This window comes from Streptomyces sp. NPDC104581, assembly GCF_055583685.1.
In genome coordinates this window covers 1-54,317 of sequence record NZ_JBVJNN010000024.1, presented here as the reverse complement: position 1 = coordinate 54,317, position 54,317 = coordinate 1, and the positions used below count along the sequence as shown (strand labels likewise).

Annotated in this window: 42 protein-coding genes, 1 tRNA gene, 1 rRNA gene and 1 pseudogene; 16 read left to right on the top strand and 29 right to left on the bottom strand. The window is 71.4% G+C overall.

All coding sequences use genetic code 11. From position 1 onward, the window contains the following. Positions 1 to 414 precede the first annotated feature (414 nt). Positions 415 to 1,587: a trypsin-like serine peptidase gene (locus tag ACZ61E_RS20695; RefSeq protein WP_469701295.1), complete on the top strand. Its 1,173-nt coding sequence runs from the start codon at positions 415 to 417 to the stop codon at positions 1,585 to 1,587. 87 nt (positions 1,588 to 1,674) lie between these two features. On the opposite strand, the gene hflX is transcribed toward ACZ61E_RS20695, so the two are convergent. The 6 genes from hflX to miaA all read right to left on the bottom strand — a co-directional run bounded on the left by hflX (position 1,675) and on the right by miaA (position 9,840). Beyond that, positions 1,675 to 3,171 carry a GTPase HflX gene (hflX, locus tag ACZ61E_RS20690; protein ID WP_469701294.1) on the bottom strand — a complete coding sequence of 499 codons (1,497 nt, stop codon included), beginning with the start codon at positions 3,169 to 3,171 and terminating at the stop codon, positions 1,675 to 1,677. A 255-nt stretch (positions 3,172 to 3,426) separates the two neighbouring features. Then, positions 3,427 to 4,872 carry a M1 family metallopeptidase gene (locus ACZ61E_RS20685; protein ID WP_469701293.1) on the bottom strand — a complete coding sequence of 482 codons (1,446 nt, stop codon included), beginning with the start codon at positions 4,870 to 4,872 and terminating at the stop codon, positions 3,427 to 3,429. A gap of 127 nt (positions 4,873 to 4,999) precedes the next feature. After that, positions 5,000 to 7,147 carry a RelA/SpoT family protein gene (locus tag ACZ61E_RS20680; RefSeq protein WP_469701292.1) on the bottom strand — a complete coding sequence of 716 codons (2,148 nt, stop codon included), beginning with the start codon at positions 7,145 to 7,147 and terminating at the stop codon, positions 5,000 to 5,002. Between the two features lie 160 nt (positions 7,148 to 7,307). Next, complete coding sequence (gene dapF / locus ACZ61E_RS20675; RefSeq protein ID WP_469701291.1) at positions 7,308 to 8,234, bottom strand: diaminopimelate epimerase; 927 nt, start codon at positions 8,232 to 8,234, stop codon at positions 7,308 to 7,310. A gap of 119 nt (positions 8,235 to 8,353) precedes the next feature. Further along, positions 8,354 to 8,794 (bottom strand): hypothetical protein, encoded by a 441-nt coding sequence (locus tag ACZ61E_RS20670; protein ID WP_469701290.1) that lies wholly within the window; start codon positions 8,792 to 8,794, stop codon positions 8,354 to 8,356. 107 nt (positions 8,795 to 8,901) lie between these two features. After that, positions 8,902 to 9,840 carry a tRNA (adenosine(37)-N6)-dimethylallyltransferase MiaA gene (gene miaA, locus ACZ61E_RS20665; protein WP_469701289.1) on the bottom strand — a complete coding sequence of 313 codons (939 nt, stop codon included), beginning with the start codon at positions 9,838 to 9,840 and terminating at the stop codon, positions 8,902 to 8,904. 388 nt (positions 9,841 to 10,228) lie between these two features. Here miaA and ACZ61E_RS20660 point away from each other — a divergent pair, with 388 nt between their 5' ends. After that, on the top strand, positions 10,229 to 10,501 hold the full coding sequence (locus tag ACZ61E_RS20660; protein WP_469701288.1) for an antitoxin: 273 nt from the start codon (positions 10,229 to 10,231) through the stop codon (positions 10,499 to 10,501). A gap of 319 nt (positions 10,502 to 10,820) precedes the next feature. Here ACZ61E_RS20660 and ACZ61E_RS20655 read toward each other — a convergent pair whose 3' ends face one another. Together ACZ61E_RS20655 and miaB are read right to left on the bottom strand one after the other, a co-directional pair. Further along, positions 10,821 to 11,555, bottom strand: coding sequence for a class III extradiol dioxygenase subunit B-like domain-containing protein (locus ACZ61E_RS20655; protein WP_469701287.1), 735 nt, complete (start codon positions 11,553 to 11,555; stop codon positions 10,821 to 10,823). A gap of 82 nt (positions 11,556 to 11,637) precedes the next feature. Then, positions 11,638 to 13,164, bottom strand: a complete 1,527-nt coding sequence (miaB, locus tag ACZ61E_RS20650) for a tRNA (N6-isopentenyl adenosine(37)-C2)-methylthiotransferase MiaB (RefSeq protein WP_469701286.1) — start codon at positions 13,162 to 13,164, stop codon at positions 11,638 to 11,640. Positions 13,165 to 13,630: 466 nt separating this feature from the next. Here miaB and ACZ61E_RS20645 point away from each other — a divergent pair, with 466 nt between their 5' ends. Next, positions 13,631 to 14,632, top strand: coding sequence for a TAXI family TRAP transporter solute-binding subunit (locus tag ACZ61E_RS20645; protein WP_469701285.1), 1,002 nt, complete (start codon positions 13,631 to 13,633; stop codon positions 14,630 to 14,632). Between the two features lie 94 nt (positions 14,633 to 14,726). Here the strand turns inward: ACZ61E_RS20645 and ACZ61E_RS20640 are convergent, their stop codons facing one another. Together ACZ61E_RS20640 and ACZ61E_RS20635 are read right to left on the bottom strand one after the other, a co-directional pair. Further along, a complete protein-coding gene (locus ACZ61E_RS20640) occupies positions 14,727 to 16,154 on the bottom strand; it encodes a sensor histidine kinase (protein ID WP_469701284.1) in 1,428 nt (475 codons plus the stop codon). A 6-nt stretch (positions 16,155 to 16,160) separates the two neighbouring features. Next, the gene (locus ACZ61E_RS20635; protein ID WP_469701283.1) at positions 16,161 to 16,874 is read right to left on the bottom strand and encodes a response regulator transcription factor; all 714 of its coding nucleotides are present in this window, start codon (positions 16,872 to 16,874) and stop codon (positions 16,161 to 16,163) included. A 251-nt stretch (positions 16,875 to 17,125) separates the two neighbouring features. Between ACZ61E_RS20635 and ACZ61E_RS20630 the strand changes: the two genes are divergently transcribed. The 8 genes from ACZ61E_RS20630 (at position 17,126) to ACZ61E_RS20595 (ending at position 23,625) form a co-directional block, all read left to right on the top strand. Continuing rightward, a complete protein-coding gene (locus ACZ61E_RS20630; protein WP_078074730.1) occupies positions 17,126 to 17,911 on the top strand; it encodes an amino acid ABC transporter ATP-binding protein in 786 nt (261 codons plus the stop codon). 38 nt (positions 17,912 to 17,949) lie between these two features. After that, positions 17,950 to 18,792, top strand: coding sequence for a glutamate ABC transporter substrate-binding protein (locus tag ACZ61E_RS20625; RefSeq protein WP_469701282.1), 843 nt, complete (start codon positions 17,950 to 17,952; stop codon positions 18,790 to 18,792). Positions 18,793 to 18,897: 105 nt separating this feature from the next. Beyond that, a complete protein-coding gene (locus ACZ61E_RS20620) occupies positions 18,898 to 19,566 on the top strand; it encodes an amino acid ABC transporter permease (protein WP_469701281.1) in 669 nt (222 codons plus the stop codon). Then, on the top strand, positions 19,563 to 20,501 hold the full coding sequence (locus ACZ61E_RS20615) for an amino acid ABC transporter permease (protein ID WP_469701280.1): 939 nt from the start codon (positions 19,563 to 19,565) through the stop codon (positions 20,499 to 20,501). The genes ACZ61E_RS20620 and ACZ61E_RS20615 overlap by 4 nt, the downstream gene beginning before the upstream one ends. A gap of 174 nt (positions 20,502 to 20,675) precedes the next feature. Further along, on the top strand, positions 20,676 to 22,358 hold the full coding sequence (locus ACZ61E_RS20610; RefSeq protein WP_469701279.1) for an FAD-dependent monooxygenase: 1,683 nt from the start codon (positions 20,676 to 20,678) through the stop codon (positions 22,356 to 22,358). Positions 22,359 to 22,391: 33 nt separating this feature from the next. After that, positions 22,392 to 22,478: a putative leader peptide gene (locus ACZ61E_RS20605; RefSeq protein ID WP_311605579.1), complete on the top strand. Its 87-nt coding sequence runs from the start codon at positions 22,392 to 22,394 to the stop codon at positions 22,476 to 22,478. 77 nt (positions 22,479 to 22,555) lie between these two features. Beyond that, on the top strand, positions 22,556 to 23,176 hold the full coding sequence (locus ACZ61E_RS20600) for a cupin domain-containing protein (RefSeq protein ID WP_469701278.1): 621 nt from the start codon (positions 22,556 to 22,558) through the stop codon (positions 23,174 to 23,176). Next, a complete protein-coding gene (locus tag ACZ61E_RS20595; RefSeq protein WP_469701277.1) occupies positions 23,173 to 23,625 on the top strand; it encodes a rhodanese-like domain-containing protein in 453 nt (150 codons plus the stop codon). Before ACZ61E_RS20600 ends, ACZ61E_RS20595 begins: the two co-directional genes overlap by 4 nt. 124 nt (positions 23,626 to 23,749) lie before the next feature. On the opposite strand, the gene recX is transcribed toward ACZ61E_RS20595, so the two are convergent. Together recX and recA are read right to left on the bottom strand one after the other, a co-directional pair. After that, on the bottom strand, positions 23,750 to 24,331 hold the full coding sequence (gene recX / locus ACZ61E_RS20590) for a recombination regulator RecX (RefSeq protein ID WP_469701276.1): 582 nt from the start codon (positions 24,329 to 24,331) through the stop codon (positions 23,750 to 23,752). Between the two features lie 9 nt (positions 24,332 to 24,340). Beyond that, the gene (gene recA, locus ACZ61E_RS20585) at positions 24,341 to 25,471 is read right to left on the bottom strand and encodes a recombinase RecA (RefSeq protein ID WP_469701275.1); all 1,131 of its coding nucleotides are present in this window, start codon (positions 25,469 to 25,471) and stop codon (positions 24,341 to 24,343) included. A 210-nt stretch (positions 25,472 to 25,681) separates the two neighbouring features. Here recA and ACZ61E_RS20580 point away from each other — a divergent pair, with 210 nt between their 5' ends. Further along, positions 25,682 to 26,017, top strand: a complete 336-nt coding sequence (locus ACZ61E_RS20580) for a hypothetical protein (protein WP_469701274.1) — start codon at positions 25,682 to 25,684, stop codon at positions 26,015 to 26,017. Continuing rightward, positions 25,963 to 26,206 (top strand): annotated as a pseudogene (locus ACZ61E_RS20575) (helix-turn-helix domain-containing protein); the annotation flags it as partial. The gene ACZ61E_RS20580 and the pseudogene ACZ61E_RS20575, both read left to right, overlap by 55 nt. A 75-nt stretch (positions 26,207 to 26,281) precedes the next feature. Here the strand turns inward: ACZ61E_RS20575 and ACZ61E_RS20570 are convergent. From ACZ61E_RS20570 to ACZ61E_RS20550, 5 genes are all read right to left on the bottom strand, one after another. Continuing rightward, positions 26,282 to 27,445 carry an AI-2E family transporter gene (locus ACZ61E_RS20570; RefSeq protein WP_469701329.1) on the bottom strand — a complete coding sequence of 388 codons (1,164 nt, stop codon included), beginning with the start codon at positions 27,443 to 27,445 and terminating at the stop codon, positions 26,282 to 26,284. Positions 27,446 to 27,560: 115 nt separating this feature from the next. After that, on the bottom strand, positions 27,561 to 27,755 hold the full coding sequence (locus tag ACZ61E_RS20565) for a DUF3046 domain-containing protein (protein ID WP_147878199.1): 195 nt from the start codon (positions 27,753 to 27,755) through the stop codon (positions 27,561 to 27,563). A 161-nt stretch (positions 27,756 to 27,916) separates the two neighbouring features. Beyond that, the gene (locus ACZ61E_RS20560; protein ID WP_469701273.1) at positions 27,917 to 28,228 is read right to left on the bottom strand and encodes an AzlD domain-containing protein; all 312 of its coding nucleotides are present in this window, start codon (positions 28,226 to 28,228) and stop codon (positions 27,917 to 27,919) included. Beyond that, the gene (locus ACZ61E_RS20555; RefSeq protein ID WP_469701328.1) at positions 28,225 to 28,932 is read right to left on the bottom strand and encodes an AzlC family ABC transporter permease; all 708 of its coding nucleotides are present in this window, start codon (positions 28,930 to 28,932) and stop codon (positions 28,225 to 28,227) included. Before ACZ61E_RS20555 ends, ACZ61E_RS20560 begins: the two co-directional genes overlap by 4 nt. 387 nt (positions 28,933 to 29,319) lie before the next feature. Then, positions 29,320 to 30,174 (bottom strand): AraC family transcriptional regulator, encoded by an 855-nt coding sequence (locus tag ACZ61E_RS20550; RefSeq protein ID WP_469701272.1) that lies wholly within the window; start codon positions 30,172 to 30,174, stop codon positions 29,320 to 29,322. Positions 30,175 to 30,277: 103 nt separating this feature from the next. On the opposite strand from ACZ61E_RS20550, the gene ACZ61E_RS20545 reads away from it, so the two are divergent. Both ACZ61E_RS20545 and ACZ61E_RS20540 read left to right on the top strand, forming a co-directional pair. Next, a complete protein-coding gene (locus ACZ61E_RS20545) occupies positions 30,278 to 34,969 on the top strand; it encodes an ATP-dependent helicase (RefSeq protein WP_469701271.1) in 4,692 nt (1,563 codons plus the stop codon). A 103-nt stretch (positions 34,970 to 35,072) separates the two neighbouring features. Beyond that, complete coding sequence (locus tag ACZ61E_RS20540; RefSeq protein ID WP_469701270.1) at positions 35,073 to 35,825, top strand: DNA-formamidopyrimidine glycosylase family protein; 753 nt, start codon at positions 35,073 to 35,075, stop codon at positions 35,823 to 35,825. Here the strand turns inward: ACZ61E_RS20540 and ACZ61E_RS20535 are convergent. From ACZ61E_RS20535 to ACZ61E_RS20490, 10 genes are all read right to left on the bottom strand, one after another. Continuing rightward, positions 35,786 to 36,100, bottom strand: coding sequence for a hypothetical protein (locus ACZ61E_RS20535; RefSeq protein ID WP_469701269.1), 315 nt, complete (start codon positions 36,098 to 36,100; stop codon positions 35,786 to 35,788). The genes ACZ61E_RS20540 and ACZ61E_RS20535 overlap by 40 nt on opposite strands. Before the next feature lie 163 nt (positions 36,101 to 36,263). Next, positions 36,264 to 36,734 (bottom strand): Dps family protein, encoded by a 471-nt coding sequence (locus tag ACZ61E_RS20530; RefSeq protein ID WP_469701268.1) that lies wholly within the window; start codon positions 36,732 to 36,734, stop codon positions 36,264 to 36,266. 193 nt (positions 36,735 to 36,927) lie between these two features. Beyond that, on the bottom strand, positions 36,928 to 37,308 hold the full coding sequence (locus ACZ61E_RS20525) for a helix-turn-helix domain-containing protein (protein WP_389829175.1): 381 nt from the start codon (positions 37,306 to 37,308) through the stop codon (positions 36,928 to 36,930). A gap of 109 nt (positions 37,309 to 37,417) precedes the next feature. After that, positions 37,418 to 37,930, bottom strand: coding sequence for a CinA family protein (locus ACZ61E_RS20520; protein WP_469701327.1), 513 nt, complete (start codon positions 37,928 to 37,930; stop codon positions 37,418 to 37,420). A 56-nt stretch (positions 37,931 to 37,986) separates the two neighbouring features. Continuing rightward, the gene (gene pgsA, locus ACZ61E_RS20515; RefSeq protein ID WP_469701267.1) at positions 37,987 to 38,652 is read right to left on the bottom strand and encodes a CDP-diacylglycerol--glycerol-3-phosphate 3-phosphatidyltransferase; all 666 of its coding nucleotides are present in this window, start codon (positions 38,650 to 38,652) and stop codon (positions 37,987 to 37,989) included. After that, complete coding sequence (gene rimO / locus ACZ61E_RS20510) at positions 38,649 to 40,181, bottom strand: 30S ribosomal protein S12 methylthiotransferase RimO (protein WP_469701266.1); 1,533 nt, start codon at positions 40,179 to 40,181, stop codon at positions 38,649 to 38,651. The genes pgsA and rimO overlap by 4 nt, the downstream gene beginning before the upstream one ends. 175 nt (positions 40,182 to 40,356) lie before the next feature. Next, the gene (locus ACZ61E_RS20505; RefSeq protein ID WP_469701326.1) at positions 40,357 to 41,211 is read right to left on the bottom strand and encodes a helix-turn-helix domain-containing protein; all 855 of its coding nucleotides are present in this window, start codon (positions 41,209 to 41,211) and stop codon (positions 40,357 to 40,359) included. Positions 41,212 to 41,421: 210 nt separating this feature from the next. Next, positions 41,422 to 44,325, bottom strand: coding sequence for a DNA translocase FtsK (locus ACZ61E_RS20500; protein ID WP_469701265.1), 2,904 nt, complete (start codon positions 44,323 to 44,325; stop codon positions 41,422 to 41,424). 207 nt (positions 44,326 to 44,532) lie between these two features. Then, complete coding sequence (locus tag ACZ61E_RS20495) at positions 44,533 to 45,198, bottom strand: response regulator (protein WP_078074754.1); 666 nt, start codon at positions 45,196 to 45,198, stop codon at positions 44,533 to 44,535. A 279-nt stretch (positions 45,199 to 45,477) separates the two neighbouring features. Beyond that, positions 45,478 to 51,048: a HAMP domain-containing protein gene (locus tag ACZ61E_RS20490; RefSeq protein WP_469701264.1), complete on the bottom strand. Its 5,571-nt coding sequence runs from the start codon at positions 51,046 to 51,048 to the stop codon at positions 45,478 to 45,480. Between the two features lie 280 nt (positions 51,049 to 51,328). Here ACZ61E_RS20490 and ACZ61E_RS20485 point away from each other — a divergent pair, with 280 nt between their 5' ends. Beyond that, the gene (locus ACZ61E_RS20485) at positions 51,329 to 53,980 is read left to right on the top strand and encodes a SpoIIE family protein phosphatase (RefSeq protein WP_469701263.1); all 2,652 of its coding nucleotides are present in this window, start codon (positions 51,329 to 51,331) and stop codon (positions 53,978 to 53,980) included. A gap of 53 nt (positions 53,981 to 54,033) precedes the next feature. On the opposite strand, the gene ACZ61E_RS20480 is transcribed toward ACZ61E_RS20485, so the two are convergent. Both ACZ61E_RS20480 and rrf read right to left on the bottom strand, forming a co-directional pair. Beyond that, positions 54,034 to 54,109: transfer RNA gene (locus tag ACZ61E_RS20480), tRNA-Thr, on the bottom strand. A gap of 126 nt (positions 54,110 to 54,235) precedes the next feature. Continuing rightward, a 5S ribosomal RNA gene (gene rrf, locus ACZ61E_RS20475) occupies positions 54,236 to 54,317 on the bottom strand; the annotation flags it as partial.

Here is a 54,317-nt window from a genome sequence, read left to right as displayed (position 1 = left end):
GAAAAAGAACCCCCCCACCACCCCAAAACCCCCCCCCACCCCCCCCAACCCCCCCCCCCCCCCGCCCCCCCCCCCCTCCCCCCCGCCCCCCCCCCCCCCCCCCCCGGACCTGGGTCCTGTCGTCGAACTGGCGTCGTCCGCCCGCGGGGCGGGGCTCACGGCGTCCGGTGGCGTGCCAACACAAGGCGGCGGACCGCCCTCGTACCGGACGTACCCGGGCGACTTCCGACAACGCGGCGAGGGCGGGTGCCGGGCGCCGTGAGCCAGACGCCATTCGAAGGCAGGGCCTGGGGGCCGGGCGCGGACACGGGCGGCATAGGGTGAGGCCACCGCGAGGTGGTCCGCCTGAGGACCACCTTTCTGCGTGACACGCTCATGGCAAGAACTCAAGTGCATTCAGGGGGAACGTTTTCCATGCGATCGATACGTCCACTGCTGACCGCCACCGGCCTTGCCGCGGCCCTCGCGCTGACGGCGACGGCCTGCGGCGGTGGGGGCGAGGAAACGGCGGCGGACAAGCCCGCCGCCTCGACTCCCGCCGGCGACGAGGGAGGCAGGGAGATACCCGCGGATCTGGCCGACCGGCTCAAGGAGCACGGAGTCGACCCGGAGAAGTGGAAGGACGGTGAGTGGAAGAACTGGGAGAAGGACACCTGGCTGCGCAGCGCCAAGGACTTCGTCAACCCGGTCATCGAGGACCTGTGGAAGCCCGAGCGGATGAAGACGGCCAAGTCGCCGACGAAGACGCTCGCCGCCGGTGACATCTCCGGCGACCAGGACGTCACCGACCCCGAGCCGCGGCCGGTCCGGGCCGAGCCGGAGAAGACGCCGTACACCGACCACGCGGCGCCGGTCGGCAAGGTCTTCTTCGACTCCCCCGAGGGCTCGATGGTCTGCTCGGCCACCGTGATCAAGGACCCGAAGAACCCCGGCAAGTCCAACCTCGTGTGGACCGCGGGCCACTGCGTGCACGCGGGCGCCGGCGGCGGCTGGTACCGGAACATCATGTTCGCCCCCGCCTACAACAACACGGGCAAGTCCTCAGCCGATCTTCAGAACGCGCAGCCGCACGAGATCGCCCCGTACGGGCAGTACTGGGCCGACTGGGTCGCCACCTCCAACGAGTGGATCAGCGACGGCGGCCCGACCGGCGGCGACGGAGCCGCGTACGACTACGCGGTCATGCACGTCACCCCGGAGAACGGCGGCAAGTCGCTGGAGGAGACGGTCGGCGCGGCCCTCGACGTCGACTTCGACGCGCCCGAGGCGAGCGGTATCGGCAGCCTCGGCGCCTGGGGTTACCCCGCGGCCCCGCCGTACGACGGGCTGATCATGCACAAGTGCGTCGACACCGCCGGCCGGCTGTCGATCGCCACCGGTACGCCCACGATGTGGCGCATCGGCTGCTCCATGACCGGTGGCTCCTCCGGCGGCGGCTGGTTCGCGGCGGGACCCGACGGCAAGTCGGTGCTGGTCTCCAACACCTCGATCGGCCCGGTCACTTCGGGCTGGCTGGCCGGTCCCCGGCTCGGCGAGGGTGCCGAACAGCTCTACACGATGATGAGCGACAAGTTCGCGGGGCAGTAGACGCCCCGGAACCGGTACAGCGGGAAGGCCCGCCCCCTCGCGTGGAGGGGGCGGGCCTTCCGCCGTGAACGGATCGCCGCGCGGTGCTCAGCCGGCCGCGGGCACGGGCATGTACGCGGAGAGCGCCGACGCCAGCTCCTCGTGGACCTGTGCCTTCAGCAGGGTGCCTTCCGGGGTGTGCTCCTCGGAAAGCACCTCGCCTTCGGCGTGCACCCGCGAGACCAGGCCGCCGTCCGTGTACGGCACCAGCGCCTCGACCGTGATCGCGGGCCTGGGCAGCTCGGTGTCGATGAGTGCGAGCAGCTCCGCCATCCCGGCACCGGTCCGGGCGGAGACGGCGATCGCGTGCCGCTCCATCCGCAGCAGCCGCTGGAGGACCTCCGGGTCCGCCGCGTCGGCCTTGTTGATCACCACGATCTCGCGGACGTCCACCGCGCCCACGTCGCGGATCACCTCGCGCACGGCGGCGAGCTGCTCCTCGGGCGCGGGATGCGAACCGTCGACCACGTGCAGGATCAGATCGGAGTCCCCGACCTCCTCCATCGTCGACCGGAACGCCTCCACGAGGTGGTGCGGCAGATGCCGTACGAACCCGACGGTGTCGGCCAGCGTGTAGATCCTGCCGCTCGGTGTCTCGGCCCGGCGCACGGTCGGGTCCAGGGTGGCGAACAGCGCGTTCTCCACCAGGACGCCCGCGCCGGTGAGGCGGTTGAGCAGCGAGGACTTGCCCGCGTTCGTGTATCCGGCGATCGCGACCGACGGCACCCGGTGGCGACGGCGCTCCTGCCGCTTGATCTCGCGGCCGGTCTTCATCTCCGCGATCTCCCGGCGCATCTTCGCCATCTTCTCGCGGATCCGGCGCCGGTCCGTCTCGATCTTCGTCTCACCGGGACCACGGGTGGCCATGCCGCCACCGCCGCCGCCACCCATCTGCCGGGACAGCGACTGGCCCCAGCCGCGCAGCCTCGGCAGCATGTACTGCATCTGGGCCAGCGCGACCTGCGCCTTGCCCTCCCGCGACTTGGCGTGCTGGGCGAAGATGTCCAGGATCAGGGCCGTACGGTCCACGACCTTGACCTTGACGACGTCCTCGAGATGAATGAGCTGGCCGGGGCTGAGCTCACCGTCGCAGACGACGGTGTCCGCCCCGGTCTCCAGCACCAGGTCGTACAGCTCACGCGCCTTGCCCGAGCCGATGTAGGTGGCCGGGTCGGGCTTGTCACGGCGCTGGATGACTCCGTCGAGCACGAGCGCGCCGGCCGTCTCGGCCAGCGCCGCCAGCTCCGCGAGCGAGTTCTCGGCCTCCCGCACCGTCCCGGAGACCCAGACGCCGACCAGCACCACGCGCTCCAGGCGCAGCTGCCGGTACTCGACCTCGGTGACGTCCTCGAGCTCGGTGGAAAGGCCCGCCACGCGCCGCAGCGCCGCGCGGTCGGAACGGTCGAACTGGTCGCCGTCCCGGTTTCCGTCGATCTCCTGGCTCCAGGCGACGTCCTCTTCCATCAGGGCATCGGCCCGAAGGCTTTCCGTACGGGGGTCCGCGGAGATCTGCTCGTCCTGGGAAGGGGAAGAAGAGGAGGTCATTGGATCCTTACGTCGAAGAGAAGTTCGGGTGTGGACAGACTGCCCACCCACATCGGTCACAACGCGTGACGACCCGGATTGATTCCCGGCGTCCCGGCCGGGCGCTCCCGTCCCGGAGTACCGGTCCCGGCGGCGCCGCCGACCCCTTGATGGTGGCACGTCACGGCCGGGAGCGTCATATGGGTTTCGTGCCCCGTTTCCCGGCCGTCCCGGCGGCCGTGGCGTCGGCCCTCCCCGCGCGCCGTCCACCGGCCCCTACTTCACCGCCGCGCTCTTCCAGTCCGGGTGCCCCGGCATGGGCGGTGTCTTCCGCCCGTACAGCCACGCCTCGAAGAACGCCGACAGGTCACGCCCCGCGATGTCCGACGCCAGCCGGGTGAAGTCCGCCGTGCTCGCGGTCCCGTCCCGGTGTTCGCGCACCCAGTCCCGCTCCAGCCGCCGGAACTCCCCGGCGCCGATCTCCTGGCGCAGCGCGTAGAGCACCAGCGCGCTGCCGTCGTACACCACCGGCCGGAACAGGCTGATCTGCTCGCCGGGCGACGGCGGCTCCGGTGCCGCGGGTGGTCCGCCCGCCGCGCGCCAGCCGTCGGACAGCCGGTAGGCCTCGCGCATCCGCTCCTCCAGCGGCTTGTCCGCGTACTCCTGCGCGTACAGCGCCTCGTACCAGCTCGCGTGGCCCTCGTTGAGCCACAGGTCGGACCAGGTGCGCGGCGAGACGCTGTCGCCGAACCACTGGTGCGCCAGCTCGTGGACCATGACCGACTCGACGTACCACTCGGGGTACTCGGGACGGGTGAACAGCGAGCGCTCGAAGAGCGACAGCGTCTGCGTCTCCAGCTCGAACCCGGTCTCCGCGCCGGCGACGAGGACCCCGTACGTCTCGAAGGGGTACCGCCCGACCTGCCGCTCCATCCACTCGATCTGCGCCGGTGTCTTCGCCAGCCACGGTTCCAGCCTCTCGCGGTCGGCGGCCGGGACCACGTCGCGCAGGGGCAGCCCGTGCGGGCCCTGCCGGTGGACCACGGCCGACTCGCCGATCGACACCTGGGCCAGCTCGGTGGCCATGGGGTGACGGGTGCGGTACGTCCAGGTGGTGGTCGCGCCGTTACGGTTCCTCGCCACCGGCAGGCCGTTGGCCACGGCGGTCAGCCCGGCGGGCGCGGTCACCCGGAAGGTGAACGCCGCCTTGTCGGCGGGGTGGTCGTTGCCCGGGAAGACACGGTGCGCGGCGTCGGCCTGATTGGCCATCGCGAGGCCGTCCTTCGTCCGCACCCAGCCGCCTTTGCCGCCGGTGGGGTCGCTGGTGTGGCTGACGGTGACGCGTACGGGTGCGCCGGCCTCCACGGCCTCACGCGGCGTGACCACGAGGTCCTCACCGGCGGTCGCGAAGTCGGCGCGCGCGCCGTCGACCTCGACGGACCTGACCTTGCCGTGGGTGAAGTCGAGGTTGACGCGTTCCAGGCGCTGGGTCGCGCGGGCGTCGATCCTGGTGACCGCGTCGAGCGGCTCGGAGTTGTCACCCCGGTAGGTGAGGGCGATGTCGTAGGCGAGCACGTCGTATCCGGGGTTGCCCAGATGCGGGAAGAGCGGGTCGCCGATACCGAGCGCCACCGGGGCGGGAGCGGGGAGCGTCGCGGCGACGAGGGTGGCCGACGCGGTGGCCAGCAGGGCGGCGCGCAGCCGGGGGGAGGTGAGCAGCATGGACCACCGCTACCAGCGCGCGGCGTACGTACGGCGGTGGCGCGCTCAGGCCCACCCGAAAGAGGTGTGGGGCGCGACGGGGCGGGAGCGCGGCGTACCGGGCGGTGGGGCGGGCGGTGGGCACCGCTCAGGGAGCGGGCTCGTGCTGCGCGCGCCGTACGTCGAACACTCCGGGCACGTCGCGCATGGCGCGCATCAGGCCGGGAAGCCCCGCCGCGTCGGGCAGTTGGAGCGTGTACGTGTGCCGTACCCGCTGCTCGCTCGGCGGCTCCACGTTGGCCGACACGATCGCCGCGCCCGCCGTGGCGATGACTTCGGTGAGGTCGGCGAGCAGCCGCGGGCGGCCGAACGACTCCGCGTACAGCGTGACCCGGCACTCCGGCTCGTCACCCCAGCTCACGGCGACCGGCGGGCGGTCGAGCGCGGTCATCCTGCCGACGGCGGGACACTCCGTGCGGTGCACGGTGACGGCGCCGCCCCGGACCGTGAATCCGGTGACGTCGTCGGGCGGTACGGGGGTGCAGCAGCCGGCCAGCCGTACCGTCGCCTCGGGTACGTCCACGACCACATTGGCCACACCGCGCCGCCCCGCCGTGACGGCGCCGGGCGTACGGGGCGGCGCCGCGGGCACCTTCAGGCTCTCCGGATTCGCGGCGAGCCAGCCGGCGATCGCGATCCGCGCGGCGGGCGTACGGGCGTGGTCCAGCCACTCGGGCGACGGGCCGGGGGCGCCGTCCTGGGGCCGGTCGTGCGCCTGGGCACCCGGTCCGTGGGCGTCCCGGCCGTTCCGGGGCTCCTGGGCGGGGCTGTGAGCCAGCAGCAGCTGCACCGTGTCGCCGTCCACCAGGACCGTACTGAGCGTCGCCAGACGGCCGTTGACGCGCGCGCCGATGCAGCCGTGCGCGCCGTCGCCGTGCTGCGCGTACGCCGCGTCCACACAGGTCGCGCCGGCGGGCAGGCCCAGCATGCCCCCGTCGGCGAGGAAGACGCTGATCTCGCGGTCCTGGGCGAGGTCGGCGCGCAGCGTCGTCCAGAACGTGTCCGGGTCGGTGGCCGACTCCTGCCACTCCAGGAGGCGGGAGAGCCAGCCGGGCCTGGTCGGGTCGGCGCGTTCGCCTTCGGCCGGCTCCGCCCCGTCCACGGGCGCGTACGGATTGCCCAGCGCGACCACTCCGGCCTCGGCGACCTTGTGCATCTGGTGGGTACGGATGAGGACTTCGACGACGGCCCCGCCGGGGCCCGCGACCGCCGTGTGCAGCGACTGGTACAGGTTGTACTTGGGGGCGGCGATAAAGTCCTTGAACTCGGAGACCACCGGCGTGAAGCAGGTGTGCAGTTCCCCCAGCACGGCGTAGCAGTCGGCGTCCTCCCCGACGAGGACCAGGAGGCGGCCGAAGTCCGTGCCGCGCATCTCGCCGCGTTTCAGCCGGGCGCGGTGGACGGAGAGGAAGTGCCGCGGCCTGATGACGACTTCGCCCGTGATGCCGGCCTCACGGAGCGTGCGCCGCACGTCCTCGGCGACCAGGTCCAGGCTCGGGGGGGGGGGGGGGGGGGGCGCGATGACGGTGCGGGTGCGCTCGTACTCCGCCGGCTGGAGGATCGCGAAGACCAGGTCCTCCAGCTCGGTCTTGAGCGCCTGCACGCCGAGCCGTTCGGCCAGCGGGATGAGCACGTCGTGGGTGACCTTGGCGATGCGTTCCTGCTTCTCCTGGCGCATCACACCGAGGGTGCGCATGTTGTGCAGCCGGTCGGCCAGCTTGATCGACATCACCCGGACGTCGTTGCCGGTGGCGACGAGCATCTTGCGGAAGGTCTCGGGCTCGGCGGCGGCTCCGTAGTCGACCTTCTCCAGCTTCGTGACCCCGTCGACCAGGTAGCAGACCTCGTCGCCGAACTCCGCGCGCACCTGATCGAGCGTCACATCCGTGTCCTCGACGGTGTCGTGGAGGAGCGAGGCGGTCAACGTCGTGGTCTCGGCGCCGAGTTCGGCGAGGATCAGCGTCACCGCGAGCGGATGCGTGATGTACGGCTCGCCGCTCTTGCGGAACTGTCCGCGGTGCGACATCTCGGCGAGTACGTACGCCTTGCCCAGTACGAGCAGATCGGCGTCGGGGTGGTGCGCGCGATGGGCGTCGGCCACATGGCCGATGGCGTCCGGCAGCCGGTCCCTGGCAGCCGGCCCCAGCAAGGCGGCTCTGCCGAGCCGTCGGAGGTCGAAACTGGTACGGCCGCGCCTGCGGCTCCGGGCACCAGGGCTGGTCGCCTCTGCGCTCATGGGGCACCTCCGGCAGCATCGACCGGCGGTGGGAAGGACAGGAACGCGCTCCCGGCCGGTGCTTGATGCTACCGACCCCACCACGTGCCTCGGTCCACCTCTCCCCCGGCGTGAACCGGATCACCCATTCGAGCGAATCTGCCGCCGGGTGCCGAGGACTTCAGAGCGTGTCGAGCGACGCCGCCCACGCGCCGTCGAGCCGACCCTCCGCCACGATCACGGCCGGGCCGGTCATCTCGATCTCGCCGTCGGGGCGTTCGGTGATGACGAGCCGTCCGCCGGGCAGGTCGACCGTGTACGTGACGGGCTCACCGGTCACCGCGGGGTCGACGCCGTCCCTGCGGGCCGCTGCGACCGCGACGGCGCACGCGCCCGTACCGCAGGACCGCGTCTCGCCCGAGCCGCGTTCGTGGACGCGCATGGCCACATGGCGGGGGCCGCGTCCGACGACGAATTCGACGTTCACGCCGTCCGGATAGGCCGAGGCGGGGCTGACGGGCGGCGCGGTGAACAGATTCCCCGCGTGGTCGAGGTCGTCGACGAAGGCGACGGCGTGCGGATTGCCCATGTTGACGTGACGGGCGGGCCAACCGCGCTCCCCCACAACGACGCTGACGTCCCCGTCGGGGAGGACGGCGCGTCCCATGCGGACCGTGACGTTCCCCGGATCGGCCGTCCCGCCGTCCGTCTCCGGGGACTTGGCGATGTGGACCTCCTTCACGCCGCCACGGGTGGCGACGGCGAGGTCCCCCGCGTCCACGAGGCCGGCGCGCCGCAGATACCACGCGAAGACCCGCACGCCGTTGCCGCACATCTCGGCGACCGAACCGTCCGCGTTGCGGTAGTCCATGAACCACTCGGCCCGGTCGGCCACGGCGCGCGCCTCGGGGTGCGCGGCGGACCGTACGACGTGCAGCAGCCCGTCGCCACCGATACCGGCGCGGCGGTCGCAGAGCTTCGCGACGGCGGCGGCGGACAGGGCGACCGCGTTGTCCGGGTCAGGAATGATCACGAAGTCGTTCTCGGTCCCGTGGCCCTTGAGGAAGGGGACCGGTGACGGCTGCGCGGCGGGGCGGTGGGTACTCACGCGTCAATCGTACGAGGTGGGACCGACAGCGCGAACGCGGAAGGCGGCGTACCCGCCGTTGGAAGCGGTCGGCTCGGCGGAGGGGGACCGGGATACGGGCGGCGGCGGGCCCCGTCGTCTCACCGGAGGCGGGCGACCCGCCAGACGGCGAGGGCGACCAGGGCGAGACCCGCGGTCACGTACAGGGCGAGAACACGCCAGTCCGGGCGCTCGCCCGAGCCGCGGGGCGGCAGACCGGGCCAGGTGTGGCCGACGCGTCGGGCGGCCATCATGCCCCAGCCCGCGGCGGAGCAGCTGAGCAGCAGGCCGAGCATGGCCACGACGGCGCCGCCGTCGCCCGTCCCGAAAGCCAGGGGGAAGGCGAACATCAGCGAGCCGATGGCGGCGAGCATGACGATGGGAGCGAGCTGCCAGATGCGCAGGCGTCGCTGCGGGCGGAGCTCGACCTCCACCTCGGGAGTCACCGCGTCCGCGTCGTCGGGTCCGTCGGGACTCAGCCGCGGGACTTCTTCCCGCGAATCCCGAGTCCCCTGATCTGTGTTGCGAGGGCCGGCCTCCATCGCCACGCGCCCTCCCAACTCGGACTCAACGGGTCGATCGATGCTCGATGATGGCACGGCCCCGGGCACCGGATTGACGGCCTGAGCGTCCCGATGCCATCACGTGATCAGGCTGTGACCGCTCGTTCGACCAACGTCAGCGCGAGGTGCGGGAGTTCCTCCCGGTCGTCGGCCGCGCCGCTCAGCCAGTGGACACGGGGGTCGCGGCGGAACCACGAGTCCTGACGGCGCGCGAAGCGCTTGGTGGCGCGTACGGTCTCGGCGCGCGCCTGGTCCTCGGTGCAGTCGCCGGCGAGGGCCGCGAGCACCTGCTGGTAGCCGAGGGCGCGCGAGGCCGTACGGCCCTCGCGCAGGCCGCGGGCCTCCAACTCGCGCACCTCGTCGACGAGCCCGGCCTCCCACATACGGTCGACGCGCAGCGCGATGCGCTCGTCGAGTTCGGGGCGTTCGACGTCGACGCCGATCTGCACCGTCTCGTACACGGCGTCGTGGCCGGGCAGACTGGCGGTGAACGGCTTACCGGTGATCTCGAAGACCTCAAGGGCCCGGACGATGCGCCGCCCGTTGCTGGGAAGGATCGCGCGGCCCGCCGGCGGATCGGCGGCGGCCAGCCGGGCGTGCAGGGCACCGGAGCCGCGCAGCTTCAGCTCCTCCTCCAGCCGGGCGCGCACCTCGGGGTCGGTGCCGGGGAAGTCGAGTGCGTCGATGGCGCCCCGTACGTAGAGGCCGGAACCGCCGACGAGGACGGGGGTACGGCCATCGGCGAGCAGCCGGTCGATCTCGATCCTGGCCAGCCGCTGGTACTCGGCGACGTTGGCCGCCTCGGTGACGTCCCAGATGTCGAGGAGGTGGTGCGGGACGCCTCGGCGCTCCTCGGTCGTCAGCTTGGCGGTACCGATGTCCATCCCGCGGTAGAGCTGCATGGAGTCGGCGTTGACGACCTCGCCGTCGAGTTTCCGGGCGAGATGGACGCCCAGGTCGGACTTGCCGGCCGCGGTGGGGCCGACGACGGCGATGACCCGCGGTGCGGGCGCTGCGGTACTCACCGCCCCAGTCTCGCAAACGTGGCGGCCGGTTCCCGAACGAGTGGGGTGACGGCCCCTGTCCGGGGCTCTCCGGGGTGGTCGGCCACTGTGGGCTCCCGAGATCCGGTTCACGGGGCCGGTGTCCTCGGGGGCGTGACGGGACGCTCCGGGCGACGCGGGATTTCGCCCGCACGAGTAGCATATGGAGGTGATACGGGCGTTTTCGCACGGCTTCGCCGGAAGTCCGGACGGGGGTCCGAGCGGACGACTGCGGATACGTGGACGGACGGCGGAAGCGAGGCGCCGCCGACGGCGAAGCGGCCGGCGGCGGCATCGGCGGAGGCGCCCGCGCACAGTCAGTCGGCACAGAGCCGATCGCCCCTCACCGGGGCCCGAGGGAAGGTGACCCATGAGCTTCCTTGACTCACTGAAGTCCAAGCTGTCCCCCGCCAAGGACAAAGTCTCCGACCTCGCGCAGCAGCACGGGGGAAAGATCGGCGAGGGGCTGGACAAGGCCGCGAAGACGGTCGACCAGAAGACCAAGGGCAAGTACAGCGACAAGATCGAGTCCGGGACCGGCAAGGCCAAGGACGCCTTGGAGCGGATTTCCCACAAGGAGGGCAAGGACGGGGGCGGCACCGGCGGCACCACAACCCCGCCCTCCTCGCCGCCGGCTTCCTGAGGCCAGGAGAACGGCCGGTGACCGGCACGTCCTGGGGGCTGGTGGGGGGGGGGGGGGGGGGGGGGGGGGGGGGGGGGGGGGGGGATGGGAGGGGGGGGAGGGGGGGGGGGGGGGGGGGGGGGGGGGGGGGGGGGGGGGGGGGGGGGGTCGGGGGGGGCCCCCCCCCCCGCCCCCCCCCCCCCCCCCGCCACCCCCTCCCCCCCCCCCCCTCTCCCTCCCCCCCCCCCCCCCCCCCCTCCCTCCGCCCCCCCCCCCCCCCCCCCCCCCCCCCCCCCCCCGCCATCAGGCATCAGGCATCAGGAGGCTCTCCTCCGGCCCCTTACGACCAGGCCGCCACCAGATAGCCCACGCCGTACGGCGCGTCGTCGTACAGCAGCGCGCCGCCGAGGGACGCCCCCTCAGCCGCGCCCGCGAGGACCTGCCAGCAGGCGCGGCCCGCCGCCCGCAGATCGGCCGCCAGGGACTCGTCCAGCGCGGCGAGCGCCGCCACGTCGGCCGAGCCGAGCGCGCGGGCGACCTCGGCGTCGAAGGCCGCGGCGCGCTCGTCGAGATATCCCGGCGCCTTGAGCGTGCGGCACGCGCTCGCGTCGCCCAGCACCAGCAGTGCCACCCGCTCCTCGCCCGCCGTGATGTCGTAGCCGCTCTTGACGCACCGGTCCGCGTCGAGTGGTTCCGGGACGGCGAGTCCCTGGATCGGCGCGGCGGTCCAGGCGACGTGGGCGAGCAGCCAGGCGCCGACGGCCAGCGAGGCCGGCAGTTCGGGGCCGGATCGCCCCGCGTGGTCCTCGGCCCCCGGCGACCGGCCGTCGAGTGTGACGTCGACGGCCACCCCGTAGCCCCGGAAGGAGCCGCGCGCACCCTGCGGGTATGTCGTCGGGTCCGTCGCGCCCGCGGCCGGTCCGACGACCACGAGCCGGTCGGGCCGGGAGGCGGCGAGGACGCCGATCGCGTCGGCGCAGGCGTCCCGCGCGGTGTCGAGTTCCGGAGCGGCGCCGGCGGCGACGGCGGGGACGAGCAGGGGCGGACACGGGCACACGGCCGCGGATACGAGCATGCTGCGCAGACTAGGTCACGCCCCGGGCCCGCCGGCGCCCACCGGGGCGCGGGCCGGCCGTGTCAGTGCGCCGCGGCGGGCCTCACACCGCCGAGCAGCCGCCGGTCGCCGCGGGCAGCGGCGGCGGGACGCCGATCGACGGCAGACCGAGCAGGACACCCGTCGGCGCGGACGGGGCGGCGTTGCGCCGCTGCCAGGCGTCTCCGGCACGGGTGCGGCGGATCCGGGTCGTCGGGCCCTCGGCGAGCAGATGGTGCGGGGCCGCGTACGTGATGTCGACGGTCACCACATCGCCCGGACGCACCTCCTGGTCGGGCGCGGTGAAGTGCACCAGCCGATTGTCGGGCGCGCGTCCGGAGAGCCGGCGGGTGGCTCCGTCCTTGCGGCCCTCTCCCTCGGCGACCATGACGTCGAGCGTGCGCCCGACCTGCGCCTTGTTCTCCTCCCAGGAGATCTCCTCCTGGAGGGCGACCAGGCGCAGGTAGCGCTCCTGCACGACCTCCTTGGGAATCTGCCCGTCCATGTCGGCGGCGGGCGTTCCGGGGCGCTTGGAGTACTGGAAGGTGAAGGCGTTCGCGAAGCGGGCCCGGCGCACCGTGTGCATCGTCTGCTGGAAGTCCTCCTCGGTCTCGCCGGGGAAGCCCACGATGATGTCGGTGGAGATGGCGGCGTGCGGGATGGCCGCGCGGACCTTGTCGATGATGCCGAGGAAGCGCTCCTGCCGGTAGGAGCGGCGCATCGCCCTGAGGACGGTGTCCGAGCCGGACTGGAGCGGCATGTGCAACTGGGGCATGACGTTGGGCGTCTCGGCCATGGCGGCGATGACGTCGTCGGTGAAGTCGCGCGGGTGCGGCGAGGTGAAGCGGACGCGCTCCAGGCCCTCGATCCTGCCGCAGGCCCGCAGGAGCTTGGAGAACGCCTCGCGGTCGCCCATGTCGGAGCCGTACGCGTTGACGTTCTGGCCCAGGAGCGTGATCTCCGAGACGCCTTCGGCGACGAGTGCCTCGACCTCGGCGAGTACGTCACCGGGGCGGCGGTCCTTCTCCTTGCCACGCAGGGCAGGGACGATGCAGAAGGTGCAGGTGTTGTTGCAGCCGACGGAGATGGAGACCCACGCGGCGTAGGCGGACTCGCGGCGGGTCGGCAGCGTGGAGGGGAACGCCTCCAGCGACTCGGCGATCTCGATCTGCGCCTCGTCCTGTACGCGGGCGCGTTCCAGCAGTACGGGGAGCTTGCCGATGTTGTGCGTACCGAAGACGACGTCGACCCACGGCGCCCTCTTGACGATGGTGTCGCGGTCCTTCTGGGCGAGGCAGCCGCCGACGGCGATCTGCATGCCGGGGCGGCGGGTCTTCATCGGGGCGAGCCGGCCGAGGTTGCCGTACAGCTTGTTGTCGGCGTTCTCGCGTACGGCGCAGGTGTTGAAGACGACGACGTCGGCGTCGCCGTCGGCGCCCTCGGGGGCGCGGACGTAGCCGGCGTTCTCCAGCAGGCCGGACAATCGCTCGGAGTCGTGGACGTTCATCTGGCACCCGTAGGTGCGCACCTCGTAGGTCCGCTCAACGCCCACTTCGTCCACCGCCGCGGCCCCGTCACTGCTGTCTGTCACCCGTCCAGGGTAAGGGGGAGCCCGAGGTGGGCCCGCCAGTGGAACGGTGAGGCCCGCGATTCCCGTGCGCTCCCCGTGCCCCCTCCCGTTGTCTCTCCCGCGTCGCGGAACGTCAACGATTCCTCGGAGACCTACGACAACGGGCACCGGTCCGGATCAAGCCGGTCGGGCCCGGGAGGGTTTGACGCCCGAAGCCGGGGGTACGGGGTCTTGGCTGCGCCCAGCGCCGGGCCTGGGGAGGTCTGAGGCGCTGGTCAACCCGGTCCCCCGGCTCTGCGAAGGACGTGGGACCGGGGCGCAGTCCTTTCGCCGGGGACCGTCCGACGGCCGGGCTGACGGCCCGGAGCGGTGGTTCCGCGCCAACTCCTTCATTCGGTGCCCGCCCGGCGGGCCGTCGGCCCGGCGGACCCAAGCCGGTGAGGGCAGGGCCTGGTCTTCACGGCGCGTGAACTGGCAGGATCACCGCATGTTCCCCCTTCCGCCCCGTATGAGCCGTCGCACCGCCTTCGTGGGAGGCGTGGCCGCCCTGGTGGTGGCCGGGCTGCTGACGTGGTGGCTGGTGCCCTTCGGGGAGAAGACACCGAGCGGGTCCCTGAAGTTCAGCACGGGCGTGATGAGCGGCGTCTACCAGCGCTACGGGGACCTCCTGAAGGAGGATCTCGCCAAGGACCTGCCCCATGTGTCGATAGGACTGCTGACCAGTGAGGGGTCGCAGGAGAACATCTCACGCGTGGCCACCGGGAAGGCCGATTTCACCATCGCCACGGCCGACGCTGTCGCCAAGTACCAGCGGGACAACGGGCCGGGGGCCGACCGGCTGCGGGGCTGCGCGCGGCTGTACGACGATTACGTCCAGCTGATCGTGGCGAAGGACTCGGCCATCGAGTCCGCGCGGGACCTGCGCGGCAAGCGTGTGGGGGTGGGCCAGGAGGGTTCGGGTGTGCGGCTGATCGCCGACCGTCTGCTGGCCGCCGCCGGGCTGCATCCCAAGAAGGACGTGACGGCCGTCTCGGCGGGCATCGACACCATGCCGGGGCGTCTGGAGTCGGGCGGCCTGGACGCGTTCTTCTGGTCGGGCGGGCTGCCCACCGGCTCCGTGCAGCAGTTGTCGGAGCGCTTCGACATCCGGCTGGTGCCGCTCGACGACGCCCTCGTGGACAAGCTGCACCACACGGCCCCGGTGGCGACCCGCTACTACCGCTCCGCGGTGATGCCCGCCGACGCGTACAAGAAGGCGCAGGACGGTACGGCGGTGCCCACCGTGGCCGTGGCGAACCTGCTGGTGACCACGGACCGGATCGACCCGGAGCTGACCGAGGGCTTCACCCGCACCGTGATCAAGAGCCGGGACCGGATAGGCAAGAAGGTCCACCCGGCGCAGCTCGTGGATCTGCGGACGGCGATCTACACCGATCCGCTGCGGCTGCACGAGGGCGCGCTGCGCTACTACCAGTCGGTCAAGCCGTAGCGCTGCCTTGCACCGACAAGGTGCCGTACGCCGATACGGTGCGCCCGCGTGGTGGCCCTCTCCTGAAGAGGTGGTGCCCGGGGACCCGTCCTTCTCAGGAGGAGGCGGGCGACGACCTCGGGACGGTGAGAGTCACCCGCAGCCCGCGCGGGTCGGCGTGTTCGTACGCGATCGTCCCGCCGCCCGCGGTGAGCAGCGCCCGTGAGATGGACAGGCCGAGCCCCGATCCCTTGACGTTCTGGTGGCGGTTGCTGCGCCAGAACCGGTCACCTATCCGGTCCATCTCGTCGTCGGTGAGTCCGGGGCCGCCGTCGGTGACGGTGATGGTGGTGCGGTCGCTGCCGCCCCGTGCGACCCGCACGTCCACCTCGCCGCCCTCGGGCGTGAACTTCAGCGCGTTGTCCACGACCGCGTCGAGCGCGCTGGAGAGTGCGACGGGGTCGGCCCAGCCGGTGACGGCGCCGGTGCTCTCGGTCAGCCGGACGCCCTTCTCCTCCGCGTAGGCCCGCCACGCGGCGACGCGTTCGGACGCCAGGGCGCCGACGTCGGTGAGCCGCAGGTCGGCGGCGGCGTGTTCGGCCAGCGCCAGGTCCAGCAGGTCGTCGAGGACCTGCCCGAGCCGCTTGCCCTCCGTACGGACGGACGCGATCTCCTCGTTCCCCGCCGGCAGTTCGAGGGCGAGCAGTTCGATCCGCAGCAGCAGCGCGGCGAGCGGGTTGCGCAGTTGGTGGGAGGCGTCGGCGACGAAGGCACGCTGCTGTTCGAGGACGTCCTCGACGTTGTCGGCCATCTCGTTGAAGGAGTCGGCGAGCCGTCGCAGTTCCGGCGGTCCCCCGGCGGCGGCGACGCGGGATTTCATCCGCCCGGTGGCGATGTCGTGCGTGGCGGCGTCCAGGACGCGTACGGGGCGCAGGACCCAGCCGGTGAGCCGGATCGCGGCCCCCACGGCGAGCAGCATGGCGGCGGCCTCGCCAGCCGCGATGTAGAGCCAGCCCTCCAGGGTCCGCGAGCGCATCTGTCCGGTGGGTGAGTCGGTCACGACGACGGCGACGACGTCGCCGTCGCGTACCACGGGCGACGCGACGATCAGGCGCCCGTGCGTCTGCCAGGGCCAGACCTGCTGGGGGTCGTCGCTGCGCCGCCCGAGGAGGGCCTCCTGGAAGGCCGGACGGCCCTCTCCGGTCCGGGGCACCGTCCAGTCCTCCGGGGCCCGCGCCATGGCCTCTCCGTCGCGGTAGAAGACGCCCGCGCGGATGCCGTACACCTCGTGGTAGCGCCTGAGCTCCTCCTCCAGCATGGAGCCGCGCTCGTCGGTTCCGGTGCCCGTGCCCGCGCCGGCGTCGGACACGTCGCCCTCGCTGACGAACTGGGCGAGCGCGGCGACGCGCGCCGTGTCGTCGATCCGGTCGACGACCACGCCCTGCTGCTGGGCCGCCGCGAGGCTCACGGCGAGCGGGAAGCCGAGCGCGAGGAGCACACCCGCCATGAGGACGATGAGCAGCGGCAGAAGTCGGGTACTCACCGGGTACTACGGTCCTTGGTGGGCGGTGGGGGCGACGAGGCGGTAGCCGACGCCGCGCACGGTCTCGATGAGCGCCGGCATCCGGAGCTTGGAGCGCAGGGACGCCACATGCACTTCGAGCGTGCGCCCGGTGCCCTCCCAACTGGTGCGCCAGACCTCGCTGATGATCTGCTCCCGGCGGAAGACGACTCCCGGGCGCTGCGCGAGGAGGGCGAGGAGGTCGAACTCCTTGCGGGTCAGCTGGATCGGGGCGTCGTCGACGGTGACGCGGCGGGTGGACAGTTCGATGGTGACGGGTCCCAGCCGCAGGGAGTCGCCGCCGCCCTGTCCGGACTCCTCGCCGCCGACGCTGCGGCGGCTCACGGCATGGATACGGGCGAGCAGTTCACCGGTGTCGTACGGCTTGGTCACGTAGTCGTCCGCGCCGAGGTTGAGCCCGTGGATACGGGAGCGCACGTCGGCACGCGCCGTCACCATGATCACCGGTGTCGAGCAGAGCTTGCGGATCTTGCCGCAGACCGCGTAGCCGTCCTGGTCGGGCAGGCCGAGGTCGAGGAGGACGACTCCGTAGGGAGACTTCGTCCCGTCGGTCACCGGGAGCAGGGCCTGGAGCGCCTCTTCACCGTTGCGCGCGTGGGTGACGTCGAATCCGTGTCTGGCCAGTACCGCGGCGAGGGCCGCGGCGACATGGTCGTCGTCCTCGACGAGCAGCAGCCTCATGGCCCTCCTCCGTGGTGCGGCGGTCACAGTACGTACCAGGGCATCCACGCCCATCGCTGCCGTGGCAGTCAAGTCACTTCCCGTTAAGGGACGGTTTCCGTTACCCACCCGGTACGCCGAAGCTGCCCTCTTCACACGGAGTGTCCGGTTGCGGCCGGATCGTTATGCTCAATTTCCCCTCAGATGTAATGACGCTGGTCGCAGTGCGTGACTAAGGTCCTCCCAACCGAGGAGGACGGAGCAAGAAGCCGATGAGCGGAGTTTCAGTGACCAAGGACACCGAGGACGCCAGGCCGGCGTCGGGCGACCTGGTCGTGCTGAGCAACGTCAACAAGCACTTCGGCGCGCTGCATGTGCTCCAGGACATCGATCTGACCATCGCCCGTGGCGAGGTCGTCGTCGTGATCGGGCCCTCGGGGTCCGGCAAGTCCACACTGTGCCGCGCCATCAACCGTCTGGAGCCGATCGACTCCGGCAGCATTTCGCTCGACGGGAAGCCGCTGCCGGCCGAGGGCAAGGAGCTCGCCCGGCTGCGCGCCGACGTCGGCATGGTCTTCCAGTCCTTCAACCTCTTCGCGCACAAGACGGTCCTGGAGAACGTCACTCTGGGACAGATCAAGGTCCGCAAGAAGGACAAGCGGGCCGCGGACGAGTTCGCACGGACCCTGCTGGACCGCGTCGGTGTGGCCAACCAGGCGGACAAGTACCCTGCGCAGCTCTCCGGTGGCCAGCAGCAGCGCGTGGCGATCGCCCGCGCGCTGGCCATGGAGCCCAAGGTGATGCTCTTCGACGAGCCGACCTCGGCGCTCGACCCGGAGATGATCAACGAGGTGCTCGAAGTCATGCAGCAGCTCGCACGTGACGGTATGACCATGGTCGTGGTGACCCACGAGATGGGCTTCGCGCGGTCCGCCGCGAATCGGGTCGTCTTCATGGCGGACGGCCAGATCGTCGAAGAGGCGACGCCGGAGCAGTTCTTCACCAATCCTCGCAGCGACCGCGCCAAGGACTTCCTGTCGAAGATCCTGCACCACTGAGCTGCCCGTAACTTTCGAGACAACGAAGGATGTTGACCATGAATCTCCGTAAAGCAAGCGCTGTTGCCGCCTCGGTGCTGGCCCTTTCCCTGACCGCGACCGCGTGTGGTTCCGGCGACAGCGACTCCTCGGGCGAGGGCGACGGCGGTGGCAAGAAGATCACCGTCGGTATCAAGTTCGACCAGCCCGGTATCGGTCTGAAGACCCCCGACGGCTCCTTCTCGGGCTTCGACGTGGACGTCGCGACGTACGTCGCGAAGGAGCTCGGCTACGAGGCGAAGGACATCGAGTGGAAGGAGACCCCGAGCGCCGACCGTGAGACCGCGCTCGAGCGCGGCGACGTGAAGTTCATCGCGGCCTCCTACTCGATCAACGACGAGCGCAAGCAGAAGGTCGACTTCGCCGGCCCGTACCTGCTCGCCCACCAGGACCTGCTGATCCGCGCCGACGACAACATCACCAAGGGCGCGGACCTGAACGGCAAGAAGCTCTGTTCCGTGACGGGCTCCACGTCCGCGCAGAACGTGAAGAACGACTTCGCGCCGAAGGCCCAGCTCAAGCAGAACGCCACGTACTCGGAGTGCATCGACGGACTCGCCAGCGGCGCCGTCGACGCGCTGACCACGGACGACTCGATCCTCGCCGGTTACGCCTCGCAGGACCAGAACAAGGGCAAGTTCAAGCTCGCCGGTCTGAGCCTGAGCAACGAGAACTACGGCATCGGCGTCAAGAAGGGCGACACGAAGCTCGTCGACGACATCAACGCCGCCCTGGAGAAGATGGTTTCGGACGGCGCCTGGGAGAAGGCCGTGGCGGACAACTTCGGTCCGGCCGACTACAAGAACGAGCCCGCCCCGAAGATCGGCAACATCGTCAGCTGAATCAGCGGGCCGTCGTTTTCGTACGGCGCATTCGGCGCAGATGTGGCGCGCCGCCCGTGAGGGTGGCGCGCCACGCCATCAACAAACGCGAGAGCGCGGGAGATCGTGTTCGACTTTCTTGAAGGTTACGACCTGCTAGGGGCGTTCTGGGTAACGGTGAAACTCGCCGTGTTCTCCGGAATCGGCTCCCTCGTCCTGGGCACCATACTTGCGGCGATGCGGGTGAGCCCGGTTCCGCTGATGCGCGGTTTCGCCACGGTCTACGTGAACGTGGTACGGAACATTCCCCTCACCGTGATCATCGTCTTCGCCTCCCTCGGTCTCGCCGACGTCTTCGGCATCACGCTCGGCGCGGCGGACGACTTCGACGCGCTGAGTTTCCGGCTGGCCGTTCTCGGACTGACCGCCTATACGGCCGCGTTCGTCTGTGAGGCCATCCGGTCCGGTATCAACACGGTGCCCGTCGGGCAGGCGGAGGCGGCGCGGGCCATCGGGCTGAACTTCACCCAGGTCCTGTCCCTCATCGTGCTTCCGCAGGCGTTCCGCTCCGTCATCGGTCCGCTCACGAACGTGCTGATCGCCCTGACGAAGAACACGACGGTGGCCGCGGCCATCGGTGTGGCGGAGGCGGCCCTCCTGATGAAGGAGATGATCGAGAACGAGTCGCAGCTCATCCTCATCTCGGCGATCTTCGCCTTCGGGTTCGTGGTCCTGACACTGCCGACCGGCCTCATCCTCGGCTGGATCGGCAAGCGAGTGGCGGTGAAGCGATGACTTCCGTTCTGTACGACGCGCCGGGTCCCGGCGCCAAGCGGCGCAACATCGTCTACTCGGTGCTGTTCCTGATCGTGCTGGTCCTGGGCGTGTGGTGGGTCTACTCCGCCATGTCGGACAAGGGGCAGCTGGAGTGGGCGAAGTGGAGCCCCTTCACCGAGTCCCAGGCGTGGACGACGTATCTGCTGCCGGGTCTCGTCAACACCCTCAAGGCCGCGGGGCTCGCGCTGGTGATCGCGCTGCCGCTCGGTGCCCTCTTCGGTATCGCGCGCCTCTCCGACCACCGGTGGGTGAGGGTTCCGGCCGGTGTGGTCGTCGAGTTCTTCCGCGCCATCCCCGTGCTGATCCTGATGGTGTTCGCGAACCAGCTGTACGCGGAGTACACCGACATCAGCACGGACATGCGTCCGCTGTACGCGGTCGTCACGGGCCTCGTGCTGTACAACGCGTCCGTGCTGGCCGAGGTCGTCCGCGCGGGCATCCTGTCGCTGCCCAAGGGGCAGACGGAGGCCGCCAAGGCGATCGGTCTGCGCAAGGGCCAGACGATGCGCGCGATCCTGCTGCCGCAGTCGGTCACGGCGATGCTGCCGGCGCTGGTGAGCCAGCTCGTGGTCATCGTGAAGGACACGGCGCTCGGCGGCGCGCTGCTCAGCTTCACCGAGCTGCTGAGCGCCCGGAAGACGCTGGCCGCGAACTACGGCAACGTCATCCCGAGTTTCATCGTCGTCGCGGTCATCTTCATCCTGCTGAATCTGCTGCTGACGACGTTCGCGTCATGGCTGGAGAAGCGGCTGCGCCGTGCCAAGCGGAGCACCGGGGCCGTCCTGACCGGCGCGACCATGGACGATCTGGGTGCCACGGGCACGCCGGCGGGGCTCGGCCCGATGAGCAAGACGGACCGCGCGGGCGACGACGCGGGCGGCGGGGGCGGCTGACCGGGACGGTCCCGGGAACGGGACCCACCGACCCGACGGGGGCAGCGGCGCGCGGCGTCGCTGCCCCCGTCACTTGACGGGGGCACCCGCAGTAGGTTGCATACGTTCTGTGATCGCTCTGCGGGTTCCAACCGCCAATCGCCGCATGACCGTACGGGCCGGAGGGATCGCGCCGTGGACCCGGTGATCGTCGTCGGCGCGGGCCCCGTGGGGCTCGCGCTCTCCCTCTGTCTCGCCACTCAGGGCGTTCCCGCCGTCGTGCTGGACGAGGGGGCGGGCAAGGACGATCCGCGGCCGGCCCGTACGGCGGTTCTGCGGCCCGACACCGCCGCTCTGATGGGACGGCTGGGCTGCTCCACGCTCCGTGACGAAGGGGCACGGTGGGTCGGCTGGCGACAGTTGCGGCGCAAGCAGCAGATGCGGCAGCTCCGGCTCGGTGATGCCTCCGGGTCGGGTGACGCGGTGGGGGCCGGTGGTGCGGACGGTGACGGCGCGGAACACGGCGGCCCGGTCCTCCCGTCGCCGTTACACCTCCCGCAGCACGCCCTCACGCGCGGTCTGCGGGAGGCGGCCGAACGCCACGAGCTCGTCCAGCTGATGACGGGCAGCCGGCTCGACTCGCTGGAGCAGGACGCCCGGGGTGTCACGGTGCACACGCGCGGCCCCGGCGCGACGTGGTGGCGCGGAAGTCATGTGGTGGGCTGCGACGGCGCCAGGTCCACCGTCCGCAAGCTCCTGGGTGTCCGGTTCCCGGGCCGTACGGCGGTGGAGCGGCACGCCGTCGCCGCGCTCCGTGTCGAACTGCCCTGGCCCGGTGAGGCCGTGCTGCACCGTCAACCGCCGTGGCGGGGCGGGGGCCAGGAGGTGTCCGCGAGGCCGCTCACGGACGGTGTGTGGCGGCTGGACTGGCTGCTGCCCGCCCGGGGCGAGCTGGTCACACCGGAGGCGCTGGTGGCGCGGGTCCGGGACACCCTGACCGGCTGGTGCGGGGACACACCGCCGTACGACCTGCTCGACACCGGCGTGTACACGCTGCACCACCGGCTCGCGCGGCGCTGGCGCGTCGGGCGGGCCTTCCTCGCCGGGGACGCCGCGCACCTGCTGGGCGCCCTGGGCACCCAGGGACTCGACGAGGGGCTGCGGGACGCCGACAACCTGGGCTGGAAGCTGGCGCACGCCTGGCACCACGGGGCCTCGGAGACGCTGCTCGACAGCTATCAGGCGGAGCGCCGTACCGCCGTCGCCGCGCGGCTGCGCGCGGCCGACCAGTCGCTGACGATACTTCGCGGCGGCGGGGGGCTGCGTACGTACCTTCCCGGTACCGCCCGCGGCCATGACGCGCTCCTCGCCGACGGGCATCTGGGGCAGGGGCCGATGGGCGCGCCCCCCGCGTACCCGCACTCCCCTCTCGCGCCCGCGTACACCGAGGCGCACGCGACGGTCGACACCCGGACGGGGGCACCCGTCGACGACGTGCTCGTGACGGCGCCCGACGGCATGACGGTGCGGCTGCGGGACCGGCTCGGCAGGGGCAGGGTGCTGGTGGTGCTGGTGGCGCCGGGGACGGGCGTGTGGGACCGGCGGCACTGGCTGACCGCGGGTGTGATGCCACGGCTCGCCGAAGCCGTCGCCGCCCTGCCGGCACCGGCCGAACTGCTGGTCACGGAGAGCTACCCGGGGGCGTCGGCGCACTCGGTGCTGCTCGTGCGGCCCGACGGGCACCTGGTCGCCGCCTTCGGCGGGGTACGGCCCGACGAGCTGTACGCGGCGGCCGACGCCGCACGTGGCGGCGCCCCCGAGGCCCCCGCCGCAACGGACCGCCCCGGTGGCCGGGACCGGACAGCGAACATCAATTGACCGTCGTCGGGATCACATGGTGTACTCCGGATCGTGACTGACACCGATGTGCGCCTGTGGCGGAGGGTCCATATGGACCTGGTCCGCTATGCGGGCTGTGTGTGTCGTCCGTCCTGCTGAATTCGCCCCTCCTCTCTCCCCGCGCTCGTCGTGTCGGTACATGACGGCGCCTCCCGCGAACTTCCAGGACGGTCTTCATGTCTGCTTCTCTCGACACCCCCGCAGCTTCCGCTTCGGCGCCAACTGCCCTTGTTTCCAAGGCTGTTGGCTCTCATGCCGTGCCACCCGGCTCCTCGGCCGGCGGTGCGGCCCCGGTGGTGTCCGGCGTGCCGACGCAGACCGAGTTGCTCGACTTCGTCCGGCGTACGGCGGCCGACGCCGAGCTCGTCTCGACGCTTCCTCTCGATCCCGAGGGCCGTACGTGGATCCGTCTCGACGGCCCCGCCGGCAGTGAGGCGTGGATCATCAGCTGGCCGCCCGGCACAGGGACCGGCTGGCACGACCACGGCGGCTCGTACGGCGCCTTCGCCACGGCCGCCGGCGCGCTCCAGGAGGACTCGCTGGCGGCCAGGCTGCCCACCGAGGGGTGGAAGACCCTGGAACTGGCCGAAGGGGTGGACAGGGAGCGGAAGTTGACGAAGGGCGACGCCAGGGCCTTCGGCAGCCACCACGTGCACGAGGTGCGCAACGAGTCGGACACGGAGCACGCCGTGTCGGTGCACGCCTACTACCCGCCGCTGCCGCTGATGCGCCGCTACAGCCGCACCGGCGCGGTGCTCCGCCTGGAGCAGGTCGAGCGTCCGCAGGAGTGGCAGTGAGCGGCGGGCCGACCGGCCGGCCGGGGCCCAAAGCGCACAGGGCGCCGGAGGCATCCGCGACACCCGTGGCGCCTGTGGGTATCGACGAACTGCTGGAGCGGGTCCGTGCGGGGCTCGACCGGATCGAACCGCGGGATGCCTTCGCCGCCGCGTCGGACGGGGCTCTGCTGGTCGACATCCGGTACGCGGAGCTGCGGGACCGTGACGGACTGATACCCGGCGCGCTGGTCGTCGAGCGCAACGAGCTGGAGTGGCGCCTCGACCCGCTGGGCAGCCATCGGGCGGCGGAGGCCACGAGCCACGATCTGCGCGTCGTGGTGATCTGCAACGAGGGCTACGCGTCGAGTCTCGCGGCGGTCTCACTGCGGCAGTTGGGACTGCACCGCGCGACGGATCTCGTCGGCGGCTTCCAGGCATGGAAGGCCGAAGGACTGCCGGTCTCGCGCTGAACCGGTCGGCGGTCACGAGTCCGATCCCCGGCCGGCCCCCCGCGCGGGCCGGGACTCGTTCGTCGTGCCGCTGCTTCGGCCGCCCGTCGGGTGCCGGCTCATCGGCGCCCAGGAGACGTCCTCCTCAGTGGAAACCCTCGTCCAGTCCCTCCGTGGACTCGCCCTCCGCCTCCAGTGCCTGCTTGACCACCCGCAGGGCCACACCCTGCGGATATCCCTTGCGGGCCAGCATGCCCGCGAGCCTGCGCACCCGTCTGTCGCGCTCCATGCCACGGGTGGAGCGGAGCTTACGGGCGACCAGCTCCCGCGCGGTCGCCTCCTCCTGTTCGGAGTCGAGCTGCCCCACCGCCTCGTCGATCAGGTCGGAGTCCACCCCCTTGGTGCGCAGTTCACGTACCAGAGCGCGCCGGGCCAGGCCCCGGCCGTGGTGCCGGGACTCCACCCAGGCGTCGGCGAACGCCGCGTCGTTGATCAGTCCCACATCCTCGAAGCGGGAGAGGACCTCCGCCGCGACATCCTCGGGGATGTCGCGCTTCTCCAACGCGTCCGCCAGCTGTTTCCGGGTGCGCGGGGTCCCGGTGAGCAGGCGCAGACAGATCGCCCGCGCCCGCTCCGCCGGGTCCTGGGGCGGCAGCTCCTTCTCGGCCCTCGACGAGTCGGGGCTGCCGCCCTGCCGCTCAGTTCGCCGCCTGTTCGCGTAAGGCACGGCGCCGAACTAGCTCTTTGCCGCCGCCGCCTTGGCCGACTTGGCCTTGGTGGCGGGAGCCGGCACTGTCTTCGCCGCGTCGGCCGGGGCGCCCGCGGCGGCACCCGCCGCGTCCGCTCCGGTCTCGGCCGCGAGCGCCTCGGGCTGGGCACCGACCCCCAGCTTCGTCAGGATCTTCTTCTCGATCTCGTCGGCGAGATCGGGGTTGTCCTTGAGGAAGTTGCGGGCGTTCTCCTTGCCCTGGCCGAGCTGGTCGCCCTCGTACGTGTACCAGGCTCCGGCCTTGCGGACGAAGCCCTCCTCCACCCCCATGTCGATCAGACCGCCCTCGCGGCTGATCCCCTGGCCGTAGAGGATGTCGAACTCGGCCTGCTTGAAGGGCGGCGAGACCTTGTTCTTGACGACCTTGACGCGGGTGCGGTTGCCGACGGCCTCGGTACCGTCCTTCAGCGTCTCGATACGGCGGATGTCGAGCCGCACCGAGGCGTAGAACTTCAGCGCCCGACCACCGGTCGTGGTCTCCGGCGAGCCGAACATCACGCCGATCTTCTCGCGGAGCTGGTTGATGAAGATGGCCGTGGTCTTGGACTGGTTGAGCGCACTGGTGATCTTCCGGAGCGCCTGGCTCATCAGCCGCGCCTGAAGACCCACGTGCGAGTCGCCCATCTCGCCCTCGATCTCCGCTCGCGGCACCAGGGCCGCGACGGAGTCGATGACGATGAGGTCGAGCGCACCGGAGCGGACCAGCATGTCCACGATCTCCAGGGCCTGCTCGCCGTTGTCGGGCTGGGAGAGCAGCAGGCTGTCGATGTCGACGCCGAGCTTCTTCGCGTACTCCGGGTCGAGCGCGTGCTCGGCGTCCACGAAGGCCACCGTGCCGCCCGCCTTCTGGGCGTTCGCCACCGCGTGCAGCGTCAGCGTCGTCTTGCCGGAGGACTCCGGTCCGTACACCTCCACCACACGGCCGCGCGGGATGCCGCCGACTCCGAGCGCGACATCGAGTGCGGTCGACCCGGTGGGGATGACCTCGATGGGCTCGTTCGGCCGCTCGCCGAGGCGCATCACCGCGCCCTTGCCGAATTGCCGTTCAATTTGGGCGAGAGCGGCGTCCAGCGCCTTCTCGCGGTCGGATCCTGCCATGGGTTCCACCCGATTTGCTTGTGTCGATCGCTTCACATCGAAGACGCTATCCCCTGCCACTGACAATGGGCCTCGACGTCCTCCCGCCTGTGGAAAACTCCGGCCTCCGGTGCCCCGGACAACCGGCCGGACCCCCATCAGAATGCTTGTTCGATTTTGGTGTCAAGCGATCTCGCGGGCGTGTCGCCGAGCGGACACCAAGCCGGGGCCGTGGCCGGCGCCCGTGGCCGGCCCCGTCGCGGCGGGCGCGGCTACTCGCGTGTCCCCGCCGGCGCGACCGGACTCGTGCGCAGCGTTGGCGGCGCGGGGACGACAGCGGCCAGCACCGCCGGCCGGGGCGACGGGGCCGCAGGTGCTCCCCCAGGGCACGACCAGGGGCGACCGGACGGGGAGCAGCGCGAGGGCGCCCCGTACGCCGAGGAGGTTGAGGCCAGCCACGACGGCGCCGAGGAGGGCGCCCACCGCCCCGACGACCAGCGCCCCGGCCGCGACCAGAGGTCGTACGGCAGTTGCTCCGGCACCGCCGCGACCCGCTGTCGAGGCTGACGCCGCGAGCGGGAGGTGCCGGAGCTGACGGCGGAGGGCCGGTCCAACGCCGCCGTCGCCGCGGCGTTGCACGTCAGTGAGGGAACGGTCAGCAAGCACTTCGGCAGCATCCTCACGGAGCCGGACCTCTCCCTGACGGACGCGACGAACCGCCGCGTGCTGGCGGTGCTCGCCTATCTGCGCGGCTGACACCCGGCCTCTCGGGGCCCGTTCGGGGCCCCGCCGGGCGTCGCTCTCCGACTACGCGTCGCTCTCCGACTACGGCTACCGGGCGTCGCTCTCCGGGCGCGACGGCCGGGGTCGCGGGCGCAGGCGCGCGCTGCTCCGGCGCAGCGTCCGGCGCATCCGCGCCAGCGTGCGCCCGCTGCCCCGGCGCCGGTGACCGAGGACACGCGGATCGTCCGTCACGTCGTAGCGCTTCACATACGCCCCGAGAAAGGCCTGAAGTGTCGCCACGGCGGGGATGGCGATCAGCGCGCCGACGGCGCCGAGCAGCGCCGTACCGGCGACGACCGAGCCGAAGGCCACGGCGGGATGGATGTCGACCGTCCTGGCGGTGAGCTTGGGCTGGAGTACGTAGTTCTCGAACTGCTGGTAGATCACCACGAAACCGAGCACCCACAGCGCGTACCAGGGGTCGACGGTGAAGGCGATCAGCATCGGCAGGGCGCCGGCCAGGTAGGTGCCGATGGTCGGCAGGAACTGCGAGACGAGACCCACCCACACGGCGAGCACCGGCGCGTAGGGGACTCCGAGGATCTCCAGCAGGATGTAGTGCGCGGCGCCGGAGATGAGCGCCATCAGTCCGCGCGAGTAGATGTAGCCGCCGGTCTTGTCGACCGCGATCTCCCAGGCGCGCAGTACCTCGACCTGCTTGGCCGGGGGCAGGACGGAGCACACGGTGCGGCGCAGCCGAGGTCCGTCGGCGGCGAAGTAGAACGAGAACAGGAAGATCGTCAGGAGCCGGAAGAGGCCGCCGAGCACGGTGGTGGAGACGTCGAGCACGCCGCTGGCGCTGTTCTGGACGTATTTCTGGAGCCAGTCGGAGTGGAGCAGGCTGTCCTGGACGGCCACCCGTGACAGCTCGGTACGGAAGCTCAGGTTGATCCAGTTGATGAGCGAGTCGAGGTACCTGGGGAACTCGTCGACGATCTCGATGATCTGGCCCGCGAGCATCGAGCCCAGCAGCACCACGAACCCGACGCTCGCGACCAGGACGGCGAAGAAGACCAGGAACGTCGCCAGTCCGCGCCGTATACCGAGGGTCGCCATCCTGCTGACGGCCGGCTCTACCGCCAGGGCGAGGAAGAACGCGATCAGGATGTTTATCAGCAGCCCGAGGAGCTGGTGGAACGCCCAACTGCCCAGTTGGAAACAGGCGATGAGGGTCAGTGCGAGCACCATGGCACGCGGCAGCCAGCGGGGCATGCGGGCCGCCCCGTCGCGGTTCCCCGCCGCGGGAGGCGGCGGCGGGGCGGACGGCTGGGGTTCCTGGGCTGTTTCGTCGGTCAGTGCCACGGAGCAAGTGTCGCGTACGTTTACGTCACCGTTTGTCGGCGGGCACGCCCATGGCGGCGCAGACCGCCCTCCAGACGTCCTTGGCCTCCCATCCGGCGGCGAGGGCCTCGTGCACCGTACGGCCGCCGAGCTCCGCCATCACATGGTCGCGCGCGAAGGAGTCCGCGTACGCGGGGCCGAAGTGGTCCGCCATCCGTTCCCAGAAAATCGTCAACCGCATGACGTCAGTATCCCGCTCCCGGGAGTGCGGCCGGAGCCGTTCGCCCGGCGGGACGCGAACGGACGCAAACGGCTCCGTGCGGGGCTGTTCGCGTCCCCCGGCGGGTGGACGGCCGCCGGGGGCGACGGGGCGGGGAGACGGGTACGACGCGCCGCCCGGGGTCAGCCGCCGAGGGCGCGCACCCCGGCGGTCACCGCGACGGCGGCGGCGATGACGACCAGGAACGGGGCGCGCAGCACCAGCGCGAGCGCCGCCGCGGCGAGCCCGGCCGCCCTGGCGTCGACGACCAGCGCGCCGCCGGCGCCGCTGAACGCCTGCTGCGCCGTGAGTGCGGCGAGCAGCGCGACGGGCAGCAGCGCCGCCAGTCGCTGCACGAGGGGGCGTTCCAGCGCCCCGGCCGGTACGAGCAGCCCGAGCAGTTTGACCAGGTAGCAGCCGACCGCGGTCAGTCCGATGGCGATCCAGACACTCATCGGCCCGTTCCCTTCGTGTCGGTGTTCCCGCGGCCCTCGAACCAGAGGACGGCCGGTGCGGCGAGCGCGGCGGCGAGGACCGGCACCCCGGCGGGCAGCACCGGCAGAAAGCCGAGCCCGAGGACGACGGCGCCCCCGGCGACCGCGCGCTCCGTCGTGGTCCGCAGCATGGGGGCGAGCAGCGCCAGGAAGACGGCGGGCCCCGCCGCGTCGAGGCCCCAGGCGTCGGTGTCGCCGATGGCCTCGGCTCCGAGCGCGCCGAGCAGCGTGGTGAGGTTCCACAGCACGTAGAGGGTGAGCCCGGTGACGGTGAAGCCGATGCGCACGGCGCGCCGTGTGGGCTGAGCGAGCGCGACGGCCGTCGTCTCGTCGATGACCCACTGGGCGGCGAGAGGGCGTACGGAGCGCGGCAGGGCCAGGAGTTGGGACAGGCGCAGGCCGTAGAAGGTGTTCCGTACGCCGAGGAAGAAGGCACCGGCCGCGGCGGTCAGAGGGTTGCCGCCCGCCGCCAGCGCGCCGACGAGTGCGAACTGCGAGGCGCCGGTGAAGACGAGCAGGCTGAGAGCGCAGCTCTGTAGGAGGGTGAGGCCCGCCCCGGCGGACGTCACGCCGAAGGCGAAGCCGGAGAGGCCGACGGCGACGCCGACGCCCAGGGCGTCGCGGATGACGGCCGAGTCCGGCTTCGCCTCCGGCTCACCGCTCACCCGGACTTCGGGCCCGGCTCCGGGCGCCGTACGGGCGGCCGCACCGCTCCCCGCGCCGGCCAGGTCCGCCGGCCCGGCGCCGTCCGGGACGCCCGGCTCCGCGCCGTGCCCGGAGCCCTTCCCTGATGCGAGGCCTGTTCCGGCGGCGGCCCCGGTCACCGCCCCGTCCGCCGTTCCGTGTGCCGCCGTCCCCGCCCCGGTCAGGGGCTCCGGTGCCGAGCGGCCGGATGTCCCCGCCGTGTCGGGTATGTCTGCGGATGCTGTCTGTTCTGCCACGTCGCTGACGCTACGGGGCGGGTTCGGGGGCCGTCTTGTACGTTCTTGCGCGGTCGGCCCGGCAGGATCACGGGCGCCGCCCGCTCTGATCACGGGCCCCGCCCGCTCGGTTCACGCGGTCCCGGTCACGCCCGTCCGGGCACCGTACGGCGCCCGCTCCCTGCGGTACGCGCCCGGCGGCACCCCCACGATCCGGCTGAAGTGCCGGTTGAGGTGCGGCTGGTCGGTGAATCCGACGAGGGCGGCCACCTCGGCGGGGGCCGTTCCCCCGTCGAGCAGGTGCCGGGCCCGGCGCACCCGCGCGTCGGTGAGCCAGGTGTGCGGCGGCATGTCGTAGGTGTCCCGGAAGGCGCGCAGCAGGGCGAAGGGGCTGGTGCCCAGTTCGGCGGCGAGCCGCTCCAGCGACGGCGGGTCGGCCATCCTCCCCTCCAGCACGGCACGCGCGCGTGCCGCCGTCCTGGCGCCGGCGCCCCGCACCGTACGGCGCGGCAGTGTGCCCCCGTTCAGATGCAGCAGGCGGGTGACGGCGACCCTCAGCAGTGTGTCGGCGGCGAGGGCGTTCCCCTCGTCGGCCGCGCGCAGCACCTGGTGGACGACGCGGACGGTGTACGGGTCCTCGACGACCGGGGCGGCGAAGCCGGGGGTGCCGCGGATGTGTGTCGTCTCGGCGGCGATCTCCGCGACGAGACCGGGCGAGGGGTAGACGGCTCCGTACCGCCAGCCCTCGGGGCCCTGCGCGTGACCGGTGTGCGGGGTGTCGGGGTTCACCAGGGCGACGCAGCCGGGTCCCGCGTACTGGTCGCTGCCGCCGTGGTGGAACACGTCCACGCCGTCGGTGACCGCGGCGATCACGAACGTCTCGTGGGTGTGCCTGACGAAGGTCTTGTCGATGTACCTCGCCCGCAGGAGGTCGACACCGGGCAGCTCCGGGTAGCGCCAGTGCCGTGCCTGCTCCCGAGCCGCCATGCCCCCAGTCTGCACCGGCCGCGCCGCTCCCCACCTCCGGGTTTCCGCCCGGACGTCCCTGCGGGTCCGGGCGATTGTCAGTGGGCGGGTGCACGATGGGGGAATGGCCGGCACCGCACTCGACTCGTTCTCCCCCGCGACCCGTGGCTGGTTCTCCGGGGCCTTCTCCGCGCCCACCGCCGCGCAGGAGGGTGCCTGGCGCGCCATCGGCGAGGGCTCGGACGTGCTGGTCGTCGCCCCGACCGGCTCCGGCAAGACCCTGGCCGCCTTCCTCGCCGCCCTGGACGGGCTCGCGTCCGTGCCACCGCCGGCCGAGGCCCGCAAGCGCTGCCGGGTGCTGTACGTGTCCCCGCTCAAGGCCCTCGCGGTGGACGTGGAGCGCAATCTGCGCAGCCCGCTCACGGGCATCCGGCAGGAGACCGTCCGGCTCGGGCTGCCCGAGCCGGAGATCCGGGTCGGCATCCGTTCCGGGGACACCCCCGCCGCCGAGCGCCGCTCGATGGCCACCAAGCCCCCGGACATCCTGATCACGACGCCGGAGTCGCTCTTCCTGATGCTGACCTCCTCGGCGCGCGACGCGCTGGCGGGTGTGGAGACGGTGATCCTGGACGAGGTCCACGCCGTCGCGGGGACGAAGCGCGGCGCCCATCTCGCGTTCTCCCTGGAACGGCTCGACGAGCTGCTGCCGCGCCCGGCGCGCCGTATCGGGCTGTCGGCCACGGTGCGTCCGGTGGACGAGGTCGCCCGCTATCTGTCCCCGCAGCGCAGAGTCGAGATCGTGCAGCCTCCTTCCGGGAAGGAGTTCGATCTGTCCGTGGTCGTCCCCGTGGCGGATCTGGGCGAGCTGGGCGGCTCCCCGGCGGCCGACAGCGGGGGCGGCGGCACGGACGGCGGGGACAGGCCGTCGATCTGGCCGCACGTGGAGGAGCGGATCGCCGATCTCGTCCAGGCGCACCGTTCCACGATCGTCTTCGCCAACTCCCGCCGTCTCGCCGAGCGGCTGTGCAACAGGCTCAACGAGATCGCGTACGAACGGGCCACGGGCGAGGCCATGCCGGAGGCCCACTCCCCGGCGGAGATCATGGCCGAGGCGGGCGCCGCCAAGGGAGCACCACCCCTGCTGGCCCGCGCGCACCACGGCTCGGTCTCCAAGGAGCAGCGCGCCCGGGTCGAGGAGGACCTCAAGGCGGGCCGTCTGCCGGCCGTCGTGGCGACGTCCAGCCTGGAGCTGGGCATCGACATGGGCGCGGTGGATCTCGTCGTCCAGGTCGAGTCGCCCCCGTCGGTGGCGTCCGGTCTCCAGCGCGTGGGCCGCGCGGGCCACCAGGTGGGGGCGGTCTCGACGGGCGTCGTCTTTCCCAAGTACCGGGGCGACCTGGTGCAGGCCGCCGTCGTCACCGAGCGGATGCGCACCGGCTCCATCGAGGCGCTGCGGGTCCCCGCCAACCCGCTGGACGTGCTGGCCCAGCAGCTCGTCGCGACGGTCGCGCTCGACACCTGGCAGGCGGACGACCTGCTCGCCCTGGCCCGCCGCGCCGCGCCCTTCGCCTCACTCCCCGAGTCGGCGTTCACCGGCGTCCTCGACATGCTCGCGGGCCGCTATCCGTCGGACGCGTTCGCGGAGCTGCGGCCCCGTGTGGTGTGGGACCGGGTGACGGGCACGGTCACGGGCCGGCCCGGTGCGCAACGCCTCGCCGTCACCTCGGGCGGCACCATCCCCGACCGCGGCCTCTTCGGGGTGTTCCTCGCGGGCTCCTCCGGCACCGCTTCCGGTGCCGGCAAGGGGCGCGGCGGCGGCCGGGTGGGCGAACTGGACGAGGAGATGGTGTACGAGTCGCGGGTCGGCGACGTCTTCACGCTGGGTACGACCTCGTGGCGGATCGAGGACATCACGCGCGACCAGGTGCTGGTCTCCCCCGCCCCCGGGGTGCCGGGCCGGCTGCCTTTCTGGAAGGGCGACCAGTTGGGCCGTCCGCTCGAACTGGGCCGTGCGGTGGGCGCGTTCCTGCGTGAGGTCGGCGCGCTGTCCCCGGAGGACGGCCGGCTGCGGCTGGTGGCCGCCGGCCTGGACGCCTGGGCGGCGGACAACGTCCTGGCGTATCTGGACGAGCAGCGCCGTGCCTGCGGCCACGTTCCGGACGACCGGACGATCCTCGTGGAGCGGTTCCGGGACGACCTCGGCGACTGGCGGGTCGTCATCCACTCCCCGTTCGGAGCCCAGGTGCACGCGCCGTGGGCGCTGGCCCTCGGCGCGCGGCTGTCCGAGCGGTACGGGATGGACGCCCAGGTCATGCACGCCGACGACGGCATCGTGCTCCGGCTGCCCGACGCCGATCTGCTGAGCCTGGATCTCCTCGACCAGGACCCGATGGCGCCCGATCCGGCGTACGACAGCGAGCAGGCGCCGGTCGGCGCCGGTGATGTCGCCTTCGAGGGGGGCGAGGTCGGCCGGATCGTCACCGATCAGGTGGGGGGCTCCGCGCTGTTCGCCGCCCGCTTCCGTGAGTGCGCGGCGCGCGCCCTGCTGTTGCCGCGCCGCAGTCCGGGGAAGCGCACCCCGCTCTGGCAGCAGCGTCAGCGGGCTTCCCAACTGCTCCAGGTGGCGAGCGAGTTCGGCTCGTTCCCCATCGTCCTGGAAGCCGTCAGGGAGTGTCTTCAGGACGTCTTCGACGTGCCCGGTCTCACCGAGCTGATGGGTGACATCGAATCCCGCCGGGTCCGGCTGGTCGAGGTCACCACCACTGAGCCGTCCCCGTTCGCCCGCTCGCTTCTCTTCGGGTACGTCGCGCAGTTTCTCTACGAGGGCGACTCCCCGCTCGCCGAGCGCCGTGCCGCCGCGCTCTCCCTGGACTCGCGGCTGCTGGCCGAGCTCCTCGGCCAGGCGGAGCTGCGCGAACTGCTCGACGCCGATGTCCTGGAGGAGCTGGAGCGTGAGCTCCAGTGGCTCACCGACGACCGGCGTATCAAGGACGCGGAGGGCGTCGCCGACCTGCTGCGGGTCCTCGGGCCGCTCACCGACGCCGAGTTGGCGGAGCGGGGCTCCGAGCCGGCGTGGCCCGCCGATCTCGCCGCGGCCCGCCGAGCCATCCGGGTCCGCATCGGCGGCGCCGAGTACTGGGCGGCGATCGAGGACGCGGGGCGGCTGCGCGACGCGCTCGGCACCGCCCTGCCTGTCGGCGTCCCCGAGGCGTTCACCGAGCCGGTCAAGGACCCCCTGGGCGATCTCCTGGCGCGCCATGCCCGGACGCACGGCCCGTTCACCTCCTCCGGGGCCGCCGAGCGCTTCGGGCTCGGCCCCGCCGTCACCGAGGGCGCGCTCCAACGCCTCGCCGCCGGGGGCCGCGTCGTCCAGGGCGAGTTCCATCCGTCGGGGATCGGCCAGGAGTGGTGCGACGCCTCGGTGCTGCGCCGACTGCGCCGCAGGTCACTGGCCGCACTGCGGCACGAACTGGAGCCGGTGCCGCCCGCCGCGCTCGCCACGTTCCTGCCGCAGTGGCAGCACTTGGGCGGTCACGGTCTGCGCGGCATCGACGGCCTCGCCCGCGCGATCGAGCAGTTGCAGGGTGCGTCCGTCCCGGCGTCCGCCCTGGAGAAGCTGGTGCTCCCCTCGCGGGTGACGGGCTACACCCCGACGCTGCTGGACGAGCTGACCACCACGGGCGAGGTCCTGTGGGCCGGGGCCGGGGCGCTCCCCGGCAAGGACGGCTGGATCTCCCTCTGTCCGGCGGACTCCGCACCACTGCTGCTCCCGCCGCCGCACCCTCTTGAGACGACGGCGCTGCACGAGTCGGTCCTCACCGCCCTGTCCGGCGGCTACGGCCTGTTCTTCCGTCAGATCAGCGAACAGGTGCGGGCCACCACCCACCCCGATGTCACCGATCCCCAACTGGCTGACGCGGTCTGGGACCTGGCCTGGTCGGGGCGGCTGACCAACGACACCCTGGCGCCGCTGCGCGCGCTGCTCGGCTCCGGGCGCACGGCGGGCGCGACGGCCCACCGTGCCAGACGGGCCGTCCCGCGCGGGCGTTACGGCACCCTCACCGCCGCGGCCCGGCCCGCCTCCCGCACGGGACCGCCGACCGTCAGCGGACGCTGGTCGCTGCTCCCGGCCCCGGACCCCGACCCCACACGCCGCGCCCACGCCCTGGCCCGTACGCTCCTGGACCGCCACGGAGTGGTGACCCGGGGCGCCGTCGCCGCCGAGGGCGTCGAGGGTGGCTTCTCGGCCGTGTACCGGGTGCTGTCGGCCTTCGAGGACAGCGGTCAGGCACGCCGCGGCTATGTCGTCGAGGGCCTGGGCGCGGCCCAGTTCGCGATGGACGGGGCGGTCGACCGGCTCCGCGCGGCCTCCACGGCCCGGGACCGCGCCGCGTCCGACCCCTCGCCGCGCGCGGTGGTGCTGGCCGCCGCCGACCCGGCCAACGCGTACGGGGCGGCGCTGCCCTGGCCGGATCCGCCCTCGGGCGCCGGCCACAAACCGGGCCGCAAGGCGGGCTCCCTGGTGGTCCTCGTCGACGGCGCCCTGACGCTGTACATGGAGCGGGGCGGCAAGACCCTCCTCGCCTGGCCGGGCGGTCCCGGCGCCCCGTCCGACCCGGAGCGCGCGGACGCCGACGACGACGCGGCGCTGCGTTCGGCCGCCGAGGCCCTGGCGGCGGCCGCCCGGGCCGGCGCGCTCGGTACGGTCACCGTGGAGCGGGTGAACGGGGAACCGGCGCTGACGTCCCCCGTGGGCCGCGTCCTGGAGTCGGCGGGCTTCCACGCCACCCCGAGGGGCCTGCGGCTTCGGGCCTGAGCCGGCCCCGCCCTCGCGGCGACGGGGCCGGTCGCCGTACATCCGCGCACGCCACACCCCGTACGCCGCTCGTCACGGCGCCCGTCTCGCGCATGATGGACTCATGCCCGAAGGTGACACCGTCCTGCAGACCGCCCGGCGCCTGCACACCGCCCTCGCCGGGCGGCTGCTGACCCGGTCCGACCTCCGCGTCCCCCGGTTCGCGACCTCCGACCTCACCGGCCGGACGGTCCTCGACGTCACTCCGCGCGGCAAGCACCTCCTGACCCGGATCGAGGGCGGCCTCACCCTCCACTCACATCTGCGGATGGACGGGGCCTGGCGGGTGTACGGCGCCGACGAGCGCTGGCGCGGCGGCCCCGGCCATCAGATCCGCGCGATCCTCGGCAACGCCCGGCGCACGGCCGTCGGCTACCGGCTCCCCGTGCTGGAACTCCTGCGGACGTCGGACGAGGAGCGCGTGGTGGGCCATCTGGGCCCGGACCTCCTCGGCCCCGACTGGGATCCGGAGACCGCCCTGCGCAATCTGCTCGCCGACCCCGCCCGCACCGTCGGGGAAGCGCTGCTGGACCAGCGCAATCTCGCGGGCATCGGCAACGTCTTCCGGTGCGAGACGTGTTTCCTCGCCCGCACCACCTCCTGGCTGCCCATCGGGGATTTGCCGTCGCCCGAGCGGCTGGTGACGGCCGCGAAGAAGCTCCTGGAGGCCAACCGGGAGCGCTCGCGCCGTCACCTGTACGTGTACGGCCGCGGCGGCCTTCCCTGTCGCCGCTGCGGCACCCCCGTCAGCAAGACGGAGGACGACGACCGCCCCGTCTACTGGTGCCCGCGGTGCCAGCTGGGCCCGGTCCCCTGAGAGCCGTCCGGGGCGTCCCCGCCCCCGGGCGTGCCCGGCCACTCCGCCACCACCCCGTCCCCCTCGGAATCTGCCGCCACGACGGTGCCCTTCCCCGGCCGCGCCGACGGTCGGGCCGCCGCGTGCACCGGCAGCAGGCTCAGCCCCCAGCCGCCCGCCGCCACCGCCCCCTCGACGACCCCGGCGTGCTCCGGCGCGAGTGCGAGCCGCAGTACGGCCCACCACCAGAGCCCGCCGAACGCGAGAGCCGGTATCAGGATCCGTCGCCGTGCCATGGCCGCCTCCTCAGACCGACGCTAGACCGGCCCGCGTATCCGGCGAAAGGGCGCGCAGGAGGCGTGCACGGCGCATATCGGACCGGCGCCGGGGCGCACCCCGACGTACACCGCCCGCGGCACCCGCCGCGCCCGCATCCGGACCCGCACCCGGCTCACGCGCTCAGGGACTCTCCGCCTGGAACATCCAGTGGTGCTTCTCGAGATCGGCCGTGAGCCCGATCAGGATGTCCTGGGTGACGGGGTCGGGCTGGTCGGTCACCCTGATCCGCTCCCGCATCCGGACGATCACCGCGCCGAGGGCGTCCACCAGGGTCCGTACGGCGTCCGTGTCCTGGATCCAGCCCTCGGGGACGGTGCCGATCGCGCTCTGGGCCGCCACCGTCGCCGCGCGGCCGTCCGGGGTCACACCGATCGCCGCGGCGCGTTCGGCCACGGTGTCCGAGTGGCTCCGGGCCGTGGAGACGACCTCGTCGAGCTGGAGGTGTACGGACCGGAAGCGCGGTCCCACGATGTTCCAGTGCACCTGCTTGGCCACCAGCGAGAGATCGAGCAGATCGACGAGCGCGCCCTGGAGCGCCTCGCCGACCAGCTTCAGATCCGAGTCGGGCAGTGAGCTCTTGACGACAGACATGGGGCGTCCTTCCAGTTCTGTTCGCACGTATGCCCACCTTCGCACAAGACCCCAAAAGGCTCATATCGGGAGATCGGTACGCCCAGACGGGGAAACGGGGCGCCGGGCGGGCCGTCACCGGGGACGGGCACAGCAGAAGCCCCGGCCGGCCACTGGGGCCGTCCGGGGCTCAGCCTCGGTCACACCGTTCGTATCAGGCGGCGACGACGTTCACCGCTTCTGTCGGCGCCTTGATGGTCACCCGCTCCGTCGGTACTGCCACCGACGTCACGGAGACGGAATTGAGCATCGGGCGTACCGCCGCGGGCACCGGCTCGCTCGCCGCTGCGGACGCGGCCAGTTCGGCCAGCGACAGTTCGTCGCTCACTTCGCGCATGAGCTCGGACATCCGTACGTCAAGCGCGTCGCAAATGGCGGAGAGCAGTTCGGAAGACGCCTCCTTCTGCCCCCGCTCCACCTCGGAGAGATAGCCGAGCGAGACTCGGGCGGACGAGGAGACTTCGCGCAGAGTACGGCCCTGGCGCTGGCGCTGCCGACGCAGCACGTCACCAAGCAGGCGACGGAGCAGGATCATCGGTGGCTCCCTCCTCGGACCGCGTAGCCGCATCCTTCTCGCCCCACCGTACCGCCTCCCGCTGCGGCCGTGCGGGGAGCGATGTCGTGTTCACTCAGGGCTGCAAACATCAAGTCCCCCCGTTCCGTTCCGTATCCTGTGTCCGCCCGTTCCCGGTCAGTTCGCCGGAAAGCAGTTCCAGCACGCTCCGTACACTCTCTCTACGGATTTCCGCCCGGTCACCGTTCAACCGCAGTGCGACCACTTTCTCGGCGCCGTGCGGACCGCTCACGGCCACATAGACGGTGCCCACCGGCTGTCCGTCCTGCGGGTCCGGACCGGCGACGCCCGTGGTCGAGACGCCCCAGTCGGCGGCCAGCACACCCCGTACGCCGACGGCCATCCGCCGTGCGACCTCGGGATCCACCGCGCCACGCTCGGCCAGAAGTGTTCCGTCGACGCCGAGCACATCGCGCTTGACGTCCGTCGCGTACGCCGTGAGCGACCCGCGGAACGAGCGCGAGGCCCCGGGGACGGAGGTCAGCTCCGCCGCCACCAGACCGCCGGTGAGCGACTCCGCCACGGCGAGCGTGCTCTCCCGGAGCGCGAGCGCGTCGAGCACCCGGGCGGCCACGTCCCTCAGGGGAACGTCTCCGGCGGCCGCATGCTTCCCGGCGGACGCCGCCGGTGTCCGCGACGTCACGTGGTCCGCTCCGCGCCGTCCCGCTCGGCCGCCAGCCCCCGCCGTCGCAGCACGATCGCCTGGCGGACGTAGTCGAGTCCGGTCAGCACGGTCAGCAGCACCGCGACGCCCATCACCCAGAACCGCAGCGTCGCGAGCGGGCCGGTCAGCGCCAGTACGTACATGCCGACCGCCGTGCCCTGCGCCAGCGTCTTCATCTTGCCGCCGCGACTGGCCGGAATGACCCCGTGCCGGATCACCCAGAACCGCATCAGCGTGATCCCGAGCTCACGGAAGAGAATGACCCCGGTCACCCACCACGGAAGGTCTCCGAGTGCGGAGAGGCTGATCAGCCCCGCCGCCATGATCGCCTTGTCGGCGATCGGGTCGGCGATCTTCCCGAAGTCGGTGACCAGGTTGTACGTACGGGCCAGGTGCCCGTCGAAGACATCGGTGATCATGGCCACGGCGAACGCGGCCCAGGCCCAGGCGCGCCAGGCCGGGTCGTACCCGCCGTCCTGGAGCAGCAGCATCACGAAGGCCGGTACGAGCACCAGCCGCATCATGGTGAGGATGTTGGCGATGTTCCAGACGCTGGCCTGATTGACGGCCGCAGCCCCCAGCTTGCCGCCGGGCGCCGGCCTACCCTGGCCGCCCTCGGCCGATGCCGGGACTCCGGTCATCTGGCTGCCTCCTCACCCGGGCTCCGCGGCTCGTCCCCGGTGAGACCGCGGTACTCCGCCACCAGGTCCACGCCGTCGGTGCCGACCACCTTCGCCTCGACCATACGACCGGGAACGAGACCCTCGCGCGATGTGAAGATCACCTGGCCGTCGGTCTCGGGCGCCTGGTGGGCGGCCCTGCCCACGGCGCCCTCCTCGGGGTCGTCCGGGGACCCGAGCGACTCCACGAGGACCGTCAGGGTCTCCCCCAGGCGCTCCTCGGCGCGCTGCGACGTCAGCTCGTCCGCGAGCCGCGAGAGGTGATCCAGCCGCTCGGCCACGACGTCCTCGTCCAGCTTGTGGTCGTACGTCGCCGCCTCGGTGCCGTCCTCGTCCGAGTAGCCGAACACACCGACGGCGTCGAGCCGCGCACCGGTGAGGAAGCGTTCCAGCTCGGCGAAGTCGGCCTCCGTCTCGCCGGGGAAGCCCACGATGAAGTTGGAGCGCACACCGGCCTGCGGGGCCTTGCCTCGGATGGTCTCCAGCAGGCCCAGGAAGCGGTCGGTGTCACCGAAGCGCCGCATCGCGCGCAGCACGGCGGGCGCGGAGTGCTGGAAGGACAGGTCGAAGTACGGGGCGACGCCCGGCGTCGACGTCAGGACGTCGATGAGCCCGGGGCGCATCTCGGCGGGCTGGAGGTAGCTGACCCGTACCCGCTCGATGCCGTCGACCGCGGCGAGTTCGGGCAGGAGCGTCTCCAGAAGGCGGATGTCGCCGAGGTCCTTGCCGTAGGAGGTGTTGTTCTCGGAGACGAGCATGACCTCCTTCACGCCCTGCTCGGCGAGCCAGCGGGTCTCGCCCAGCACGTCGGAGGGGCGGCGCGAGATGAAGGAGCCTCTGAAGGAGGGGATGGCGCAGAAGGAGCAGCGCCGGTCGCAGCCGGAGGCCAGCTTCACGGAGGCGACGGGGCTGCTGTCGAGCCGTCGGCGCAGCGGGGCGCGCGGGCCGGAGGCCGGCGCGATTCCCTGCGGCAGATCGGCGGGTGCCGGGACGACCGTCTCCGTGGGAGGAGTGGTCGCGGCGCCGTGGCCGGGCAGGGCCACACCGGTGGCGCCCTGCCGGTCGGCGGGGCTGAGCGGGAGCAGCTTGCGCCGGTCGCGAGGCGTGTGCGAGGCGTGGACGCCGCCGCTGAGGATGGTCTGGAGGCGGTCGGAGATGTCGGCGTAGTCGTCGAATCCGAGTACGCCGTCCGCCTCGGGGAGCGAGTCCGCGAGCTCCTTGCCGTACCGCTCCGCCATGCAGCCGACGGCGACGACGGCCTGGGTTCTGCCGTGATCCTTCAGATCGTTGGCTTCCAGCAGGGCGTCGACGGAGTCCTTCTTGGCGGCTTCGACGAAGCCGCAGGTGTTGACGACGGCGACGTCCGCGTCGGCGGCTTCCTCGACGAGCTCCCAGCCGTCCGCTGCCAAGCGGCCTGCAAGCTCCTCCGAGTCCACCTCGTTACGGGCGCAGCCAAGCGTGACAAGGGCGACGGTGCGGCGTTCGGGCATGGGCTCAAGACTACTTTGTCCGGGCCGTCCTCCTGCCGCGCAGGGTTGGCCGGACGGCCCCGGGGGCGGTGGAGCGCGTCCGGGAGGCCTCCCCACGCACCTCGCCGGTGAGCGACCGCGCACCGCCCCGGGCTCGAACCGTGCCCGCCGGCGCCTTTCGGCGCCGGCCGCGGCGTCAGCCCGCCTCGGGGTCGCCCTTCGTGTACGACGGGCGCTCGACCTGGCCCGGCTTGAAGTCCTCGTCGACCTGCTTGCCGTTGACGAAGATGTCGATCACTCCGGCGTTGCCGAGGATGAAGTCGATCTGCTCGTCGTCCTGGAAGGTCTTGGACTCGCCCTTGAGGAGCAGTCCGTCGAAGATGAGTTCACCGTTGGGTGACTTGGCGGAGATCCAGCTCTTGTCCTCGACGGCGGACAGCTTGACCGTCACCTTGTCGGCCGGGGCCGCGGCGATGGCGCTGTCCGAGGGGTCGGGCTTCGGGTCGGCGGGCTTCTTGGTGCTCGGCTCGGAGGTCGTCTTCTCGGGCGCCGGACCTTCGGCGATGCGCTTGCCCTGGCCCTCGTCGTCGGTGCCGTCGAACATGGTGAAGCCGACGAAGCCGATCACCGCGACGATCGCGGCGACCATGGCGGCCGTCCAGTTGGGGCGGCGCCGCTCGGGGCGGATGCGCTCGGCCTCGAACAGCGGGGCGGCGGGTGTCGGCGACGGGCGCCCGCCGTGCTCGGCGTCGTACTGCGTGACAAGAGGTTCGGGGTCGGTCCCGACGGAGCGCGCGATCGTGCGGATGTGCCCGCGCGCGTACACGTCGCCGCCGCAGCGCGAGAAGTCGTCGTCCTCGATGGCCTGCACGATGGGAACGCGCACCCGGGTGGAGGCACTGACCTGTTCGACGGTGAGACCTGCGGCGGTGCGTGCTGTCTTGAGGACGTGACCGACCGACGGCTTGTGCTCGTCGGTCGCGGGCCGCTCGTCCTCAGCGGGGTCGACGGCGGAAGGCTGGTCGTCTTCGGGGGAGTTGCCGATGGACACGGGGGTGCCTTTCGAGCGTGTAGCCACCTGCTGGATGTTCAGTCTAGGGGTGGTACGAAAGGGTGGGGCAACCGGGCGGATGCACTTTGTACGCCATCTGAATGGCCGGACGGCGTGTCGACGGGACACCGGGGTGTCTCCCTCTCCACGTTGACGTCCGACCCGGGAAAAGGGTTGCTTCGGATATCTCTCGGATCGCCTCGGGTACCGTCAATTCCCGTCAGCTCCTTCGGGAGCGGGCTCGCCGCGGATCACCGCGAGCACTCCGTCCAGCTCGTCTGCCTTGACCAGCACATCACGCGCCTTGGAACCCTCACTGGGACCGACGATGTTCCGCGATTCCATCAGGTCCATGAGTCTGCCCGCTTTGGCGAAGCCCACGCGCAACTTCCGCTGAAGCATCGATGTCGACCCGAACTGCGTGGAGACGACCAACTCGGCGGCCTGGCAGAGCAGATCGAGGTCGTCGCCGATGTCCTCGTCGATGTCCTTCTTCTTGGCCGTGCCGACGACGACGTCCTCCCGGAAGACGGGGGCCATCTGATCCTTGCAGTGCTGGACGACCGCCGCGACTTCTTCCTCCGTGACGAAGGCGCCCTGCATACGGGTCGGCTTGCTGGCCCCCATCGGCAGGAACAGGCCGTCGCCCTTGCCGATCAGCTTCTCGGCGCCGGGCTGGTCGAGGATGACCCGGCTGTCGGCGAGCGAGGACGTCGCGAAGGCGAGCCGGGAGGGCACGTTCGCCTTGATCAGACCGGTGACGACGTCGACCGAGGGGCGCTGGGTGGCGAGCACCAGGTGGATTCCGGCGGCGCGGGCCAACTGGGTGATGCGGACGATCGCGTCCTCGACGTCGCGCGGCGCGACCATCATCAGGTCGGCCAGCTCGTCGACGATCACCAGGAGATACGGATAGGGCGTCAGCTCGCGCTCGCTGCCCTCGGGGGCCTTGACCTTGCCCTTGCGCACCGCCTGGTTGAAGTCGTCGATGTGCCGGTAGCCGTACGCCGCGAGGTCGTCGTAGCGCAGGTCCATCTCGCGTACGACCCACTGGAGCGCCTCGGCGGCCCGCTTGGGGTTGGTGATGATGGGCGTGATCAGGTGGGGGATGCCCTCGTACGCGGTGAGTTCGACCCGCTTGGGGTCGACCAGGACCATACGGACGTCCTCCGGGGTCGCCCTGACCATCACCGAGGTGATCAGACAGTTGATGCAGGAGGACTTGCCGGAGCCGGTGGCGCCGGCGACCAGCAGGTGCGGCATCTTGGCGAGGTTGGCCATCTCGTAGCCGCCCTCGACGTTCTTGCCGAGCGCGACCAGCATCGGGTGGTCGTCCTCGGCGGCGTCGGCGAGCCGCAGGACGTCGCCGAGGTTGACCATCTCCCGGTCGGAGTTCGGGATCTCGATGCCGACGGCGGACTTGCCGGGGATGGGGCTGATGATCCGGACGTCGGGGCTGGCGACGGCGTAGGCGATGTTCTTGGTGAGCGCGGTGATGCGCTCGACCTTCACGGCGGGGCCGAGCTGCACCTCGTAGCGGGTCACGGTCGGTCCCCGGGTGAAGCCGGTGACGGTCGCGTCGACCTTGAACTCCATGAAGACGTTGGTCAGCGAGTCGACGACCGCGTCGTTGGCGGCGCTGCGCGTCTTGCCGGGGCCGCCGCGCTCCAGCAGGTCCAGTGAGGGCAGGGAGTAGGTGATGTCGCCGGCGAGCTGGAGCTGCTCGGCGCGGGGCGGCAGGGGCCGGTCCTGTGTGGGCGGCGGCTTGGTCAGGTCGGCCACGGCGCCGGAGGGCGCGAGCGCGGCGGCGCCGTCGCGCGCCGTGGGTACGGAGTGCTCCCGCGAGCCGGAGCGCGAGCCCGAATCGGGGTCCGTGTCCGCTCCCGCGCCGCCCGGCCGGCCGCCGGACGCCCCGCGGGTACGCTCCCCCGGCCGCGCCTTGACGGCGTCGCGGGTGCGGTCGCCGGAGACGCCCTGGGAGAGGTCGGCCACGATCGGCGAGGGCGGCATCCCGTTGAGCACGGCGCCGTCCAGGGCGGCGGCGGCCGCGGCGGCGACGTCGACGGCGTCCAGCGGCCTGTCGTGGGCGGGCTGGACCGGCTGCCTGCGGGGCCGCCGGCGGCGGGCCAGCGCCTCGCTCTCCGCGTGGTCGGGGTCGTAGTCGGCGGGCGCCTCGCTCCGCCGCGCCGTCGAACGGCGCCCTCGCGCGGGCAGGGCCTCGCGCCACTGCTCGTCGTAGCGCTCGTCGTCGTTGTCGTACTCCCCGCCCCGTTCCCCGTCGACGAGGTCGGACGGAGCCGGGCTGAGGATGCCGAGGCGGACACCGAGCTGCCGCAGCCGCTCCGGGATGGCGTTGACGGGTGTCGCGGTGACGACGAGCAGTCCGAAGACGGTGAGCAGGACCAGCATCGGTACGGCGAGGACCTCGCCCATGGCGAAGATCAGCGGGGTCGACGCGGACCAGCCGATGAGTCCGCCCGCGTCCTGCATCGCCTCGGTCCCCTCGTCCCGGCCCGGGGAGCCGCAGGCGATGTGCACGAGCCCGAGGACGCCGACGACCAGCGCGGAGAGACCGATGACGATGCGTCCGTTGGCCTCCGGCCGCTGCGGATAGAGGATGAGGCGGACGGCGACGACGCCCAGCAGTATCGGGACGAGCAGATCGAGCCGGCCGAAGGCGCCGGTGATCAGCATCTTGACGAGATCACCGACGGGACCGCGCAGGCTCGACCACGTACCGGCCGCGACAATCAGGCCGAGGGCGAGCAGCAGGAGGGCGATGCCGTCCTTGCGGTGCGCGGGGTCGAGCCCCTTCGCGCCCCGTCCTATGCCGCGGAACATCGCCCCGACTCCGTGGGCGAGTCCGAGCCACAGGGCCCGTACGAGGCGGTAGACGCCGTTCGTCGGGGACGGTGCCGGTTTGGCCGGCGGTTTGGCGGCGGACCTCTTCGCCGGCGCCTTCTTGGGAGGTGGCTTCCTCGCGGGAGCCGTCTTCTTCGCCGCGGCCTTGGCGGCGGGGGCCGCTTTCTTCGCGGCACCGCCCGCACGGCCGGCACGCGGTTTCCCGGTGCCCGCCGTGCCCTGGGAACCTTTGCCGGACGTACGTGAGGCCATGGGGGTGAGGTTACCGGTGTGAACGGCGGCGGACACGTGTGCCCACTGCTTCACCCGTTCGTGTCGTGCGTCGTGGGCCGGAAACTGACGCCCCATCAGCCGGTCCCGCGGGGCGGTGGGGAGAGCGCGGCACCGGCCCGGTGCCGTATCGCGGGGGCGCCGGAAACCGGGCCGCCCACCGGCCGTTGACGGCCGCGACGAACCCGGTCAGTTCGGTGTGGGGAGCGGGGAGCCGCCGCCGCTGCCCGGCTCCAGGGCGTCCAGCGCCCGGCGCAGTCCGGTCAGTTTGCGCTCCAGATGCGCGGCCGTGGCGACGGCCGCCGCGTCCGCGGAATCGTCGTCCAGCTGCTTGGAGAGCGCTTCGGCCTGCTCCTCGACCGCGGCCAGCCGGGCGGACAGCTCGGCCAGCAGACCGGTCGGCTCCTTCACCTCGCCCGCCCCGGCCAGCTGGAGTCGCAGCAGCTCCGCCTGCTCCTTCAACTGGCAGTTCTTCATGTACAGCTCGACGAAGACCGAGACCTTCGCACGCAGCACCCACGGGTCGAACGGCTTGGAGATGTAGTCCACCGCACCGGCCGCGTAGCCCCGGAAGGTGTGGTGCGGGCCGTGGTTGATGGCCGTGAGGAAGATGATCGGGATGTCCCGCGTCCGCTCGCGCCTCTTGATGTGCGCGGCGGTCTCGAAACCGTCCATCCCCGGCATCTGGACGTCGAGCAGAATGACCGCGAAGTCGTCCGTCAGCAGCGCCTTGAGCGCTTCCTCCCCTGACGATGCCCGCACCAGCGTCTGATCGAGCGCGGAGAGGATGGCCTCCAGCGCCAGCAGATTCTCCGGCCGGTCATCGACCAGGAGGATCTTGGCCTTCTGCACCATGGCCCGCCCTCCTCGCCCCGGCTGTGCACCGGGCGCCGCCCCAGAGGACGACTCCCTTACGCCGTCCGTCCTTGTGCCGGTCATGGTAGCCGCACCCCGCCTGTCGCCACACCCTGTCACCGCGATGTCACTGTGCACGTAGCAAAAACGTCACAGGAGCCCGAAAGGTTCCCCGAATACCTGTGGTCCACACGTGATGAACCACAGGAACTCACCTTCCCACACAGGTTCGCACAACCGCCGCTCACTTCCGAAGTAGCTCGCGGCGCCGCCTTCGTGTCACTTCTGCTCCATCCACTGCTCCATCACCGACAGAAGATGATCAGGATCGACCGGCTTTGTCACATAGTCAGACGCACCGGAATCGATCGCCTTCTCCCGGTCCCCCTTCATCGCCTTCGCGGTGAGGGCGATGATCGGCAACCCGGCGAACTGCGGCATCCTGCGGATCGCCGTCGTCGTCGCGTACCCGTCCATCTCGGGCATCATGATGTCCATCAGGACCAGCGTCACGTCGTCGTGCTGCTCCAACACCTCGATGCCCTCACGGCCGTTCTCGGCGTACAGCACCGACAGACCGTACTGTTCGAGGACGCTGGTCAGCGCGAAGACATTACGGATGTCGTCGTCGACGATCAGCACCTTCTCACCGCCGAACGAGAACGTACGCCGCTCCTCCGGAGCGTCCTGCCCCTCGGCTCCCCACGCCTCCTGGGCACCCGAACCGGCCGTAGGCCGCGCGCCGTTGGCCGCGCCCGCCGAACCGCTCCCGCCGTCCGGTGTGCCGGCGGACGGGCCGTCCGAGCCGCCGGGCCGCCCCGGCGGCGAGTTCAACTGCTCCGGACCGCCGAGAGCCTTACGACGGCGGCGGAACAGCGCTGCGGGCCCCGTACGGGCCTCGGAGGGTGCCGCGGGCCTGTCCTGCCGCGCCTGCTCCGGCGACAAGCCCCCGAAGTCACCGCCACCGCGCTGCGGCTCGATGCCCGGAGTCAGCTGCGGGTAGCCCTGCGGGGGCAGTTCGCTGGCGTGCAGCGGCAGATACAGCGTGAACGTCGAGCCGCGCCCCGGCTCACTCGCCGCGTGGATCTCACCGCCGAGCAGCCGGGCGATCTCCCGGCTGATGGACAGGCCCAGACCCGTGCCTCCGTACTTACGGCTCGTCGTCCCGTCCGCCTGCTTGAACGCCTCGAAGATCACCCGCATCTTGCTCGCCGCGATCCCGATACCGGTGTCGGTGACCGAGAAGGCGATCAGATCGGCGTCCGCGTCACGCAGCGAACCGGCCTCCAACAGCTGTTCCCTGATGGCGTTGGGCACATCGGCCCCCGCGGGCCGGATCACCAGCTCCACGGCGCCCGTGTCGGTGAACTTCACCGCGTTGGACAGCAGGTTGCGCAGGACCTGGAGCAGCCGCTGCTCGTCGGTGTGCAGCGTCGCCGGCAGCTCCGGGGAGACCCGTACGGAGAAGTCGAGCCCCTTCTCCGCAGTCAGCGGCCGGAACGTCGCCTCGACGTAGTCGACGAGCTGCACCAGCGCGATCCGTGTCGGGCTGACGTCCATCTTGCCCGCCTCGACCTTCGACAGGTCGAGGATGTCGTTGATCAGCTGGAGCAGGTCCGAGCCCGCGCCGTGGATCGTCTCGGCGAACTCCACCTGCTTCGGGGACAGGTTCATCTCCGCGTTGTCCGCGAGCAGCTTCGCCAGGATGAGCAGCGAGTTCAGCGGCGTACGCAGCTCGTGCGACATGTTCGCCAGGAACTCGGACTTGTAGCGCATCGACACGGCGAGCTGTTCGGCCCGCTCCTCCAGCACCTGCCGCGCCTCTTCGATCTCGGTGTTCTTCACCTCGATGTCGCGGTTCTGACGGGCCAGCAGCTCCGCCTTCTCCTCCAGCTCCGCGTTGGAGGACTGGAGCGCCTTCTGCCGGTTCTCCAGCTCCGCCGACCGCTCCCGCAGCTGCTCCGTCAACTCCTGCGACTGCTTGAGCAGCACCTCGGTCTTGGTGTTGACGCTGATCGTGTTGACGCTCGTCGCGATCATTTCCGCGATCTGGTTGAGGAAGTCGCGCTGGATCTGGGTGAAGGGCTGGAACGACGCCAGCTCGATCACTCCGAGGACCTTGCCCTCGAACAGCACCGGCAGCACGATCACGTACGCGGGTGACGCCTCGCCGAGTCCCGAGGAGATCTTGAGATACCCCGGCGGGACGTTGACCTGGATCGTGCGCTTCTCCTCGGCTGCCGTGCCGATGAGGGTCTCACCGGGCCGGAAGGCGGTCGGCATCGATCCCGCCGAGTACCCGTAACTGCCGCGCATACAGAGCTCGTACGAGCCCTCGCGCCCGCCCGTCCCCAGTTCGGAGGCGGTGCCTGCGCCGGTGCCCGTCGGCATGGCGAGGAAGAACGCGCCGTGCTGTGCCGAGACCACCGGGGTCAGCTCGCTCATGATCAGCGAGGCCACGTCGTCGAGATCGCGGCGGCCCTGCATCAGTCCGGAGATACGGGCCAGGTTGCCCTTGAGCCAGTCCTGCTCCTCGTTGGCGAGGGTGGTGTCGCGCAGGTTGGCGATCATGGTGTTGATGTTGTCCTGGAGGACCTGGATCTCGCCCGCCGCGTCGACGTCGATCTTCAGGTTCAGATCGCCGCGGGTCACCGCGGTGGCGACGGCGGCGATCGCCCGCACCTGACGGGTCAGGTTGCCGGCCATCTCGTTCACGGACTCGGTGAGGTCGCGCCAGGTGCCGTCGACGTCCCTGACCCGGGCCTGGCCGCCCAACTGCCCGTCCGTGCCCACCTCACGGGCCACCCGGGTGACCTGCTCGGCGAACGACGAGAGCTGATCGACCATCGTGTTGATGGTGTTCTTCAGCTCCTGGATCTCGCCCCGGGCATCGATGTCGATCTTCTTGGTGAGGTCGCCCTTCGCGATGGCTGTGGTGACCGTGGCGATCTGGCGCACCTGGCCCGTCAGATTGGACGCCATCGAGTTCACCGACTCGGTGAGGTCCTTCCACGTCCCGGAGACGCCCGGGACGCGTGCCTGGCCGCCCAGCTCGCCCTCGGTGCCCACCTCCCGGGCGACTCGCGTCACCTCGTCGGCGAACGACGACAGCGTCGTCACCATGATGTTGACGGTGTCGGCCAGCTCGGCGACCTCGCCGCGCGCCTCGACCGTGACTTTCTTCGTGAGGTCGCCGTTGGCCACCGCCGAGGAGACCCTGGAGATGTTCCGCACCTGACTGGTCAGGTTGTTGGCCATCGTGTTGACGTTGTCGCTCAGGTCCTTCCAGATGCCGGTGACGCCGCGCACCCGCGCCTGGCCGCCGAGGATGCCCTCGGTGCCCACCTCGCGGGCCACCCGGGTCACCTCGTCCGCGAAGTTCGACAGCTGGTCCACCATCGTGTTGACGGTGGTGACGAGGTCGAGGATCTCGCCCTTGGCGTCGACCGTGATCTTCTTGGAGAGGTCGCCCTTGGCTACCGCCGTCGTGACCTCGGCGATGTTGCGGACCTGCGAAGTCAGGTTGTTCGCCATGAAGTTGACGGACTGGGTGAGGTCCTTCCAGGTGCCCGAGACCCCCTGGACCTCGGCCTGGCCGCCGAGCATGCCCTCCGTACCGACCTCACGGGCGACCCGGGTGACCTGCTCGGCGAAGTTCGACAGCTGGTCCACCATCGTGTTGAGGGTGTTCTTCAGCTCCAGGATCTCGCCCCGGGCGTCCACGTCGATCTTCTGCGACAGGTCACCGCGCGCGACCGCCGTGGCGACCTGCGCGATGTTGCGGACCTGGGAGGTCAGGTTCCCCGCCATGCCGTTCACGGAGTCGGTCAGATCGCGCCAGACACCCGCGACGCCCGGCACCTGCGCCTGACCGCCCAGCCTGCCGTCGGTGCCCACCTCACGGGCCACGCGCGTGACCTGCTCGGCGAAGGCCGAGAGCTGGTCCACCATCGTGTTGATCGTGTTCTTCAGCTCCAGGATCTCGCCCCGGGCGTCCACGTCGATCTTCTGCGACAGGTCGCCACGCGCCACGGCCGTGGTCACCTGGGCGATCTGCCGCACCTGGTCGGTCAGGTTGCCGGCCATGAAGTTGACGGAGTCGGTCAGTTCCTTCCAGGTACCGGAGACGCCGTCCACCCGCGCCTGGCCACCCAGCCGGCCCTCCGTACCCACGTCACGCGCCATCCGCGTCACCTGGTCTGCGAACGAGGACAGCTGCGCCACCATGGTGTTGACGGTGTTCTTCAGCTCCAGCATCTCGCCCGCGACGTCGACGGTGACCTTCTGGGAAAGATCGCCGTTCGCCACCGCCGTGGTCACCTGTGCGATGTCCCGCACCTGACCGGTGAGGTTACGGAACGCGGTGTTGACCGAGTCGGTGAGGTCCTTCCACGTACCCGCCGCGCCGGGCACCTCGGCCTGACCGCCGAGCTGGCCCTCCACGCCGACCTCACGGGCGACCCGTGTCACCTCGGAGCCGAACGAATTGAGCTGACGCACCATCGTGTTGACGGTGTTCTTCAGCTCCAGCATCTCGCCGGCCACGTCGACGGTGACCTTCTGGGAAAGGTCACCGTTCGCCACGGCCGTCGTCACCTGTGCGATGTCGCGCACCTGCGTGGTCAGATTCCGGAAGACGGTGTTGACGGAGTCCGTCAGGTCCTTCCACGTACCCGCCGCGCCCGGCACCTGCGCCTGGCCGCCCAGTACGCCGGAGCCGCCGACCTCGCTGGCCACACGCGTGACCTCGTCGGCGAACGTACGCAGCGTCTCGGTCATCTGGTTGATCGTCTCGGCGAGCTGCGCGACCTCGCCGCGCGCGCTGACCGTGACCTTCTGTGAGAGGTCGCCGTTCGCGACGGCCGTAGTGACCTCGGCGATGCCGCGCACCTGACTCGTCAGGTTGCCGGCCATGGTGTTCACCGAGTCGGTGAGGTCCTTCCACACACCGGCCACGCCGGGGACGGTGGCCTGGCCGCCCAGTTCGCCCTCGGTGCCCACCTCCCGGGCCACGCGCGTGACCTCGGAGGAGAACGACGACAGCTGGTCCACCATGGTGTTCACGGTGTTCTTCAGCTGAAGCATCTCGCCGGCCACGTGCACGGTGACCTTGCGGGACAGATCACCCTTGGCGACGGCCGTCGTAACGAGAGCAATGTCACGTACCTGAGCGGTGAGCCGGTACGCCATCGTGTTGACGGAATCCGTGAGATCCTTCCACGAACCCGACATTCCGCGCACTTTGGCCTGACCGCCGAGCTTGCCCTCGGTACCGACCTCCAGCGCCACGCGCGTCACCTCGTCGGTGAACGCGGACAGCTGGTCGACCAGGCTGTTGACGGTACGCGCCACCTTCAGGAACTCGCCCCGCAGCGGGCGCTCCGTCCCCGCCGCACCCTCGGTGAAGTGCGAACGCAGCTCCATCCGCTGCTCCAGGTCGCCCTCGGCGACCGCCGACAGCACCCGCCCGACCTCGGACACGGGGCGCGCCAGATCGTCCACCAGCGCGTTCGACGCGTCGATCGCGGTGGCCCAGGACCCCTCGCAGGCGCCCGTCTCCAGCCGCTCGGTGAGCTTTCCCTCCCGCCCGACCATGCGCCGTACGCGGGCCAGCTCCCCCGTGAGGTGCAGGTTGCGGTCCGCGACCTCGTTGAAGACGGCGGCGATCTCCGCCATCACGTCGTCACCGGAGACGGTCAGGCGTTTACGGAAGTTACCGTCCCGCATCGCCACCAGGGCCGTCAGCAGTCTGTTCAGAGCCGCCGCATCGACCTCGGTGGCCCCGTTGCTCCGGGACCGTCCGCCCTTCGCGCGCGTCCTGTTGCCACGCGCCGCCACGCCAGACTCCACCGTGTCCCTCCCGCGGGGGTTGACCGTACTGCTCAGAGTGTTGTTCGGGCTGTCTCTGATTCCTGCCCAGTGTTTCACCACGGCCGAACCTGGCGATAACAGTTCGGCAGCTTCGCATAGCGTCCCCACCCCCGGTAGGCGGAAACAGTGGCAACCGGCATCCGCCCTCGCAGCGAAGGTAAGTAACCTGGCATCCGGCTGTCCAACCGTCCCCGTCCGCCCGGCGGGGGCGGTGCGGCGAACGTACTACCACCGGGCACCGGGAGGGCGGGGCCGAATCATGGCGGAGCCGGGCGTCGAGACGCGTACGAGGAGTTCTGTGATCACCGCGCGGGCGGCTGCCAGCTTCGACCCTGTGGGGCGGTCCGTCGCGACCGCCCGCGCCTTTGTCCGGGACACGCTCCAGGGGTGGGGGTACTCGGATGTCGTCGACGACGCCGTCGTTCTCACCAGCGAACTCGTCACCAATGCAGTCATCCACGCCGGCACCTCGGCGGACGTGCTCTGTCTCCGTACTGCGGACGGCGTCCGGGTCGAGGTCTCCGACCGCTACCCCGAACGCGAGATCCCCATGCAGGGCACGGGACTGTCGCTCGGCAGCCCCGACCGCGAGAACGGCCGGGGACTGCTCCTCTGCTCGGCCCTCGCGTCCCGCTGGGGCGTCGACTACACACCGACGCACAAACAGGTCTGGTTCCAGCTCGATCTGCCCGACCGCCCCGTGGGCGCCCGGTCCGCGGGCCCCGTCGTCCCGAACGCGCTGCTCCCGGTCACCGACGAACGGGTGCGGGTCGCCGTCGTCCAGATCGACAGAACCGGCGTCGTGTCAACCTGGAACGAGGACGCGGAACACCTCTTCGGTTACCCGGCCGACCAGGTCGTCGGCAAACCCCTCACCGACTTCGCCGCCTGGCCGCACACACCGGGCATCGGAACCGGCATCGTGGAGGCGCTGCTTCTCTCCCGCTGGGAGGGCAGTTACGGCATCCGGGGCAACGACGGCCGGGTCATCCCCGTCTACGCCTCCCACCTGCGGGTGCGCGACACCCACGGCGAGCCGTCCACCGTCTGCCTCCTCGTACGCGACGACGAACGCGCCGTCCTCCAGACCCCGCAGCGCGCCCCCGCGACCGAGGCGGGCGCCGAGAGCCGCACCGTGGACCCCTTCGAGGTCTTCATCGGCTCACCGGCGCCGGAAGACCTGGACGGCCTCCTCCAGCGCACCGTCGAACGCGCCCGCGACATGCTCGAAGGCGACTCGGCCTTCCTCCTGCTCGCCACCGACGACGAGACGGAGCTGGAGGTACGGGCCACCACCGGCCTGCCCTCGGCGCGGCAGCGCTTCGCCCGCGTTCCGGTGGAGGCCGGCACGGGGCGGTACGGCTCCGCACGGATGCCCGCCGTCCACGAGGACCTGGCCATCGTTCCCGGCGCCGTACCGCTCCTCAACGGCACCGGCATGCGCTCCGTCGTCACCGTCCCCCTCAAGGTCGAGGGCCGCCTCACGGGCTCGCTCGGCGTGGCCGCCGAATCGGCCGGCCGGTACTCCAACGAGGAGGCGCTGCGCCTCCAGTTCGCCGCCGACCGCATCGCGCTGGCCGTCGAATCGGCCCGCCTCGGCGAACTGGAACGTCTGCGGCGCGGCTCGCTCTCCTTCCTCGTCGAGGCGTCGGACCTGCTGGCGGGCACCCTCGACCGCGACCAGACGCTCGCGCTGATGGCCCAGATGACGGTGCCCACCCTCGCGACCTGGTGCGCCGTCTACACCATCGCCGACCAGACGTCGGACCCTTACCTCTCCTACGTGCTGCACGAGGACGAGGAGCGCATCGACGGCCTCAAGGCCCTGCTCTCCAAGATCGAACCACCGGACCCGGTCCCGACGCCGGGCGCCCGTGTCTGGACCGGCCCGGCCGACGCCGCGCACCAAGCCGCGCTCCGTACCTCCATGAGGGAGCTGGGAGGGGCCTCCACGCCTGTCTCCTCCGGAATCGGCACAACACTGGCGACAGCGGCGGCGGTTGGCGGAGAGACCGTCGTACTGCCACTCGTCGCACGGAACCGTGTGATCGGCATGCTCACCCTCGGCAAACCGTCCGACGACCACTTCCGCCAGGAAATCCTGGAACTGGCCGAGGACCTGTCGCGCCGGGCGGCACTCGCACTCGACAACGCCCGCCTCTACTCGGAGCGCATGGCCATCAGCCAGTCCCTCCAACGCAGCCTGCTGCCGCCTGAGTTGCCCCAGGTGCCCAACGTCGAGGTGGAGGTCATCTACCGCGCGGCGGGCGAGGGCAACGAGGTGGGCGGCGACTTCTACGACGTCTTCCCGATCCGTGACGGCGCGTACGGCTTCGCCATCGGCGACGTCTGCGGTACGGGTCCGGAGGCCGCGGCGGTCACCGGCCTCGCCCGGCACGCGCTCCGGCTGCTCGCCCGCGAGGGATTCAGCGGCCCGGCGGTCCTGGAGCGCCTGAACGCGGCGATCCTCGACGAGGGCGCCCGCAGCCGCTTCCTGACCCTGCTGTACGGGGAGCTGTGGCCCCAGGAGGACGGCAGTGCGGTCCTCAAGGTCGTGTGCGCGGGCCATCCGCTGCCGCTCCGTCTGCGCCAGGACGGCAGCGTGGAGGCTGCCGCGGACCCGCAGCCGCTGCTCGGGGTCATGGACGACCTGGAGTTGTACGAGCAGATGGTCACCCTCGAACCGGGCGACGTGCTCCTCTGCGTCACCGACGGAGTCACCGAACGCCGCGAGGGCACCAGGATGCTGGGCGACGACGGCCTCGTCGACGTACTGACGGGCTGTACGGGCCTCACGGCCGGCGCGGTCGCCTCACGCGTGCTGCGCGCGGTGGAGAGGTTCGCGGCGGAGCCGGCGTCGGACGACATGGCGATCCTGGCGATGCGCGTACCGGAGCCGCAGACGAACTGACGGGTCGTAACGAAGAAGGGCCCCGCCATCAGGCGGGGCCCTTCTTCTTGTGCTGGAGCCCCAATACGGAATCGAACCGTAGACCTTCTCCTTACCATGGAGACGCTCTACCGACTGAGCTATTGGGGCGCGGCAACGAGAGAAATCATACCCGAAGCGTGGGCGTGCTGGGAACCGCCGACGCCTGGAAAGGGTGCTGTCCTTGAACGCAGGAATGCCCCGCACCAACAGGTGCGGGGCATTTCCCCAAAGATTGTTCGGCGGCGTCCTACTCTCCCACAGGGTCCCCCCTGCAGTACCATCGGCGCTGAAAGGCTTAGCTTCCGGGTTCGGAATG

Excerpts from the sequence above, each read along its gene's own strand:
- ACZ61E_RS20695 (WP_469701295.1), top strand. The coding sequence starts at position 415 with ATGCGATCGATACGTCCACTGCTGACCGCCACCGGCCTTGCCGCGGCC.
- hflX (WP_469701294.1), bottom strand. The coding sequence starts at position 3,171 with ATGACCTCCTCTTCTTCCCCTTCCCAGGACGAGCAGATCTCCGCGGAC.
- ACZ61E_RS20685 (WP_469701293.1), bottom strand. The coding sequence starts at position 4,872 with ATGCTGCTCACCTCCCCCCGGCTGCGCGCCGCCCTGCTGGCCACCGCG.
- ACZ61E_RS20680 (WP_469701292.1), bottom strand. The coding sequence starts at position 7,147 with ATGAGCGCAGAGGCGACCAGCCCTGGTGCCCGGAGCCGCAGGCGCGGC.
- ACZ61E_RS20670 (WP_469701290.1), bottom strand. The coding sequence starts at position 8,794 with ATGGAGGCCGGCCCTCGCAACACAGATCAGGGGACTCGGGATTCGCGG.
- ACZ61E_RS20660 (WP_469701288.1), top strand. The coding sequence starts at position 10,229 with ATGAGCTTCCTTGACTCACTGAAGTCCAAGCTGTCCCCCGCCAAGGAC.
- ACZ61E_RS20655 (WP_469701287.1), bottom strand. The coding sequence starts at position 11,555 with ATGCTCGTATCCGCGGCCGTGTGCCCGTGTCCGCCCCTGCTCGTCCCC.
- ACZ61E_RS20645 (WP_469701285.1), top strand. The coding sequence starts at position 13,631 with ATGTTCCCCCTTCCGCCCCGTATGAGCCGTCGCACCGCCTTCGTGGGA.
- ACZ61E_RS20635 (WP_469701283.1), bottom strand. The coding sequence starts at position 16,874 with ATGAGGCTGCTGCTCGTCGAGGACGACGACCATGTCGCCGCGGCCCTC.
- ACZ61E_RS20630 (WP_078074730.1), top strand. The coding sequence starts at position 17,126 with ATGAGCGGAGTTTCAGTGACCAAGGACACCGAGGACGCCAGGCCGGCG.
- ACZ61E_RS20625 (WP_469701282.1), top strand. The coding sequence starts at position 17,950 with ATGAATCTCCGTAAAGCAAGCGCTGTTGCCGCCTCGGTGCTGGCCCTT.
- ACZ61E_RS20615 (WP_469701280.1), top strand. The coding sequence starts at position 19,563 with ATGACTTCCGTTCTGTACGACGCGCCGGGTCCCGGCGCCAAGCGGCGC.
- ACZ61E_RS20600 (WP_469701278.1), top strand. The coding sequence starts at position 22,556 with ATGTCTGCTTCTCTCGACACCCCCGCAGCTTCCGCTTCGGCGCCAACT.
- recA (WP_469701275.1), bottom strand. The coding sequence starts at position 25,471 with ATGGCAGGATCCGACCGCGAGAAGGCGCTGGACGCCGCTCTCGCCCAA.
- ACZ61E_RS20570 (WP_469701329.1), bottom strand. The coding sequence starts at position 27,445 with ATGCCCCGCTGGCTGCCGCGTGCCATGGTGCTCGCACTGACCCTCATC.
- ACZ61E_RS20565 (WP_147878199.1), bottom strand. The coding sequence starts at position 27,755 with ATGCGGTTGACGATTTTCTGGGAACGGATGGCGGACCACTTCGGCCCC.
- ACZ61E_RS20560 (WP_469701273.1), bottom strand. The coding sequence starts at position 28,228 with ATGAGTGTCTGGATCGCCATCGGACTGACCGCGGTCGGCTGCTACCTG.
- ACZ61E_RS20550 (WP_469701272.1), bottom strand. The coding sequence starts at position 30,174 with ATGGCGGCTCGGGAGCAGGCACGGCACTGGCGCTACCCGGAGCTGCCC.
- ACZ61E_RS20545 (WP_469701271.1), top strand. The coding sequence starts at position 30,278 with ATGGCCGGCACCGCACTCGACTCGTTCTCCCCCGCGACCCGTGGCTGG.
- ACZ61E_RS20540 (WP_469701270.1), top strand. The coding sequence starts at position 35,073 with ATGCCCGAAGGTGACACCGTCCTGCAGACCGCCCGGCGCCTGCACACC.
- ACZ61E_RS20535 (WP_469701269.1), bottom strand. The coding sequence starts at position 36,100 with ATGGCACGGCGACGGATCCTGATACCGGCTCTCGCGTTCGGCGGGCTC.
- ACZ61E_RS20530 (WP_469701268.1), bottom strand. The coding sequence starts at position 36,734 with ATGTCTGTCGTCAAGAGCTCACTGCCCGACTCGGATCTGAAGCTGGTC.
- ACZ61E_RS20525 (WP_389829175.1), bottom strand. The coding sequence starts at position 37,308 with ATGATCCTGCTCCGTCGCCTGCTTGGTGACGTGCTGCGTCGGCAGCGC.
- pgsA (WP_469701267.1), bottom strand. The coding sequence starts at position 38,652 with ATGACCGGAGTCCCGGCATCGGCCGAGGGCGGCCAGGGTAGGCCGGCG.
- rimO (WP_469701266.1), bottom strand. The coding sequence starts at position 40,181 with ATGCCCGAACGCCGCACCGTCGCCCTTGTCACGCTTGGCTGCGCCCGT.
- ACZ61E_RS20500 (WP_469701265.1), bottom strand. The coding sequence starts at position 44,325 with ATGGCCTCACGTACGTCCGGCAAAGGTTCCCAGGGCACGGCGGGCACC.
- ACZ61E_RS20495 (WP_078074754.1), bottom strand. The coding sequence starts at position 45,198 with ATGGTGCAGAAGGCCAAGATCCTCCTGGTCGATGACCGGCCGGAGAAT.
- ACZ61E_RS20485 (WP_469701263.1), top strand. The coding sequence starts at position 51,329 with ATGGCGGAGCCGGGCGTCGAGACGCGTACGAGGAGTTCTGTGATCACC.